The following is a 57,671-nucleotide window of genomic DNA, read 5'->3' as shown; positions in this document are numbered from 1 at the left end:
ATCGCTCACTTGTTTTTGAGCGATGGTTTTTATTGTCACGCGAGTTACTTCGCGAGCCAAAATATAGGGAAACTCAGTATCAAATTCCGCACCAATAATTTGGTCCATATTAGAGATGGTGTCAGTATTCATGCCATCAACAGTGATTGAGTTAAACGCTGTACCACGTTTTTTCAACTGAGGAAGAGCAATGCCTGAGTACGCAACGTTATCCGAAAATAAGAAAATAGGTAAATCGACACGGCGCTCTTGCTTAACCGTCGATTGACCATTTTCGAAGATCACCCAAACTTGATTATTCAATTTTGACTGACTCGCACCTTTCGACAAGCTGCGGGCTAATTCCATATCCGCTTTAGCAGTTTTCGAACCCGTCATTGAGTGCACACGTTTAAATGCATCTGCAGCTTTCGAATAATCTGATTTTGTTTTACCAGATATCATCAGGTTTAAGCCGTAAGAGTATGTCGTGAATGGGTTTACATAACCTTCATAAGGTTTCCACTTACCTTGCTCAAATCCCGCAGCTTTTAGCGCATTATTCGTTTCCTTAGAACCCATGGTTTTAGATACGGAAAGCGCAGAGTCTCCCGATTTTTCTTTAATTTCAGTTTCACGCTCTTTAATTAACGCCGCGAAATACTCCGCAGCTCGACGTTGACGCTCTTCCGCTCGATTAAGCTCGACACGAGCATTAGAAAAGTCGTTCCCAGAAATGAAATTCCATGCTTTGATGGTATTACCCATCACGCCATCATAATGAGTTTGCTCATAAGCCAGCATTGCATCATTACCAAGGATTGAACCCACCAACTCAACACCTTTTTTTGCCGTTCCTTCGGTGTCTTCTTTTTTCATGAAGGACTCCGAGGCATCAAGCAATTTAGTGGAGAGTTCATACTGACCAGCCGAATTCAGTGTTGCACCCGCTTGTAAAGTCCATAATAAATCATTCGTTTTACCGGTTTCTTTATCGTAACCTGCATGCTTAAGTGCTACTGCTGATGCGCCTAAGTAGTCCCGACCAGCAGCTTGGAATCAAAGGAATCAAAATCGTTTTTTTGCATTATCGAGGTACAACCCGATAGTAAAGCCACAGCCACTGCGCTACATAACACTTTAATTTTCATATTATTATTGACTCATTTATTGATAAGAAAACATCCTAAATCGCAAGGTTTATACTTTTTGAGAGAGCCATTAACAATGGAGAGTTGTCAGAAAACTGTCCAACTAAAGCAATTTAATGGAATTTCATTAAAAAATGTGATATTAGTCATTCATGGGGCGATAATAAATTCAACTGGTCATCACAACTTTTTTCAGTAACACACTGATTTGTATCTGTACAAAGAATTAAACCAACAAAATAGCTCATGGTGACACTCAACCTAGACCATCCAAAAATTGATCTTTGAACTATGGTTATTGAGATATGGTGAATAGGTAAAAAGAGCTGGGTAACCAAAGGAAAGATCGATGACCAAACAGCAAAAAATAGTGGGGTTTCTGGTGTGGGTGGTGCTTTGTTTTGGCGCATCAGCACTTGGCGCCGTGGCGTCTATACACGCAAAACCTTTTTATGCGCAGTTAATTCGGCCTGACTGGGCTCCTCCCGGCTGGATCTTTGGCCCTGTCTGGACGCTATTGTTTGCCATGATGGCAATTGCAATATGGCGAGTTTGGAGTTTGTTGCCTCCCAAACAATCACGTCTCGCCGTGGTGCTGTTTCTCTGTCAACTCGCTTTCAATGCACTGTGGAGCTGGCTATTTTTTGCTTGGCAAAGTGGTGGCTGGGCTTTGGTAGACATTCTCCTATTGTGGGGACTGATCTTTAGTTGTGTGGTGGTATTTTGGCGCACCAGCAAACTAGCGGCACTGTTACTGCTTCCTTATTTGTTGTGGGTCGGCTTTGCTGGCGTGCTCAATTACACGCTGTGGCAGATGAACCCGAATCTTTTAGCATTCGGGTGGTAACTATCTCTCATCAGGCAAGGCCGTTATGCCTCATTACACATCGATAACACGTTGCTTCTAAGGTTGGTTGAGTGTGAGGTGTGCTGGATCTGAGTAAAATGATATGGAGTGTCTATGGTTATGTCTCGAGGTTTATTCCACCACCTTGGCTGGCTACTCTTATGGGGCTGGCTGGGTGTTTTCTCCTCACCACTGTTGGCCAATAATTATGCCGATCTCTCTGGGCGTCGCATCGCTGCTATCAATGTAGAATTTGATAATGCTCAGCCCAATGAAACCTATCGTAGCGCGGTATTAAGAGCATTTGGTGCGTATCCCGGCTCTCAGTTCGAACCAGTACGCAGCGATATCATGCTCAATCAGGTCAAGCGGTTACAATTTGTCGAAAGTGCAGAATATCTGCCACAATTGGACGGCTATGGTCAGGTGATCCTCACTTTGACGATTCGCCTAACCAGCAAAGCCAAACCGTTAGATGAAGCTCCAATCGGTGTTTTTACCGAGCGTGGAGCGCAGGATTTCCCCACCTTATTTGCTGATGATCAGCAGATTCTGCAGGCCAAATTAGCCAACAAAAGTATGATCTATACCAACGATCGCGCTTTTTTCGGCCGACCAGAAATTCTGACTGCGGGCAATCCACTCGCCACCTCTCCTTCTGGAAGCAAAGCCGGCCCCGATACGTGGTTGGAAAGTAGTGTAGAAGCAGGATTGTATGGTTTAAGCCGTTTATCTCCACGCCTATCTGGTTTCGCAGGCGTCAGTGCTATTGCGTCTGGATCTTAGGGGCCAGAATTATTCACTGACGAAACTCGTTTTCATCTCGCGCTGGAAGATGCCTATTTCGGTTTGATTGGCAGTAACACCACCGAATCCAGCGGGATCCGCCAAGTGAGTTTGCTGGCTGGACGCAAAGCATTTCAAGTCGATAATGGCATGATCCTTAGACTCGGATCTGCCAACGGTGGCGAGCGTGCAGCACTACAATCCAATCCTCGTTACGCGGCAGATCAGCTCTTATTGGCACAATTTGTTTACGATGCCCATAAGCTAGAGATGTTTCGTTTCAATCCCGATGAACTAGAAGAATTGGACTCATCAACCGTGATCCACGGCATCAATTATGAAGGGCGTTTTTGGTCTGGTTTGCGCTGGGGTGGTATGTACATTGAAGTGCCAAAATCCAATTTTTCTTATTTCACTACCGAGTCAGTGCTACCCCGAGAAGGGCTGAGAGTCCTGGATGTACGCTTTGCCTATGAACCAACCACCAATCAATCGTCACCCTATCTGCAAGCAGAATTAGCACGCCAGACTCATCAAGATTTTGCCATGGATGCACGAGCTGGCTATTTAGAGCTGGGCTATCGCTTTTTTGATTGGCGCTGGCGTCCAACCTTAAGTTATCGGTTGTCCAAATTTAGCGGAGATGATCCCACCACTAAAACTTTTGAACGTTGGGACCCTCTGTTTGCTGGGGGCGGTGGTGATGAATGGGTACAGGGATTAAATCAGTATAAGGTGGTACAAACTTCGAATGTGGTCGCGCACCGGCTGATGGCACGGTTAAATATTTCACCACAAATCGAGTTAACACCACAATTTTGGGTATTCCAAGCCGATGAACGAAATAACCTAGGCGGTGCTCAAGCGTTGTCACAATTGGCCTCTAAAGATTTAGGGCAAGAAATTAATCTCACTGCACGCTATGTGGCCAATGCCAAACTTATTTTTGTTTTCTCAGCCGCCTATACCCGACCGGGCGAGGCAATTCGAGCCGCGCTCAATCAGGACTATGAGAATTGGGTCAGCGCTAGCGCGTTAATGATTGTGCGTTTTTAACTGTTATATCGGAGATAGATTATGCATACATTCAAAAAATTCCTGTTGACGAGTTGTTTATTAGCCAGCTTACAACCTGGAGTGGGATTGGCAGAAGCTTATAAAACGGTCGACATCAAACCACTCGATCCTGCTTACTTTACCCCTGCCCGTCATGAAGGTCGGACCTATTTCATCACTGGCGGTGCACGCGGAATCGGAGCGGCGGTGGCCATTCGTCTCGCCAGAGAGGGCGCTAGCCTAATGATCTTTGATGTGTTAGACAAAGAAGGCGCAGCAACCGTGGCACAAATCCGCCAAGAAGGGGGCAAAGCGGAGTTTTTTAAAGGGGATGTACGCAATAATCAAGATCTCAAACAAGCGATGGCGTTGACGATTGAAAAATTTGGCCAACTCAATGGTGCGGTTAACGCGGCTGGGATTATGGCGGCAATGGCACCAGATGCCGAGTTAGATTACCCCAAGCAGAAAGCGTTATTGCCGACACCTGTCGCTGATGCGGGTGATGAATATTTTGATACCTTAATGGCGGTGAATGCCGGTGGGGTATTTAAATCAATGCGTGCCGAATTACAACCGATCCTCGCCCAAGGTAAAGGTGGCGCGATTGTCAATATCTGCTCGATCGCCGGTTTAACTGGCTTGGCTGGGAATTCTGCTTATGTCGCGAGTAAACATGCTTGTAGCGGTTTAACTCGCAGCGCGGCGATTGACTATGCCCCTTACGGCATTCGAGTCAACTCGGTCAATATGGCAGCGACAGAAACCGCAATGACAGATATGGCCATGAAGTTCGTCAAAGCCGCTAATCAAGAAAATTCCGCTTCGACCGTACCGAATATGGGGCGCACCAAAACCTTGAGTTTGCTGGCTTATGCCGACAGTAAACAGCGCCAATCTACCGTATGGGAGCAGGCCGCAGTGATTTGCTTCCTCTTATCTGATGAGGCATCTAACCTTACTGGTGGATTATTTGCCACCGATGGCGGTTGGACCGCTTACTAGTCCTACGAGTTAGTTTGCAACCACGTCAATCATCGATTGATGTGGTTGCCACTTTGATCCTAACCAAAGATGCTGGCACGATGAATCAATCCACTGACTCAGCAAACGAGTCCGAACCATTGATAACATGTTGTTTTTTTTGGTTTACGGTATTTAACTTGCGATAACACGCTGTGCTAGCTTAAAAAACAAACCGAGTGATTAAAATAATCATATTTAAATAACCAAACCAAACGTTTGCTTAATAAATTATTTGAATTGTCACATTAATATGGCATAAATTTTAATCAGATAGCTCGCTCACGGCCATTTAAACAACCAGCCTCTAAGCCCATTCTCATCACGGCTACTGTTAGCCAATTGTTGTTTAACGTACGCATACATGTTATATTTGTTGTGATGCCACATTTAAGACTAAACAATGAGAATCATAAATAAGATTTTATTAAAAACTGCACATCATCGAAAGGGTTTCATCCATACATTAAGCAATAGTTTAAAATCTTACTTTACCGACCTTACTTCATTAGCACTATTATTATTACCTTTAACATTACTCAATGGATTAATATTGTTAACTGGTCATATTATAAATTTATCTGGTCATTCTTTAACTCAATCGCTATTTAATATATCACATATTATCATTAACTTATATCCAACCGCTTTTTGTTTGATTATAGGTTACTATCTATCGCTTAAAGTCAATGTTTCCAGTGCGGCATTTATTCTTCTTTCCTTTATCATGTTCTATTTTATTTCAATCGAAACTGGAAGTTTATCTAGCACCTACTTACTGCCTAATAGCCCCATGCTGGGATTATTAAGTGCCTTGCTGACTTTAATTTATTACTCGATTTTTCCGATTCGGTTACTGGTTCCACAAACCTTGGACTTCCCATCACAGCTATTGAAACATGTTTTACATGTTGGCCTATTTATGGTTTTAGCTTTAGCAATCTCTGTTTTAATTAATATGAGCGCATTTTCGCTCAAAGAACTGCCGCTAAATCCAATGACACTCTCCGGTGGATTGATCTACCAAACCATTCTCGGTTTATTAGGCTCAATTGGCATTAATGGTCATAATATGCTGTTTTCCATTAAACAAAATATTTTCTCTATCACTCAAGAAAACATTACCCATTGGCAAGCCGGTGAAGCGTCTCTGAATGTTATTAGCCAAGGATTCTATGATGCATTTCTTTCTATGGGTGGAGCTGGGAATAGTATCTGTTTATTAATTTGTATTTTTATTTTCGCCAAATCACGTCATCACTTTTTGCTTGCATTGGCAGCAGCACCACTAGTTACTTTTAATATTAATGAAGTATTACTCTTTGGATTACCAATTATTTTTAATCCATTATTGATTATTCCATTTGTTATCGTACCATTAGTGAGTTTTGTCATCGCCTACCTAGCGATTACCAGTGGCTTAGTCACACCCATTGAGCAAATTGTCAACTGGATGACTCCTCCCCTATTAAGCGGTTATATTGCAACCGGCAATCAATTTGATGGCGTGATTTTACAGCTATTGATTATTGTGGTTGGAGTATTTATTTATCGTCCTTTCTACTTGGCTTACTCTGGGCGTTATACCGCGCAAGCCAATAATAATGAAAAATTGATCGAACTCGTCACTTCAACATTTAAAATGCAACTGAGCACAGCTCAAGATTCGACAAGTACACAACAAAACTTATCGACGGCACAAAATCGCGTCGTGACATTATTAAATGAAGGCGAGATTGTTATGTATTATCAACCATTACAACCTTGTCGAACAGATACCGCTTTATCGTATGAAGCTTTATTGCGTTATATCGATAAACAAGGCCGGTTGCACCCCCCTCATTTTATTGATGATTTCCAATTAATTGGTGCGATGCCCTATCTCGATAAAATCGTGATCGATAAAGTTTTAACGGATATGCAGCAGATCTCTTTATCACCAACCGATCGGATTGCGATTAATATCTCCGTAGCTTCTATCGAGCAGAAAAATTTTGCCCCTTATTTACTTGAGCGTTTAGATTATTATGCGATTGCACCCCATCACATCATGATTGAAATCACTGAAGAAGCCATTTTGAGTAATACCAGCTTACTGAATAGTACTATGGAAACACTGCAAGCACAGGGTATCCATTTTGCCATGGATGATTTTGGTGCAGGTTATGCTTCTTTCCCACATTTATTCAAATTTCCATTTAATAAAATCAAATTAGACCGCTCTCTGCTATTGAATAGCACCGATCAAAAAGGCAAAGAGTTGTACGGTTTAATCGCCAAGCTCGGCCACATTGCCAACTGCCAAGTCGTCGCGGAAGGTGTCGAGACCCTTGAAGAGTTTAATTTTGTGCAAGCGTGTAATGTGGACTGGGTTCAAGGTTATTGGATTGGTAGACCAGAGCCGCTCGCTAATCTCATCGCCAGCCAGGCTCAATAAGCCGCTTATTTCACGTTTGAGATCCGCGATAAAACCAGCAATATCCAAACAACTTGAAATGGCAAGTAAGCGGTAAGTGGATATGATGGCAAGTGACCTCGGCGAAGGCTTTGGCATCATTGGTGTTACCACTGATCGCTTGCATATAAATCGGACGGCCAGGTAATATGCATCAATATCTTGGGCGAGCAATTTCGACACGGACTTGGTCTTAAAAAGTCAGAGAACATGTGAAGTGTTCTGCCGTAAAAGCCGAGCCCATTAAGGAGCATGGCCAATACAGCATCACCATGAGAAACATGGTGTTCGGAATACTTGGGAATGACCGCATCTATCATCCGTGGTAAGCCGATTTCATGGCAAAAAGCGGCAATGATTCCAAGGTGATCCAAACGTTTAATAATAGGTTGAGTCGACATATTTTGAGACCGTCAAATAACAGTAATAGATCAAAACTGTCGATCGTGGTCAAGATAGTCTTGTCTTTTTCACTAACAAATAATCACCGAATCAAACTATTTAAATTACCAAACTATGTGCAGGATGATGCTTGTATTATATACATCACGCTAAGAAACATAATTAACTAGTAACTCTATTAAAAATCATTGAATGGAAAATCTTCGAGTTCTTGTATGATTTTTTTGCCAGCTCATGATTTGAGCTCGATAGTGATGATGCTGTTCGAGTATCATTGACTAATTTCTGCATATTATCTTTAATAATATGCGATCCTTCTAATTGATGATGAATTTTCTCAATTACATGCTCAACTGTTAGCTGACTTTGGTTTACCATTAAAATAAGCTTTTCAGTACTAAGCACCGTATCATCTGCAATTTCAGAACTAAGATTAATTACATTAGAAACATTTCTTTGTTCATCAATAAGTAAAGAGGATATATTCATAATATTTTGCATCTCCTTACTAATGTTTTCAGCCGAGAATAACAATGTTTATGGCTGATTACTTAAGCTCACAACAGGAAAATCGATCGATGTTTGTGCTATATGATTACTATAGTTAGTGAATATATTTGCTGTAATTTGAGCAAGTACTTCAAAAACTAATTCATCCTCCAAACCATTCTCACGTGCAAAATTAAATTGTTCATCACTTAAAACACCTTGTTGATCAATAACCTGTATTGCAAATTGAATAATGGTTTGATCAAGTGATTCGTCCGCCTTACCTTCACGAGCAAGCAAGATCTGATCTTTATTTAATCCCAAATTTTCCGCAAGTAATGTGTGAGCAGATAGACAGTATTGGCAATGGTTAGCTTGTCCTACCGCCAATGCAATCAATTCTCGCTGTTTAGCCGTCAAACGCCCCTCTGACAAGGTTTGATTAAAAGCTAGATAAGCATTCAGTACTTTCGATGAATGAGCGATGGTTGCATAAAGGTTTGGAACCATTCCCAATTTTTGACGAATCGCAGTTAATGTTATTGCAGTTTCATTTTGTGGATGAGAGATAGGAAGAATACGACTCATGATAAAATCCTCAGTTAGTCACCAATTGGACTTAGGTATCATTGCACTCTTTTCAATACAAATTATAACTCAAAGTCCAAATAAACTTACAAATCGTCTCAATTTATTGCCTAGAGATTTACTCATACGTAACGGTCCATTGAACGCATAGAAAATACTAACATTTAGCAATTATGCTCAAGCTATACCCAAGCAACTTGGAGTTGTAGGTAGGCGGCAAGTGAGTGAGTCCCCATGAGCATAGACAAACTATGTGATTGGGGTGAATGAACGTAGCCAACACCGCTGCAGCTTCAAGTAGGAAGGGTAAACATCTTTAGTTTTTAAGATGCCTTTAATCTTATTTCAGATGGTGATCCAATAAAAATAAAACTGTATTAAAAAGATCACCTTATCGTCATAAAACACTTCTAAATTCTGGTGCAGCGAATAAATCACACATTATTTAAAAGGTTATTTATGAAATCAATAAAACTTCCATTAGTGGCTTTGTCTATACTGGCAAGCGCTATCGCTCAAGCACAAGAAGCGCCAAAATATGTGTTCTATCTGATTGGCGATGGTATGGCGGCAACGCAAAGACAGGTCACCGAATATTATCTACAACAAAAAACCGGTGATAAAAACTTTCGCTTAACCATGAATAACATGCCAGTTGCCGGTATTAACACCACCCACTCGTTAGATTCACTGGTCACTGATTCAGCGGCTTCTGGTACCGCATTAGCCACGGGGGTCAAAACCGATAATGGCATTATTGGCATGACCAAAGAGAGCAAGAAAACCGTTTCTATTTTGGAATCAGCACGAGATAAGGGCATGGCGACCGGCCTTATCACCACCACGCGCTTAACTCATGCCACACCATCTGCATTTATTGCAAAAAACATGAGCCGAAATAATGAAAACGAGATCGCAGATGATTATCTAGCATCAAATATCGATTATCTCGCTGGTGGTGGTTATCGCCACTTTGTGGCTAATGCCGAAACAAGAAGAACCGATAATAAAGACCTACGCGCTAATTTTGAGCAAAAAGGCTACCAAACTTTCGTCGGTGTCGATACCACCGTCTCTTTTCGAGGCTACACACCGAGCAAAGGTGATAAAGTCTTTGCTACCTTCACCCCTTCACACTTGCCATACGAAATCGATCGTATGAAAGCCAATGACACCCCATCATTAAAAGAGATCACCGATAAAGGTATCGAGCTACTGTCTAAAAACGATAAAGGCTTCTTCCTAATGGTAGAAGGCGGTCGTATTGACCACGCAGCTCACGCCAATGATATTGCCAGCGTGATTTACGACACGTTAGCGTTTGATCAAGCGATTCAATCTGCGGTCGATTTTTATCATAAGCATCCAAAGGAGACCTTAATCGTGGTTACTGGTGACCATGAAACCGGTGGTATGGGTCTAGGTTTTGGTACTAACTATTTCATGAACCTAGATAAAATCATCACAACCAGTGATTCAATCGAAGACAAACTACAAAAAGTTTACCGAGGTGATCGTAAGGCATTCTTTAATCACATCGCAAACGTCTACCAGCTGACTGATTTAACTGCCGAGGAAAACGCACTGATCAACCAAGCAATGAACGCTTTTGATAAAGATGCAGCCTCAGCACAGAAAAATGCGGGTGGCTATGACCCAGTTGCGATTGCGGTTGCTCACATCACATCAAAACGTGCTGGTATTTACTGGACATCTTTTGCTCATACAGCAACCCAACTTCCTCTTACCGCTATGGGTAAGGGCGCAGAGCAATTCGGTGGATTTAAAGATAACACCGAAGTTGCAAACGCATTTGCAGATGTTATGGGCCTTAAAATTGGCGTCGTTCAATAAGTAAAATCCATTTTATTAGTACAAGCATAAGAGGGGCTGGCCCCTCTTTTTCATTAAGGAATTATCCATGCGTGGAGCAATACTCACCCTAGCCGTAATGATCAGCGCTATTGGATTCGGGTTACTCGATCGACCTGACCGACAAGATTCAATGGAAGCCAAAGGTACAGTTATCTCTGTTGATAACAGTCGAATGACCGTGATAGGTTCAAACCGCATTGGCGAACAGCGTGTGATAATCACAACCTCTGGTGTTGAACAACCAATTGAAGCAACTAACCACCTTTCTGGTTCACTAGAATATGACGAATATTATCAGCCGGGTGATAAAGTTCTTTTTGTTTATCAAAGCAATTCTCAGGGTAAACCGATTCTCGCGAGAACACTTGCTCATTACCGTTTAGATGTATTGACGGGTTTGCTTACCGTGTTTGCTTTAGGACTCATTATCTATGCCCGACGCGTTGGTGTTCGAGCATTGATCTCATTTGCAGGCTCACTCGCTATCATCTGGTACTGGCTAATACCGGCGCTATTGAGCGGTACAAACCCATTAATAGCAACAACCTCAACCGTCTGCCTATTAAGCGGTTTAATTATTTTTTCTGTGGCCGGTTTTACGGTTAAAGGCATCTCCGCATTTCTCGGCACCTTAACTGGATTAGCCATCACCACACTGTTATGTATTGTGGTATCCCGTTGGCTGAAACTGGATGGAATGACCCAACCATTGGCGCAAGTGGTACTATTTGAAACAGGTATGCATTTGAATATGCTAAATATCTATTTCGCCGCTGTGATTATTGGTGCCAGTGGCGCAGCGATGGACGTAGCAATGGAAATGGCCGCCACTCTCGAAGAATTGAAAGCAAACACACCTAATCTGCATCGAAATGAATTGGTTCAGTCCGGATTTAAAGTCGGTAGCGCAGTGATCGGAACCATGACCACCACCTTATTACTGGCCTATTCCGGCGGTTTTCTTACTATGCTGATGCTATTTATGAGCCGTGATGCCAGCCTATTGCAAATATTAAACATGAAACTTGTCGCGGCGGAAATTTCGAGAACGCTGGTCGGCAGTATTTCTATGTTATTGGTGGCGCCACTGACCGCTTGGATCGCCGCTTACCTACTCTGTCGGACCAGCAAAAAAAGTTTACTTTGCGTGGAACAATAAAACGCTTCAATAATGCAACAATTTAGATCATATTAAGCAACGAGCCGTGCGCTCAACATACCGCGCAGAAATGCACCATGTCGAGTGCTCTATCCGTGATTTACCATCATTCTATGACACAAAAGGCGGCAAGTTATGTCCGATCTGATCAGAAAACTCAAATGGCGATACGCGACCAAAAAAATGGACCCCAACCAAACCGTAGCACCTGAAAAGGTTGAGCGCATTTTGGAAGCGATCCGCCTCACGGCAACTTCCAGTGGCCTGCAGCCGTATGAAGTGATCGTGGTCACCAATCCCGAGCTGCGTGCGCAAATCGTGCCCCATGCTTGGGATCAGGCGCAGATCACCGATGCATCCCATCTCTTGGTGTTTGCCGCTTGGGACAATTACACCGCTGAGCGCATCAATATGATGTTCGACTTAGTCAATGAAGTGCGTGGATTTCGCAATGAAGGCTGGGAGAATTATCGCCAGCAAGTATTGGCGAGTTACGTACCACGTGACCCTGAGATCAATTACCAACATGCCGCGCGCCAAGCTTATATTGGGCTAGGCACGGCGCTTATCGCTGCAGCGGAAGAAGGCGTAGACAGCACCCCTATGGAAGGATTCGATCCGATTAAAGTTGATGAAATCCTCCAACTGCGTCAACGTGGTTTACGCTCGGTCGTTTTACTGCCTCTTGGCTATCGCGCCGATGAAGGTGACTGGCTGGTCAATTTAGCCAAAGTACGTCGCTCACGCGATAACTTCATTATTGAAATTCCCTGATCTTAGAACCTCTAGTTCCCAAGCCTTGTGCTTAAATCGCCAAGGCTTGGGGTACAGTATGGGTTATACCCGTGTTATGACTTAGCCGTGTTATGACTTAGCCACCTTGCCACTGCCCAAAGTGCTGCGCAGGGTTTTAACCAGCAAATTAACACCGATCATCACCAGTACACTGGCAACTAAGGAACCTAGGCCAAACTCGCTGATTGACCCCATCGCCTCAGCCCCTTGTACTAAACCATGACAGGCACTAAATGCCGCAATACTGATGATCGAAAACCATTTGATCGCACCGGTTTTTCGGTACGCATACAAGGCGAACGGTAATGCCACTAAAGAGCCCGCGACCAAAAATTCAACTTGCTCGGCATTGGACCACTCAACGCCAATCAAAAAACCGCAGATTAATGCCGCTGAAAAACAACCAATAATTTGCGCCGATTTTTTATAGCCATAACCGGCGGCAAACAAGCCGATCAGCAACAAAGCGGCTAAATGATCCCATCCGGTCAGCGGGTGCCAAAACCCTGCCGAAAAACTGGCCTGCATGGAATGATCGACGTGCGCCAAGCTCGGAGTACTGATCACTAATGTGCTCACCGCTAGCACGATGTTGCGAAAAGAGTATTGCATATAAATTTCCTTATTTGATTAATGCGAATGACTGATCACAGATTAACGGGGCGATCAGCCAACATACCTTGTTGAACAATAAAATCGATCACGGTTTTTAAGCCATCACCGCGAATCAAATTGGTAAAGACAAAGGGTTTTTCACCGCGCATTTTTTTGGCATCACGGTCCATCACCTCTAATGAGGCATTCACCATTGGAGCCAGATCGGTTTTATTAATGATCAGCAGATCAGACTTAGTGATCCCAGGCCCGCCTTTGCGTGGAATTTTATCCCCAGCACACACGTCAATCACATATAAGGTCAGATCAGAGAGCTCCGGGCTAAAGGTTGCACTTAAGTTGTCGCCACCACTTTCCACCAGCACTAATTCCAAGCCCTGATGACGCTGATGCAACTCATCAATCGCCGCGAGATTCATCGACGCATCCTCTCGGATCGCGGTATGTGGGCAGCCGCCCGTTTCAACGCCGATGATGCGATCTTGATCCAGTGCCTGATGGCGCATCAAAAATTCGGCATCTTCTTTGGTGTAAATATCATTGGTCACCACCGCCAAATTGTAATGTTCACGCATCGCTGAACATAACTGACGTAGCAATGCCGTTTTACCCGAACCGACCGGGCCACCAACCCCCACGCGTAAACATTGTGTGCTCATATTAACTCCGAAATAATCTTGAATATTGCGTCTCATGCCATGCACTTACCATGGCAAAATTAGGTAACGTCAGGCCAATCTTGTCATCATTGACCGTCAGCCCGACGGTGATCGTTTGTTCGATTAACGGCATCATCGCCAACAGCACTTGCTGCGCCGCTGTCTGGCCAAGCGGTATAGTTTTACACGCCACCGTGACTTGATTTTCTAGCCAAGACCACAGCCATCCCGTCGCCGCCATCGGCAGCGGAACGTTAAAGTGAACACAAGCTTTGGCATATAGCGGTAGATAGCTTAAGTTTTGTGCCTGGCTACCCAGTTCAACCTTTAAACTCACCAATAAACGATGCAGGGTTTGCCCCAGTTTTTGCTCTTCCAGCACCAGCTCGGCCGTTTCACGATTCGCCAGTAGCACTTGTTGCCAATAGGCAATCTGCTCAACATCTTGCTGCTGCCACGCCTGATAAAAGCGCTTGAGTAGCGGCAATTCCAAATGAGCTTGTCCACTGCGCAGCAAAGGTGCAAGCCACGCCTGTAAACTCTCTTGATCCTCCACCCAACCGAGCTCAACGGCCCCTTCTAGCCCTTGGCTATACGCAAATGCGCCAATCGGTAAACTGGGACTGCAAAGATGCAGCAAAGATAACAGCGCACCAATCTGCATTAGTGATGATGTCCCCGCTCCTGCTGAGCATGTGATGAATGATGGGCATGATCCTGCTCATGGGAATGCGAGTGAGCATGCTCATGTACGGGGTGAAAATGGGGCTTGCTGCTGGTATGATAGGCACCATTTTCTGGGCAAAACTCTGCCATCTGAGCCTCACAAACCAGTCCCATCATGCAAACCATTTGCTGTAAAACATGATCGGGCTGAAAGCGTAACCAAAGCTCGCCAATTTCCATCGGCACATGGCGATTACCCATGTGGTAACACACTTTGGCAAAAGTTTGCCAATCATCGCTTGTGGCGGTGATGACCGGCTCTTGTTGCGCGACGACTTGCAAAACCTGACCACACTCGGTGTGCAGATAGTCACCCTGTTTGAGTAGCGCACCACGCGGTAAAAAGATCCCAACATCCAGCCCTGACTGACTGACGATTCTAAAGCGACCTTTTTGACGCAAGGCATAAGGCAGTACCACTTTATCGAGCACCGCACTGTGGCAATGATCGGAACGTCCTATCACTTTCAACATACAACTCTCCTTGGTGAAATTGACTCAAGTTGGTTTGAGTCATGATCTGGGGTTTAAAACAACCAGTAACGCTGGGCTAAAGGCAGTTCACTTGCCGGATCGCAGGTTAATGCTTGACCATCGGCTTTCACTTCATAAGTCTGCGGATCGACACTGATCTGTGGCATATAGTGGTTATGGATCATGTCGTGTTTAGTCACGTTGCGACAATTTCGACAAGCGACCAGCTGTCGTTTCAGTCCAAGCTTTTGTGCCAAACCTGCGCCAACGGCCGCTTGGCTGGTGAAGGTGACCGAGGTTTGCGCCGCCGCACTGCCAAAACCGGCAAACATCGTGCGATAATGCACCGGCTGAGGAGTGGGAATTGACGCATTGGCATCGCCCATTGGAGCGGCAGCAATAAAACCACCTTTGATGATCAGCGCTGGTTTAACCCCAAAAAAAGCGGGCTTCCACAATACAATATCCGCCAATTTACCGACTTCCAGTGAACCCACCTTATGCGCGATCCCATGGGCAAGCGCTGGATTAATCGTGTATTTGGCGATGTAGCGTTTGGCGCGAAAATTATCGGCCTGGCGTGCTTCATCTTCGGGTAGCAAGCCGCGTTGCACTTTCATCTTATGCGCGGTTTGCCAAGTGCGACAGATCACTTCGCCAACCCGGCCCATCGCTTGTGAGTCGGATGAAATCATCGAAAATGCCCCCAAATCATGCAAAATATCTTCGGCAGCAATCGTCTCTTTACGGATCCGCGAGTCAGCAAATGCCACATCTTCAGGAATATTGGGATCGAGATGGTGACACACCATCAACATATCGAGGTGTTCATCCACCGTATTCACCGTATAGGGACGAGTGGGATTGGTTGACGATGGCAGTACGTTTGCTTGCCCACAAGCCACGATAATGTCTGGTGCATGTCCACCGCCCGCCCCTTCAGTGTGATAGGTATGGATGGTGCGCCCTTTAAAAGCGGCTAAGGTATCTTCGACAAAGCCCGATTCATTTAACGTATCGGTATGAATGGCCACTTGCACATCGTACTGTTCAGCCACTGCCAAACAGTTGTCTATTGATGCCGGTGTCGTGCCCCAATCTTCATGCAGCTTTAAGCCACAGGCACCCGCTTGCAGTTGCTCTTCTAGGGCGGCAGGTAAACTTGCATTACCCTTGCCTAAAAAGCCAAAATTCATCGGCATCAAATCGGTGCTACGCAGCATCTGGGCTAAGTACCATGCCCCCGGAGTACAGGTAGTTGCATTGGTTCCGGTAGCTGGGCCAGTGCCGCCACCTAACATGGTGGTGGTGCCAGCCATCAAAGCTTCTTCAATTTGCTGTGGGCAGATAAAGTGAATGTGCGCATCAATCGCCCCTGCGGTGACAATGTGCCCTTCTCCGGCAATCACTTCGGTACTGGCACCGATATGGATGGTCACGTTAGGCTGAATATCTGAGTTACCCGCTTTGCCGATCGCGTGGATGTTGCCCTCTTTGATACCAATATCGGCTTTGACTATCCCCCAGTGATCTAAAATCAGCGCGTTGGTGATCACGCAATCAACCACTTCCGCTCGGCATTTTTGGCCTTGGCCCATACCGTCACGGATCACCTTACCGCCGCCAAATTTCACTTCATCACCATAGGTGGTGTAATCCTCTTCAACTTGAATCCACAGCTCAGTATCGGCCAGCCGAACTTTGTCGCCCGTGGTTGGGCCATACATATCGGCGTAAGCCGCCCGCGAGATTTGTGCCATGTTATGCTCCTTACACCTTACCCATTACTGCCGCGCGAAACCCATACACCTCTTGGTCGCCAGCCAGTTCCACCAATTCGACATCGCGGGTTTGCCCCGGCTCAAAACGAACAGCGGTCCCCGCCGCAATATTCAAACGCATACCTCGGGTTGGCGCGCGCTCAAAATCGAGGGCGGGATTGGTTTCAAAAAAATGGTAATGGCTGCCAACTTGGATCGGCCGATCACCATGATTGACCACCGAAATACGTAAGGTGTTGCGCCCGACATTCAGTTCAATAGGATCGGATTGCAATTGATATTCTCCCGGTTTCATCGCGCCTCCTACTGGATCGGATTGTGAACGGTGACCAGCTTGGTGCCATCCGGAAAAGTGGCTTCGACTTGCACCTGATCCAACAGCTCAGCAATCCCATCCATCACTAAGCTTTTGTTTAACCAGGTACGCCCTTCACTCATCAATTGCGCAACACTTTTACCCTCGCGTGCCCCTTCCATAATCGCGGCGGCAATGTAGGCACTGGCCTCTGGATAGTTAAGCTTTATGCCTTTGGCTAAGCGGCGCTCGGCGACTAACGCTGCGGTAAACAGCAGCAGCTTATCCTTGTCTCTTGGTGATAATTCCATCGTATCCCTCTACAATTGCGGTAAATTAGGTATTCCAAATTCTCGGTGGGCAAGCCGGCTTTCCCAGCAGTTGAGGCCGTAACTGCTGCCAGCACGCTCTTAATTGTTGCTGTGCCTGCTGACTACAATCACCCAAATAGCGCACCACAATCACTCCCAAGCGATGAGTGACACTTAGCGTTGCTGATTCAAATAGCGAACTAAGCCTTAAGCTCGTCACCGCAGCATCAGGGTCGGCCATTCCAAACACCAGCAAAGTGCCGGAGACCAAATGCTGATTAAAGCCACTCATGGCACGCAGTAGTGGATCATCAGCCGCCAGATATTGCCGCTCAAGCAAGATCGGCTGATCGTGCAAATAAATGGCTAAACGTTGCTCAACACTGCCGCTGACAAAAGGCTGTAAGCTTTTCGGGCGGCCAAGGCAAAATACATCCAGCCCGACAAATTTAGACTCACCATACAAATTGATCCGGGTGGAAAGCAGGCCGTGCGCACCATCAAACACTATGGTTTCCATCGGTAACCATTCACAATCGGCGTTATGTACATCAATCTGCACTTGCTGGCGCTGCGTGCCGCCTTGGCTATCAGCACGATAGATCTTGCCCGCCGATGGCGTGGTCAACAGCACATGGCTACCGGGCTGACAAGTGATGTCTATACGCAAATCATCACCGGAAACCAGCCCGCCGGGAGGGTGCAAAAGATAAACATGACACACCTCCTGTTCAGGATAAAAAGGGCGCTGTACACGTAGCGGGCCTTGGAAAGCCATCTGCGGCATGCGGGTTTGCTCACCATCGTGATCAAATCCCAAGCAGATCTTAGCCGGCCAATGGCGCTCGGTTTGGGTACTGAGATCAAAGCGAGATCGTCTCATATCGCGCTACACCGTGAGATATTGTTTGACCAGATCTGGGCTGAGTGCGGCCATTTCACCGCTTGCCACTTGGCGGCCACGGTCCAGCAGCGAGAAGCGATCCGCCACTTTTCGAGCAAAGGGTAACTTTTGCTCGACCAGCAGGACCGTTAAGCCAATCTCTTGATTTAAGCGACGGATAATGTCACCAATTTCAGCCACCACATTGGGCTGAATGCCCTCGGTAGGCTCATCTAGAATCAATAATTTAGGGTTAATCACCAGCGCGCGGCCAATCGCTAATTGCTGCTGCTGTCCACCGGATAAATCCCCGCCACGCCGGTGCAGCATTTGCTGCAACACAGGAAACAGCTCATAGATAAAATCAGGAATGTTTTTACACTTATCACCGCGCACGGGTAGCCCAATCCGCAAATTTTCTTCAACACTCAGCAAAGGAAAAATTTGTCGACCTTGTGGCACATAGCCAATGCCCAGTGGTGCCCGTTGTTCGGCGCTCAAGCGGGTAATATCTTGGCCTTGGTATTCAATTTGCCCGCTTTGGGTTGCCAGTAGCCCCATCACACATTGCAACAAGGTGGTTTTGCCCACGCCATTACGCCCCATCAGGCAGGTGCATTGCCCCTCTGGCACGTCAAGATCCAAATCCCATAAGGTGTGGCTTTGCCCGTAGAACTGATTTAATCCTTTAATGCTTAACATGCGGCGTCCCCCAAATAGACTTCAACCACTTTGGGGTTGCTCTGTACTTGATCCATGCTGCCTTCAGCCAATACTGAACCTTGATGGAGCACCGTCACCTGCGAGGCAATGGAACGCACAAAATCCATATCATGCTCGACCAGAATAATCGTTCGCTCTCCAGCCAGACTGGTCAGCAGCTCTGCTGTACGATCCATCTCTTGATGGGTCATTCCCGCCACAGGTTCATCGACCAAGAGCAGCTTCGGGTTTTGCATCAGCAACATGCCGATTTCTAACCACTGCTTTTGTCCATGGGATAATGCCCCTGCTAACAAGCTGCGCTGAGCCACTAAGCCAATTTGTTTGAGCACATAATCGATATAATCGATGTCTGAAGCCGAGAGTTTGGCAAACAAACTGGCACGCACGGTTTTGGCTCCCGCCATTGCCAGCTCAAGGTTATGAAATACCGTTTGCTGTTCAAATACGGTCGGTTTTTGAAATTTACGGCCAATCCCAGCTTGGGCGATTTGTGGCTCGCTCAATTCGAGTAGATCAATATTCTGCCCAAACCATGCGCTACCGCTATCTGGGCGCGTTTTGCCGGTAATGATGTCCATCATGGTGGTTTTACCTGCACCATTAGGGCCGATAATGCAGCGCAATTCGCCCTCGTTGATGTACAAATTCAAATTATTGATCGCTTTAAAGCCATCAAAACTGACGGTTAATCCTTCCAGATACAGCAAGCAGCCATGCCCAACCGTCAACATCGGATTGACTTTAGGCACCAAGAAATCATAAACCCGCTCTCTATCGGTGATGGATCGGCTCAATGCTCTTAAGCTCATGCGCGTACCTCCTTGGTTTTGAATAGCCCAACCACCCCTTGTGGTAAAAACAACGTAACCAGCACAAATAGGCTGCCAAGGCTAAACAGCCACACTTCGGGCAATGCTGCGGTCAGATAGGTTTTGGCATAATTGACCGCCAAGGCACCGACCACCGCACCGTATAAGGTTGCACGTCCACCTAACGCGACCCATACCACCAATTCAATTGAGTTGAGTGGTGAGAATTCTGAGGGGTTGATAATGCCGACTTGCGGTACATACAAGGCACCGGCAATGCCCGCCAATACGGCTGAGAAAGCGAAAATCGCCAGTTTGATGTTTTCTACTTTATAACCCGTAAACCGTGTGCGCGATTCCGCATCTCGGATCGCCAGTGCCACTCGCCCTAAGCGGCTGACTACGATAAAACGGCATGCAATATACCCAAGCCCCAGCGCAAGGCCAGACAGCACAAATAGGCCAATACGGGTAGCGTTAGCTTGTAAATCAAAGCCGAGCAGATCTTTAAAATCGGTTAAGCCGTTATTGCCGCCCAGCCCCATCTCATTGCGAAAAAAGGCCAGCATTAGTGCATAAGTCAAAGCCTGAGTGATGATCGACAAATACACCCCAGTCACCCGCGAACGAAACGCTAACCAGCCAAACACCAAGGCCAATAGTCCAGGCACGGCGACAATCATCAGCGCTGCAAACCAGAACTGGTCAAATCCGTGCCAAAACCAAGGCAACTGTTGCCAGTTGAGAAACACCATAAAATCGGGCAGTTCTGGGTGACCGTAAATGCCACGCTCGCCAATTTGGCGCATTAAATACATGCCCATCGCGTAGCCACCCAAAGCAAAAAATGCCGCGTGACCTAAGCTCAAAATGCCGAGATAGCCCCACACTAGATCCACCGCCACCGCCAATAAGGCGTAAGTCAAATATTTGCCGATTAAGGTGATGGTGTAAGTAGAGATGTGTAGGACACTGTTTGAATCAACCAGCATATTCAATGCGGGAACCACACATAACGCGCTCGCCAGAACCAACAGAAAGGTCATGGTCGAGCGATCCAATAACTTAGGTTGATAGACCATGCTTATCCCTCCGCGGAGCGCCCTTTTTGAGGAAACAGTCCTCGGGGCTTTTTCTGAATAAATAGAATGATGAACACCAGAACCAAGATCTTGGCCAATACCGCGCCCGCCCAAGGTTCTAAAATTTTGTTGGCAACCCCAAGCGACATTCCCGCCACCAGCGTGCCCCACAAATTGCCAACCCCGCCAAACACCACCACCATAAATGAATCAATAATGTAAGCTTGACCTAAGTTGGGGCCAACGTTGGTTAACTGACTTAACGCCACCCCAGCAATGCCAGCAATCCCTGAGCCTAAACCGAAGGTCATCGCATCGACCCACTCAGAACGCACGCCCATGGCACGAGCCATACTGCGATTTTGCGAGACTGCCCGCACCTCAATCCCTAAGCGGGTGTAGTTCAAAATCAGGTACAACAGGGCAAACACCATTAAGCAAAATACAATGATGTATAAGCGGTTTAACGTCAGACTAAGCAGCGGAGTGATTTCCAACACGCCTTGCATAAATTCGGGAGTGGCCACCGAGCGATTTAGTGGTGAAAACACACTGCGCACCGCTTGTTGTAAGATCAAACTGATCCCAAACGTGGCCAGTAGCGTTTCTAAAGGGCGACCATATAAAAACCGCATCACTCCTCGCTCAATCAGTACTCCGACCGCGGCGGAAACCACAAATGCCAACGGGATAGCAATCATGATTGATAATCCAATCTGCTCCGGCATTAGCGTTTGCACCACATAGGTGGTATAGGCACCGAGCATAATCAGTTCACCATGCGCCATATTGATCACCCCCATTACCCCAAAGGTGATCGCCAGACCAATCGCGGCCAATACCAAAACCGATCCGAGGCTTAAACCAAAAAACAGCGTTTGCGCCAAATCCGCTACTTTTTCTCGTTGCTCAATCCGACTTAGCGCGCCGCGTGCCGCATCGTTCAAAGCGCTATCCGGATGTGTCTCAATAAACTGCTGCAAAGCATTACGTGCCGCAGGTTGATAACTGGATTTCAGCGTATCCATCGCTTGCGCCAATCGTGTCGGATCACTGCTGTGCTGCACATCGTAGATGGCTAACGCACTCAAGCCCAGCGCGCTCACTTTGGCATTCGATTCTTGCGCTATGTGTGTGTGCAATAACTGATAACCGGCCTCATCCAGCGTACCCATTAACTGGTTGAGCGCCTTAATTCGCCGCGCTGGATCAGGATGAGTAATACTCAACTGCGCAATCGCCGCTTTTAACTGACCGCGCAGACGGTTGTTGATCGCGACTTTTTTAATCGCGCTGCTCATCACCTGCCGCTCATCAGCGTCGCTGCCAAACAGTGACAAAATGGTGTAATCACTGCCTTGTTTAAGTTTAATCACCACCAAATCGGCGTTGGATTGCTCAACATACAATTCACCATTGAGCAGTTGGCTTAACACATCCACCGCACGTGGATCGCCACTGTGGAGTAGGCGATTAACCCCCGTTTCGATGTGATTAAATTTAAGCATCGCGATCGCTTGTAGCCCTTGATCAAATTCAGAACGATTTTCAGCCTGAGCCAAACTGCTTATCAACAAGACAGTGATGCCGAGAACGCCCAAGCGAACCCCATTTCTGATGGCGCGCGCGATAGCATAGATTCGCAAAATGAACACCATGAATAACCCTTTCTCACTCGGCTTATCTCTAAGCCTTATCGGTTCAATGTTGGCGGATGGTCACGGCGGAGAAGTGGGGCTTGCACCCCACTTATTGCGTTAACCACGCGACGAGGATTAATGACTCGATACCATTAATAACCCGCTAGTAGTTCTGCCCTGAGCATTTACCGGTTTTGACGTTGTAGTTACCGCAGCTCAGTGGCGCACGCCAATCTGAGATCAGATCTTTGGAGCCAGGAAGGTAATCAGACCATTCATCACCCACCACTAACCCTGTGGTTTCCCAAACGGTTTGCAGCTGGCCATCGGCTTGAATTTCACCGATCAGAACCGGTTTGGTGATGTGATGGTTTGGCATCATGGTTGAGTAACCGCCAGAAAGGTTGGCCACCGATGTGCCGATCAGTGCATTTTGCACTGCGCTCGCCTCAGTAGTGCCTGCCGCTTCCACTGCTTTTACCCACATGTTGAAACCGATATAGGTGGCTTCCATCGGATCGTTGGTGACTCGTTTGTCATCCTTGATGAATTTACGCCAAGTTTGAATAAAGGTTTGGTTGGCTGGTGCATCAACACTTTCAAAGTAGTTCCATGCGGCTAAGTGACCCACCAGTGGAGTAGTATCAATGCCTGACAGCTCTTCTTCACCAACCGAAAACGCAATCACTGGAATATGTTCCGCGCTAATCCCTTGGTTACCCAATTCTTTATAGAAAGGAACATTCGCATCACCATTAATGGTCGAAACCACCGCGGTCTTTTTACCCGCTGAGCCAAATTTCTTAATATCAGCGACGATCGACTGCCAATCCGAATGACCAAATGGCGTGTAGTTGATCATGATGTCGGAGGGCGCCACGCCTTGCTCAAGTAAATAGGCTTCTAAAATTTTATTGGTGGTACGCGGGTAAACATAGTCGGTACCGGCCAGCACCCAGCGTTGCACACCTTGATCAATTAAGTAATTGACGGCCGGAATTGCTTGTTGGTTTGGCGCAGCTCCGGTGTAAAACACGTTTTTCGACGACTCTTCGCCTTCGTATTGCACCGGGTAAAACAAAATACTGTTCAGCTCTTCAAATACCGGCAGCACCGATTTGCGCGAAACGGAAGTCCAACAACCAAAGACTGCGGCGACTTGCTCTTTGGCAATCAGCTCACGCGCTTTTTCCGCAAACAGCGGCCAGTTGGAGGCAGGATCCACCACCACTGGCTGTAATTTTTTACCCAGTAAACCGCCTTTTTTGTTTTGCTCATCGATCAGCATCAGCATGGTATCTTTCAGCGTAGTTTCACTGATCGCCATGGTGCCGGACAATGAGTGCAACACTCCGACTTTAATGGTATCCGCGGCGAGTGCCGACGTACTGAACAGTGCACTACTGAGTAATGAGGTACTGATTAGTGGCGCGGTCAATACCGCATTAGCGAGGAATTTCCGTATCATTTTTCACCTTCCCTTGACGAATAAATGGTCCGAACTTACACCTCCAATCGCCGCGATCCTCGCGGGTATCAAAAGCAAGTTCGCACCAAGTATCAGAGAAATAGCCCGGCAACGGTATGCGCAGATTGCGCATCTGTCCTACGTTAAACAACGCATATTCGATGCAAAAAATTCGCGCTATACTCGCGCGGGCGTGTTAAGCCGCATGCGATCGCCGCAGCCATCATTGCTCGCAGCGTCCAACGCTTGTGCTAACATAGCGAGCTCTGCAAGGAATGCAGAGCGCAGCATAAAGGATGAAGAGAAAGGCCATGCCGAAAGTTCCTATCACGCGCCGGCGTTATAACACCCTAGTGGCTAATGAGTTACTGGAAGATTTTGCCCTGCGTTTTACCGCCAAGCGCGCCAGGAAATGGTCGCTTGGCTGGGTCGCTAACACCGCCTTAGGCATTGTCTCGTTTCTGGTATTAGAAGCACTCGGCGCAACCATCACCCTTAATTACGGTGTCACCAACTCACTATGGGCAATTGCTGGGGTCTCGCTGGTGGTGATCTTCAGCGGTGCTCCGATCTGTTATTACGCGGCCAAATATGGCGTGGATATTGATCTGCTTAGCCGCGGGGCGGGTTTTGGTTATATTGGTTCGACTATCGTCTCACTGATTTATGCCTCCTTTACCTTCATTTTTTTCGCACTCGAAGCGGCGATTATGGCGATGGCACTCGAACTGCTGTGGGCGATCCCACTGTGGTGCGGCTATCTGATCAGCGCCGTGATCGTTATCCCACTCGTGACGTTAGGCATTGCCAATATCGGCCGCTTGCAAATGTGGTCACAACCGCTGTGGCTGTTACTGCAACTGGCGCCACTATGGTTCGTCTTCAGCCATCCCAATACTCAGATTGACCAGTGGCTCGCTTACGGCGGCTTAGAGCAACATTCCGCTCAATTTGACTGGTTACTGTTTGGGGCCGCCTCAGCGGTGTTACTGGCTGTGGTGGCACAAATTGGCGAACAAGTTGATTTCTTGAGGTTTTTGCCAGAGAAAACCGCAGCGACATCCTCTCGATGGTGGGCTGCAATGCTGATCGGGGGGCCCGGCTGGATGCTCTTCGGTGCATTAAAAATTGCCCTCGGCAGTTTGTTGGCTTGGCTAGCGATCCAACAGGGCATCGCGCCCGATCTCGCCAAAGATCCCGCGCATATGTACGTCAATGTGTTTGGCTATATGACCGATAACACTCAATTAGCCCTGATTGGCGCAGGAGTGTTCGTGATCATTTCCCAACTAAAAATTAACCTTGCGAATGCCTACGCCGGTTCGCTGGCTTGGTCAAATTTCTTCTCGCGCCTGACTCACCATCACCCCGGTCGCGTCGTGTGGATGATGTTCAATGTGCTGATTGCGCTACTGCTGATGCAACTTGGGGTGTATCGCTTGATTGAACAAACCCTGCAAATCTATTCGGTGCTGGTATTGTCTTGGGTAGGCTGCCTCGTCGCAGATTTAGTGATTAACAAGCCGTTGGGGCTTAGCCCAGCGCATATTGAATTTAAACGATCCAAATTGTATGACCTAAACCCTGTCGGCCTCGGCTCAATGTTAATTGCCTCTCTATTTGGCTTGTCGGCACATTTTGGGCTTTATAACGAGATGCTCAAAGCATTGGCTTCATACCTGGCTTTTGCGATCCCGCTACTCACCGCGCCACTGATAGCCCTTGCCACGCGTAGCCAATATTACTTAGTTGTGGATCACACGCCGCCCATACAAGCCACCGAACAGCGCTGCGTGGTCTGTGAGCACAGCTTTGAAACGGAAGATATGGCCCACTGCCCCGCCTATCAAGGCAATATCTGTTCACTTTGCTGCTCACTGGATGTCCGTTGTCATGATCAATGCCGCCCAAAAGCGACACTCAATGCACAAATTAAGCAGGCATTAAAACCTTACCTACCGATAACTTGGATCAATCAGCTCTCCTCTTCTCTGAGCCAATTTATGCTCGTGATGGCGATCATGAGTTTCGCGATTGGTACCATTTTAGCTCTAGCCTACACTCAAGTACCGAGCTTAGAGCCGAGCAAAATGGACTCACTCGCGCTCAGTTTATATAAAGCGTTCGCGTTGCTGCTGATCCCAACCGGCATCATCAGCTGGCTATTGGTGCTGGCCAGAAATAACCGCCACCTTGTGATGCAAGAGCTGCAAACCCACAGCGACTTGCTGTCGGATGAGATCAGCGCGCATCAGCAAACCTCACATCAATTGGTACGCGCTAAGAAAAAAGCCGAACATGCCAATGATGCGAAAAGTCGCTATCTCGCCGGTCTCAGCCATGAATTAAGAACGCCCCTCAACGTACTATTAGGCTATGCCCAGTTACTCAGTCACGATCCCGAACTCAGCCCACAAAAACGTCAATATGCCGCAACACTAGAAAGAAATGGTAAGCATCTCGGTGACTTACTCGAAAGCTTGCTGGAGATTTCTAAAATTGAAGCTGGCCGTTTAGAGCTGCAGCGGGAGACCTTTAATCTTCACGCCTTGTTACAACAATTGGTCGAGATGTTTCGCTGGCAAGCCGAACACAAAAAACTCCGTTTTCAATTCTATGCGGTCAGTCATCTGCCGGTGTTTATCAGCGGCGATCAACAGCAGCTAAGACAAATTCTGATCAATATGCTGACTAATGCGGTCAAATACACCACCGAAGGATCGATCGATTTTTCCGTCACCTACCGCAATCAGGTGGCACGTTTTAGTGTCAAAGACACCGGGATTGGCATTAGCGCCCAAGATCAATTGCTGATTTTCCGTCCCTTTGAGCGCATTCAATCTGAGCAAACCAAGCATGTCAGTGGTACCGGTTTAGGCCTTACCATCTCTCATGCATTAGCAGAGCTCATGGGCGGTGAAATTGAGTGTGTCAGTGAAATCGGCCAAGGCAGTACCTTCACCTTGAAAATGATGCTGTCTGAAGTGTATGACCACATCGAACCCGTGGCGTTAATCGATAACGATGTCATCGGCTATCAAGGAGCGCGCAAAACCCTGTTGGTGGTCGATGATCTTGCCGATCAGAGCACCTTAATCAGCCATATGCTCAGCCCGCTTGGGTTTACTATAGTGCAAGCTAGCTCAGCGCAAACTGCATTAGCCGTCGCGGCCAAACAAACCATCGACCTGTTTATGTTGGATATTTTTATGCCACACATGAATGGCTGGCAGTTAGCGATCAAATTAAGACAGCAGCATTACCACCAGCCGATCTTAATGCTTTCGGCCAATATTCAAGAGTTGGAAACCAATCATCAACTGTGCCGTTATCACAATGGTTATTTGACCAAACCGGTGGCATTACCACTGCTGCTTGGCAAACTGAGCCAGTTACTCCAGATTGATTGGATTTATCAACTGCCAAATGCCAGTTCTTCACCGCAGCCCGATACCCGCTATCCCGATCAAGCGGAACTTTATCAACTGAAAAGTTACGCGGAGATTGGCTTTATGTCGGCATTCTGTGAGCGGCTCGACCACTTAGAGCGCCATGGTCATCAAGGCAGCCCATTTATCACCACACTGCGAGAGCAAGCACGCGAGTGCCGTTTTGCTCACATCGTTGAACAAATTAATGGATTAATCAAAGAATGAGCGGCTTCTCAGCAAAAAACATCATCGCCCTAGTGGTGGATGACTCCCCAGAGTCATTGGGCATGCTCAATGCGAATCTCAATCAAGCAGGGCTTAGCGTACTGGTCGCACTCGATGGCTATCAAGCGCTATCAATTGTCGACAAAATTCAGCCCGATATTATTTTGTTAGATGCGGTGATGCCCAAATTAGATGGTTTTGAAACTTGCTTGCGATTAAAGGAAAAACTGCCCGCCACACCGATCATCTTTATGACTGGCCTGAATGACTCCCAGCATGTAATTAAAGGCTTTGAAGCTGGCGGGGTCGACTATATGACCAAACCTGTGGTGCCAGCAGAGGTACTCGCGCGCATTCGGGTACATAGCCACAACGCGCAAGTGGCAAAATCAGCACAAGCCGCGCTCGATTATGCCGGTCAGTTTCTGTTTTGCGTTTCTCAGCACGGCGATTTAGCGTGGGCCACGCCACAAGCTCAGAAGCTGTTGTGTGAGAGCAATCACTGCGCTGATAGTGCCTATCATCTCACCCAAACTTGGGCACAGCTACAAACCGACATTGCGCGCTGGCTGAATCAAAGTGATACCGCAATACCATTAACGCTGACTCAATTTGACTCGCCACTTGAGGCCAGCTTGGCCGGAGAGCATGACCACAACCACCAATTGATCCGGATCCAGTTGCCGAAACAAGCCGGAACGGCAGAAGATTTACGCGTGGAGTTTAATCTGACTAAACGTGAATCCGAAGTGCTGTATTGGATCTGTTTTGGCAAAACCAACTGGGAAATTGCCCAAATACTTGCGATGAGTCCACGCACCGTGAATAAGCATCTCGAACAGATCTATAAAAAGCTCGCGGTCGATAACCGCACCTCCGCCGCCAGCATGTCGGTGCGTGTGTTGGATCAACCGCGCAATGAATGGTGAATAAAACTCAGCGAACTATCGGTATGTAAGGGCACCAATCACCTTGCGATTTGACGCTCGCCCATTTTGTCCCGATCACTGCGTTATATGTCCTTTAAGCCACTGTTTGCCAATCGCCAATCACCTAAAATAAGCACCACTGAACTCTTCCACCTATCGAGAGAAATACGATGAAATTAAGCACTTTACTCAGTTGTGTTGTTTTAACCTGCGCCACGTTGAGCACATTGACATTCGCGGCCGATAGCTATCAACATTTACGCAGTGCGACCGGAAAACTGCACATTGCCAATAAAACATTTTTAATTGACCCTATGCTCGCCAATAAAGGCGCCTATCCCGGCTTTGAAGGCTCACACAACAGCCACTTACGCAATCCATTAACGGATCTGCCTCTGACTGTTGAAAAAATCTATCATGATGTTGATGGCGTGATTGTTACCCATACCCACCTTGATCACTGGGATCCTGCCGCGCAAGATCAATTACCAAAATCGATGCTGATCATTGCCCAACATGAGCAAGATGCTCAGTTGATCCGCGCACAAGGATTTAGCAATGTCCAAGTGCTGCACGATACACTGCAAGTGGATAACGTCACCTTAGTCAAAACCCATGGTGCACATGGCACGGCAGAAATGTACGCCACGCCACTCGCAGAATTGTTAGGAGAAGCCATGGGCGTGGTTTTTAAAGCCGAAGGCCATCCAACCACTTATTTGGTAGGAGATACGGTATGGACCGCCGATGTGAATAAAGCCATCTTCAAACATCAGCCTCAGGTGCTGATTGTCAATACGGGTGATGCGCGCACGCTCGCCTTCCCGGATGATGGCATCATCATGAGCAAACAAGACATCCGCCGCGCTTACGCTATGCTGCCAGAGGCAAAAATCATCACAGTGCATATGGATGCAGTTAACCATATGACAGTGACCAGTGATGAAATGCGAGCTTATGTCACTGAAAACAAGCTAAGTGATCGCGTGATTGTGCCAAAGCAAGGTGATGTGATTAAACTCTAAGCCAATAATCAACCACAGGGCTATAGTGACTATTACCCTGTGGTTTTTGAGCGCTGTTTTTAGAGTTCTATTGTTTGAGATAACTTGTGATGCCTTATATGACCAAACACACTCCCCCACGGGTCAGCGTGGTGGTATTTAATCACTTTAGTCCCTTCCATATTTCGGTTCCAAGCTTAGTCTTTGGCCCAGAAACCTTACACCAAACCCTCTTTGATCTGCAGTGGGTGGCTGGCGAGGAAGGACCACTCCTGTCCAATCTTGGGATGGAAATTCATACCCAAGTGGGTTTAGCGGCGCTTGAGCACAGCGATATTATTATTGTTCCCTATTGGCGAGCGGCGGATGAAAAGCCCAACCCCGCTCTACTGAGTCACTTGCGCCGTGCACATGCGCGTGGGGCATTAGTCGTCGGTTTGTGCCTCGGTGGCTATGTGCTGGCTTATGCCGGCTTGCTGGCGGGTAAGCGAGCGGCGATGCATTGGGAATTAGAGCAAGATTTTACCCAACGTTTTGTAGACACCCACCTAGATACCAATGCGCTGTATGTCGAAGATGGCGGCGTGATCACCTCGGCTGGAACCGCGGCGAGTATTGATTGCTGCTTATACATTGTCCGTCAATATTACAGCAGCACCATCGCCAACCGCCTCGCCAGACGCATGGTGGTCGCTCCGTATCGTGCTGGCGGACAAGCGCAATTTATTGACCGGCCAATCCCTGTTACCACTTCAGATTCAAGGATCAACCAATTACTCGTCACTATCCGCTCACAACTTGATCAAAAATACAATTTAGATGAATTAGCCAATTCGACCGCCATGACTCGCCGAACCTTCACGCGCAAATTCCATAAGGCTACCGGCATGGCATTCGGCGAATGGCTGATCAGTGAGCGGCTCAATCTAGTACAAGAACTCCTTGAATCAACCGATTTATCATTAGAACAGATCGTTGCCAAAACCGGTTTTAGCTCGGCCATGCTGCTGCGAGAAAAATTCAAATTGCGCTATGGCGTCAGCCCAAATCAGTGGCGAAAATCATTCCATCAATCCGCTTAGCCGCAATCGCTCAAGTAATTCCGGCCTCTAGGTTCGAAATCGCTGGATATACTGACTAAGCGCAGCCGACATTTGCGTGAGCTGCTCACAGGCTTGATAAGCTATTTTTTCATTTTGGCTCATATTGGCGACGATCTGATTGAGATCAGTCATGGTGTCGTTGACAGAACTGATCACTTGCGTTTGTTGCGTGACCAGATCTGAAACGCTTAAATTGTGGTTAAGGATATGGTCGATGGCTATGGTCATCTCATCGAGCAGCGCGACCAGAGTCGCAGAACTCGCTTCTGAGCTATGGCAGTTGTGCTGGGTCGAGGCCATTTTTTGATGGATCGTGTGGGTGGTCTGGGTAAATTGGGTTAACAGATCATCAATTTGGGTGGTACAAGAGCCGGTTCGTGCCGCAAGAGTTCTGACCTCTTCCGCCACGACCGCAAAACCGCGACCACTTTCCCCTGCCCGCGCCGCTTCAATCGCAGCATTTAATGCCAGTAAATTAGTTTGATCGGCAATTTGCTTAATCGTATGCAAAATATCGCTAATCGCTTGCGAATCTTGGGTAATTTGCTGCACTTGATCGGCCATCGCTTGTACATCTTGAGCGAGAGTATCCATACTGCCTGATGCGGTGCGTCCAGCCTGCGCAGATTGATTCATCTGCTGTTTAACGCTCTGCACAAACTCCGCCGCTTGCACACTGCTGTGCTGCGCCTGATTAGACAGTAAAGTCACACTGTGCATAGCTTTAACAATATCCTGAGTTTGATCACTGTGCTGCTCAGCAGACAACATGTTATTTTTCGCTTGGTCATTTAATTGCACGATAAACGGTGCAATCTCCAAGTTAGTGCGTTTAATTTGGACAAATATCTCTTGAATTTGCCCCATAAAATGATTGATCGCTTGCGATATTTGACCCAATTCATCTCGGCTATGCACGGTTAAACGTTGCGTTAAATCAGCCTCGCCTGCCGTTAAGCCTTGGACTAAATTTCTCAGCCGATCGACTGGACGCAATAATAATTGCAATACAACACTGCTTAATAGCAACATAACCAGAGCACAGCTCATTAAATAAATATTTATTTTTGTATTAATGCGTGTGGTTTGCTCAGCAATAAATTGTTGATCAATATAACTGATGAGTTGCCAGCCCCGATTGCCTATGGTTAAGGTACGCTGCGATTTTTGCAAATTAGTTACGGAGGGTTTATTGCTATAAATCATCACACCATTTTCTGCAATCAATTCAAAATAGCTTCCCTCACGGGAAAATTTTTCAATCAAAGATCCGAGCTTATGCAGGTCCAATACAAAAAAATCGACGATATTCTTTTTCTTACGCGACAAGGTTAAGCTCAATTGCTCGGCCTGCTGTACCACCTCACCGACCTGCAGCCCTTCTTGATGGGCATGAGCTAATTGAATGTATTGCTGCACCTGCTCATCGGCCATACTGCCTTCATCACTCAGCGCCATTCTATTCATAACTTTAACCACGCGAGCAAAATCCAGTTTATCTTTGGTCGATTTGATGTGCATAATCCCAAATTCAATACTATCCACCAAATTCAATTTGCCCTGTAGATATTCATTAATGTTATCTTCAATTAATGACACATCTTTCGCGATATCTTGCATTGACGATTGATAAATATAATCATTAATCACACTTTTAACACTAATAAAAGACACTGCGATAGTGGCTACGATTGTTGTCATCATCAATATTAATATTTTATTTTTGAATGCGAATAGATTCATATATAACCTGTGGGCAGTTGAATGTGGCAACCAATGAGGGAAATGTAAACAAACTGAATAATGGCAGTAAATATACGACTGAGTGATAATGATAAATAACGATCATTTAATTACGTGAAATTTAAAAAGGGCAGCAAACATGCTGCCCAAAAACATGGATTAGAACCAAGCTTCAATTTGTACGCCAAATTTAATATCGTCTTGATCACGACCATCATTAAATGATTTTTCTTCATTATCTTTTAGATAACTGGCATACAGACGCATCTCTGGGCGCACAAACAAATACTCACCGGCACTCAGCACTTGTGCCACAGTGAATTTTTGTCCGCCCGATTTTTCTTCGACACCAGATTTCGATGTTTTGGTTTGTGTATAGTAGCCAAGCTCAAGCACGGTCTTATGATGCTTAGACCAAGCATACTGCGGGCGGATCACCGCCGAGAACAGATCTTCATCTTTATAAATACGATGCTCCCAAATATCATTGCCAGCATCTACCCATACATCACCATGATTTTTTGCATAACCATAAGTCAGCACATGGTTAAAGGAGATTTTTTCACTGAGATTAAAATCACCGGTATTGATGATACGATAACCTTTAGCACTGTTGACATCACCAGTCCAAGCGTCGAACCAGCCACCACCTTGTGAGACCATATTCTGCGCCAGACCACTGTCAGCGTATTGCAATACAGTTTTGTTGTAACCGCGGCTAAAGCTTTGGCTGAGCTCTGCCGTTAACATCAAGCCATTATCAAAATCTTTTCCACTCTCTTTTTCACTATCGGTCGGGTTGGGTAATGCGTAATCAATACCAAACTCGGTCCAAGCGCCTTGCCATGGGGAAAAACCAGCATAGCGAATATCGACGTAATTAATATTCACATCTTGATCTCCGCGGATAATCGCGGCAGATAACGCACCAGAACCAAGATTTAGCCCTTCAACACCAAAGCCATAGCCGGAAATATTCCAATATTTGGTATCAATAATGTGTAGATCGTGGCGTTGATAAAAGCGCTTACCCGCCCAAATCGTGGCTTCTGGCGCGGCAGCAATAAAGCCTTTAGCCTGTAAATTGAGCTGCTTGATGGCAAAGTTCGCCGAATCTTTCGCAGTCTCTTCTGACTCTAAATTGCCATCAGCCGACATAGCAAACATGCTTTCAAAGTAAAAGCTTTTGCCATCCTCATTATACAGCTCTTGCCCTAAGCCGATTTCCGAATAGGTATCAAATTCATTACCTAAACGACCTAATTTGCTCTTAGCCAACTCATCCCCACCTTTAACACCACCACCATTATTGGAGATGCCAAGGCCAGAGCGTACATAGCCAGTAAAGTCCACCGCCTGGACAGGTAGAGTCGATAAAGCAGCGAGAATAGCAGGAACCAGAGGTTTTAAGTTCATCTTCATCAATATGTCCTTAATTTTTCAGTTTTTATTGTTGTCGCCCAATACAGGCGCTTCCTTATGTTTCGCCGTTACTATAGCGAAGATCATTGTTCAGAAATTATAAATAGCTCACACTTGTGTAAACGTTACCACCAATAATTGAGAAGATGATGGTTCTGCTAAATTGATCACAAAATCATCACGGCATAAGCCCATGCTCAGCCAATAAAAAAGCCGACTCATTGCTGAGTCGGCCAGATGTTAATAAAAGCGATATGTCTAGCGCTGCAATACACAAACACCATACGCAGCTAGCGATAACACACCATCCACCTTGCTACCTGACGCCATGTTTATCAATGCCTCAGCGTGCAAATTCACCTCAACCGGATACGGATTGAAATTCATCACAAACAGATATCGACCTAGCTGGTTATGCCGCTCAGTGATCGAGACTCCGGATGGTAAATCCACATTCAAGCAAGGAGTGATTTGGTGACGCTGAGCAATAGCTCGGTAGAAATCCTGGTGGAAACGTAGATCATTTCTTGAGGCGATATAGTACGCACAACCCGAACCATACTGATGCTGAGTCACCGCCGGCGTAGCAGCAAAAAAGTCACTGCCGTAACTGGCTAGTGCCTGAGCCGTTTCCAAGTGGATCCGCTCACATAGGTGATGAGCTTGATAAGTGCCGTGCAAACCAAACTCTGTCGAGTCATCCGCGACCACAGCGACTCGCTCTTCATCGTATAAAGAATCGATCTCTTCTGCCCAGATCCCAAGCGTTCGCCGCAGCGGGCTATTTTCACCACCTGGGAAACCGCCCAAGAAGCACAGATCGTGCTGATCAACAATCCCGCTCCAATAAGTAGCCACTAACACTCCACCTTGTTGCACAAACTGCTCCAAGCGCTCCGCGACACCGGGTTTAATCAAATACAGCATGGGAGCGACAATCACTTTATAAGGTGAAAAATCGCTCAACTGTTCGATAATGTCACAGTTAATACCCTGCTCCCAAAAACCACGGTAATGTTGGTTCACGGTGTGCTCATAATTGAGCCCTTGGTTACGAGGGCCTTGCGCATCATCCATCGCCCAGCGACTTTCCCAATCAAAGATAATTGCCACTTGTGCTGCAGTGCGACTGCCGGCTAATGACGAGTGCTGCGCAAGCCATGCGCCAACTTGGGCCACCTCTTTGCCAACGCGCGTATCCACATGACCGACATGATCAACCACAGCGCCGTGGAATTTTTCCGATGATCCACGGCTTTTACGCCACTGAAAATATTGTACCGAATCCGAACCGTGCGCCACCGCCTGAATTGAAGAGAGCAGATGCATACCCGGCTTTTTCAACTTAGTGATCGGCTGCCAGTTCGTTTGACTTGGGGTGGATTCCATCAATAAGAACGGTTGCTGCTTCAAGGTTCTCATCAAGTCGTGATACATAGCGGTATAGCAGGCTAACGCTACATCATCCTCTCCCTTATGCCATAGCGGATAGCTATCCCAGGATGCAATATCAATCACTTTACTCAACTTCCAATAGTCGTAGTCGTAAAAGTATTCCATCAGATTTGCCGTGACCGGTAAGTGTGGATTCACTGCCTTAAGGGGTTTAATTTCTTGTAAACAGAAATCGGTCACTTGCTCGGTGACAAAGCGTTTCCAGTCCAAATTTTGCCCGTGAACCGCACTTTCCCCAATCGGTGATGGCGACTCTAACTGATCCCAATTTTGATAGGTGTGGCTCCAAAACTTACTCCACCATTTCTGATTCAGCTCATCTAAGCTGGTGTAGCGCTGTTGCAACCATTCACGAAAAGCGTTCTGGCAATCCGCACAGTGGCAATCGCCACCATATTCATTGGAGATATGCCAACCAATCACCGCTGGGTGGCTGGAATAACGCTCGGCTAATTGGGTATTGATAATTCGTACTTTTTCGCGATATTGCGGCGAGGTATAGCAGTGATTATGACGCCCGCCATGCAATTGTTTTACTCGCGCAGCATTAACTCGCAGCACGCTAGGATAGCGCTGCGATAACCAGGCAGGACGTGCGCCACTTGGGGTAGCCAGCAACACATGAATGTGGTTACGCGCTAGACGATCGAGTACATCATCAAGCCAAGCAAAATCAAACACGCCTTCTTGTGGCTCTAAGCTCGCCCAGCTAAAGATCCCAACCGACATCACATTACACTGGGTCTGGCGCATCAATTCGATATCTTTTTCCAGAATATCAGGACGATCCAACCACTGCTCAGGGTTATAATCCGCCCCATGCAGTAGTTGGCCAACTTTAGGCAAAATAGGTGCAAAATTTCCCATAACGACAACTCCTAACGTCATGCTTTACTGTTTTTTGAACACATTCATTGAAGGAAGCACATTGCCTTCAAAGTCAAACAGAGCTTGGTTATCCCAAGAGTTCCCTTCTTGCCAAATGTCATTGGTGTATTCCATACCGGCTTGAGTAGCCCAAGTAGCATGCTCTACCGGTAACCACGCTGGTTCCCAATAGAAAATGCCAATGCCTTTACCCTCTGGTGCGGCATTAACTAATTCCATCATATCTTTCAAAAACTGAGCTTGGCCAACCACACTCACCGGATAGCCTTCTGCTGGCTCAGCACCGGTATAAGCATTTTCTAAACTATCGCCATTGGCAGTGGTATAAGCGTAAGAGGTTTCAGCAATCACCACCGGTTTGCCATAACGGGCAATCACATCAGCAATGTTCTCTTTTACCTGCTGCATTGGACCGTGCCAGAATGGGTAATAAGACATACCAATAATGTCGAACTCGACGTTACGCTGAGTGATTTCATCAAACCACCAACGGAATGCACCATTGTCCCCAGCTTTGGCGAGATGCAACATGATTTCCACCTGTTCATCTTCTTTATATGCCGCTTTCACCGCTTTGATGCCAGCTTTTAGAAGCTCAGCTAAGCGATCAAACTCACCGCCATCGCCACCCCAACTTTTACCTTCCGGCCACAGCATGCCACTATTGAGTTCATTGCCCACTTGCACCATCTCAGGCATCACTCCTGCATCACGGTGTGCTTGCATCACCTCGGCGGTGTAGCTACCTACTTCAGCAACCAACTGATCAAAGTTGAGTGTTTCCCACCCTTTTGGTTTGACCTGTTTACCGGGATCGGTCCAGAAATCACTGTAATGAATATCGAGCAAATATTTCATGCCGTGCTCATGGGCACGCTTACCCATGGCAATGGCCCGTTGCAATGTAGAATTGCCACCACCATAGGCAACGCCTGATTCACTTTGTGGATTCACCCACACTCGCATTCTCAAATAGTTAATGCCATGTGCTTGCATGATCGCAATCGGATCTTGCTGCTGATGATCTTGATAATATTTTCCGCCTAATGCTTCGACTTCAGGGATCATCGACACATCCATGCCTTTAATAAAATTATTGGCAACCTGAGCCGGAATAATCACCGAGGATGAACTATTGGTGTCTGATTCTACTTTACCAGACTGGCATCCAGCGATTAATAGTGAACTACTCAGGACGGCAGCTAATGTCATTTTGTAGGTTACATTCATTTTTTTATCCTTTTGTACTACCTGCGGTTAAACCAGAAACAAAATACTTTTGTAGTGATAGATAAAGTATTGCTACTGGAATAGAGATTAATACTGCACCAGCCGCGTAGGTGGTGTAACTCGCGCCCATTTTTTCGACAACCAAGTTATATAAACCAATCGGCAGTGTGTAATTTTCTGGCGTACGTAAAATCGTGGTAGCCAGAATAAAGTCGCCCAATGGGCCGGTGAATGAAAACAGAGCAACTACTGCGATAATCGGTTTTGAAATAGGCATGATGATTTCAATAAAAATCCGGAAATTACCTGCACCATCCATGCGGGCTGATTCATCGAGATCTTTAGGGATCGCATCTAAATAACCTTTCATTAAATAGGTATTCATCGGGATCATTCCACCGACATATACCAAGACCAGTGCAATATGGCTATTAATCAATCCGAGCATTTGCGCTAATACAAAAATCGCGATCAAAGCTGAGAATTGCGGCACCATCTGTAATAATAGAAATAAGATCAAGCTATTATTACGTCCCTTAAAACGAAAACGAGAGAAAGCATAACCGGTACAACAGACGCTAATTAGTGTTAATACCATGGTCATCACACTAATTTTCAAACTATTCCAATACCAAGTTAAGTAAGAGACTTTATTGTTTTCAAACAAAGTTAAATAATGACTCCAGGTTGGGTTATCCGGAAAAATCGAATCACCCATAATACTATTACCAGGATAGAATGAGGCACCGACCGTCCATAACAATGGATAGATAATAATGATACTAACAATAGCAATTAGTATATAACTGAGCGTTAGCCTGATAGCATTACTTCTTTTAATACTCATTTTCAGCGCCTCTAATTGGTATCTTTAAATGAATTGGTCATGCGGAATTGCCATAGTGCAATACCTACCACAAAGATTGAGAGTAACAAGGTTATGGCGGCCGCAATAGAATATTGTGATGAAGACATCGTTAACTTGTAAATCCAAGACACTAAGATATCAGTACCGCCAGCATTACTGCCGATCACCGCTGGCCCACCATTATTAAACAAATAGATAATATTAAAATTATTAAAGTTAAAGGTGTATTGAGTGATCAAAATCGGCGCAATCGAGAACAGCACCAATGGAATGGTAATGGTCTTCATTTGCTGAAATTTACTTGCGCCATCAATAGTCGCCGCTTCATACAGATCATTCGGGATCGCTTGTAACACCCCAGTGGTCATAGCAAATACAAATGGAAAACCTAGCCAAGTTTGGATCAGGATTAATGCCGTCTTGGTCCAAAATGGGTCTGTGAGCCAAGGTTTAGGGTCAATACCAAAGAAATCTAATATGACATTATTGATCACGCCAAACGTTTCATTAAACATTCCGGTAAAAATAAGGATCGTCACAAAGCCAGGAACGGCCCAAGGTAAAATAAAGATGGTTCTAATTAATGGTTTAAATTTTAGATCTTTCTGATTGACTAAAATCGCTAGCAGCACCCCGACCGTACACTGTAATGTGGTCGCCAGTAAGGTCCAGATCACCGTCCACTGTAATACATCAAAAAATGTATTACGCCATAAATTAATTTGAAAAATATTAATAAAGTTCTTCAAACCGACCCAATCGACCAGTTTGGCTGGGGGTGAGTTATATAAATTATAGTTAGTAAAACCAATCGCAAAACCAAATACGATCGGGAAAACCACCACAAACACCAACAAAATAAATGCCGGAGTTACCATTAAATAAGGGAAACCCGATTCGATGATGGTCCGATATTGACGACGAATAGAGTGTAACTCTCGACCTTGATCACGCAGTTTACCGTTAGTATAAGCATCGTATAGTGATAAACTATAAACGCCAATACCAAACACCGACACAATAAGTGAGATGATACCTTCCGCTAGCAAGAACACGGAATTATCTTCAGGTAATGATTCACCCAAAGTAAATAAACCCCAGTAGCCCTCTTTTAAAAAGTCATAAAATACGCCATAAAAACTCAATAAAAAAACAAAAAACATGGCGGATTTAGCAAACTGTCGATTATAAAGCTGCCCTAACCCTGGAATGATCGATAACCATAACGCTATAACTCGGTGCTGAGTTTTATATTGGATATCACTTGGTGATATATCTGAAGATAAAATAGACATAATTCACATCCTGAACACAACGACAAATGCCAGCCCGAATACGGGCTGGCTAAAAAACTTACAATCCCATCATTGCGTGGTTAGCTTCGATTTGCATCTTAATCGCTTCCACTGCACTATCTAATGCTTGTTTTGGCGCTTGTTTGCCCGTTGCGATCAGCTGTAACGCGCTATTTGCTGGTCCCCAGACTTCATTCATTTCTGGGATAGATGGCATCGGGGTTGCAAATTCCGCTTGCATAGCAACCGCGCGTGCACCTTCATTATTTTTAATGATTGGATCATCGATTAATGCTCTCACCGCAGGCACTTCACCGGTTAACTCAAAGCGCTGCTTGGAATTCTCATAATTATTGATGAATTCAATATACTTTTGCGCCAAATCTTTATTTTTTGAGTAAGTTGAAATGCTGTAGCTTTTTACGCCCATAAATGATCCCATATGCTCTCCATTCGGTAATAGAGGCAAAGGCGCGACACCATAATTAATGCCGGCATCTTTATAAGGCTGGAATGACCATGGACCGGTTTGTACAATCGCGGCTTTTTTGCTGGTAAATAGCGAGTCAATCGCATTCAAACCAGAATCACCCACAATCCCACTTGGGAACACCCCTTCTTTAAAGAATTTTTGTACATATTCACCACCTTTGACCGCACCGTCAGTATTCAGCAAAATGGTTTTTGCGTCGTAGCTACCATCCGGATTTTTGGCAAATACATCACCGCCCATCGCTTTTAAGATGCCATAGGTGTAATAAATTTCATCCCATTTGGCGAGCAAACCATAATTGCCTTGCGCTCGAGCTTGTTGAGAAGCTTGGTAGATCTCTTCCATGGTTTTAGGCAGCTCTGGCATTAAATCTTTGTTATAGATCATCACCAAAGTTTCGACGGCTTTCGGTAAACCATACAGTTGGCCTTGATAAGTCAGTGCATCAACGGCTGATTCTGTAAACGTATCCAAAATTGCTTTATCCACGGTCAGTGGCGTCAATAAGCCTTGTACTACCGCACTGCCAATTTGGTCATGCGGTAGGTTAATCACGTCGGGACCGGTTCCAGCAGGACCATCCATACGCAGTGATTCGACTTGCCCGCCATAAGGCAATTCTTGCACGGTAATTTTCACATCATATTGTTGCTCAAACGCTTTGGTAGCCTCGGCATTACCCGCTGATTTTTGAATATCTTCCCAAATCAGCAACTTGCCTGCAGCAAGGGCATTGAGTGAAGAAAAAGTACAGCTAGCGATAAGAGCAGCATGGATTGCTTTGGTTAATGTACGTCTTTTCATAACGTCTCCTAGTTAATGTGTAGGTACAGCTTTGATGTTGTTCTCTGTTGCGTAGGTAAAACGATTACCCGGTTTAAAATAGGCGCTTCCCTTTACCTTGACTATGATTTTTGCTCACAACCGTGACAGTTAACACAAAAAAAGCCCAAAAAATGGAGTACGTTTACACTACGTTTTATAATCGCTAAAACAACGGCAAACTGCCTAGGTAATCGGCCGACAATTAAAATATTAATCAATAACTTAAATCAAAGAATCATGAAGGATAAGCCCTATGGCCTCTATAAAACTATCGAATGTAATCAAGCGATTTGGTGATGTGCAAACCATTAGCAATGTAAACCTTTCCATAGATAATGGTGAGTTTGTTGTTTTTGTGGGTCCATCAGGCTGTGGTAAATCCACCCTGCTGCGCATGATCGCGGGGCTTGAAGAGATCTCGGAAGGAACCATTGCCATCAAAGATCGCATCGTCAATGATGTGCAACCTTCGCAACGTGGTGTTGCCATGGTTTTCCAATCCTATGCGTTATATCCACATATGACGGTGGGACAAAACATGGGCTATGCACTGAAAGTGAATAAAACTCCACCAGCGACCATTGAGCATAAAGTGTTAAACGTGGCCAAAGCGTTACAATTAGACAGCTTGCTGGATCGCAAGCCTGCACAATTATCCGGTGGTCAACGGCAACGGGTCGCGATTGGCCGAGCGATTGTGCGCAATCCAGATGTGTTTTTATTCGACGAACCATTGTCCAACTTAGATGCCGAATTACGCGTTGAAATGCGCCTACACATCGCAAAGCTGCATCAAGATTTACAGTCAACCATGGTTTACGTGACTCATGATCAAGTCGAAGCAATGACATTGGCCGATAAAATCGTGGTTCTGCGTCAAGGCTGTGTGGAACAAGTCGGTAGCCCGATGGATCTCTACTATCACCCAGCCAATAAGTTTGTGGCCGGTTTTATTGGTTCACCCAAAATGAACTTTATTAACGCAATCGTCGACCGTTGGTCAGCCGACAGTTTAAGCGTTATTTTGGGCAATCAAACCAACGTAACAACTTTGCCGATTGTGACGCAACCGATGAATAAAGGAGAGCAAATCACGGTTGGGATAAGACCAGAACACCTCAATAAAGATGCCGGTGACTTGAGCCTAACCTTCCACTCAGAAGTGGTTGAACGTTTAGGCAGCAGCACTTATATCTTCGGCCAAAGCCTCGGCGTTGATGATTTTAAATTCTTAAATCCGGGTGATTTTTTCATCAAACCGTATACCAAAATGGCGCTGTATACTGATTTTGATGCGCTGCATTTATTTAATGCGGCAGGCGAAAATATCCGCATCCAACCCGCCACTGTCACCTTGGCACGTAGTGCCTGATCCGTTTTGCCTCTGCTCACTCAGCAGAGGCGACATTCCAGTGCTGATTTTATTGACTGATTAATGTGAGATATTTATGGCTACGATTAAGGATGTGGCAAGAGAAGCGGGTGTCTCTGTGGCCACCGTTTCCCGAGTAATGAACAACTCTTCCCACGCCAGCGCGGCAACCAAATCCGTGGTACAACAAGCCATGCTGAAACTGGGTTATCGCCCCAATGCCAATGCTCGGGCATTAGTAAGCCAAACCACCAATACCATTGGCGTACTGATCGGCGATGTTTCCGATCCTTTTTACGGCAGCATGGTCAAAGCGATTGATTCAATTGCGATTCAAAATGGCAAACATCTGCTGATCGGGAATGGTTACCATAATGCGGATTTTGAACGGGAAGTGATTGAGCTGCTGATCAATAGCCGCTGTGAGTCACTGGTTATCCATAGTAAAGCGCTCAGTAACCAAGAATTAATCCGCTTTGCAGAGGAAAAACCAACCATGGTTTTGATCAACCGTTATATTCCTGAAATTGCCGAGCGCTGTATTGCGCTGGATAACTTTCGTGGTTCGTATTTAGCGACCGAGCATTTGATCAAAATGGGCCATACTCAGATTGGTTATGTCTGTTCTAATCACGAGATAGAAGATACCGAACAGCGCAAAAATGGCTATTTATCGGCCCTGCAAGCTTACAATATTAAGGTCAATCCCGCTTATATTGAGTATGGTGCCCCCACCGAATTAGGCGGTGAAGAAGCCATGACTCACCTGCTGTCCAAAGATCTGCAATTAACTGCGATTGCTACCTACAACGATTATATGGCCGCTGGAGCGTTATCCATCCTCGATGAAAACGGTATTCAAGTTCCGCGCGACATCTCTTTGATCGGATTTGATGATGGGATTATCGCTAAATATCTGAGTCCAAAACTGACCACCATGCGTTATCCCATTCAAATGATGGCCGAAAAAGCGGTGCATTTGGCTTTTTTACTCGCCACAAGCCAACCGATCACTGATCCGATCCGTATTTTTGTACCGACCATGATCCGTCGTGCATCGGTGATTGCGCACTCTAGCTCCACCCGCTAACTGAAAACGTTATCAGCCCGCACACAACCAAGGGTAATCTCACACACGGTTTAGCCTCGCTCACCAATCCGACCTGTCGCTCTGCCGTGAGGCAAAGATTGCTATGGGTAGTTGAAAAGTGTTTAATTCACCTTATGCATTGATAAAGGTTGAATTTGTATGGCTACTATTAAGGATGTCGCTAAGGCGGCGGGCGTTTCTGTTGCAACGGTATCACGCGTGATTAATCAATCACCGAAAGCCAGTAAAAGCGCCATTGACTCGGTCAATAAAGCCATGCACGAATTAGGCTATCGACCCAATGCTGCTGCGCGAGCATTAGTCAGTCAAAGTACTCATACCATGGGCGTGTTGGTGGCGGATGTCTCCGATCCTTTTTTTGGCACTCTGGTTAAAGCGGTGGATACGATTGCTCATCAACATGGTAAACATTTACTGGTCGGCAATGGTTATCATAGCGCCGAAGATGAGCGCCGAGCGATTGAGCTACTGATCAACAACCGCTGCGATGCCTTGGTGATCCACTCCAAAGCGTTATCTGATCAAGAGTTAATTGATTTTTCTAAAGCGACTAAAGGCATGGTGATCATCAACCGCCATATCCCGCAGTTAGCTGAACGCTGTATCTCACTCGATAACCATAAGGGCGCTTATTTGGCGACAGAATTTCTGATCCGCCAAGGGCATCAGCATATTGCCTGTATTGCCTCTAGCCACCCGATTGCCGATGCCGATGAGCGGATCGCTGGTTATCGTGCCGCATTAACGGCACACAATATTCAACTACCCGACTCTTATATTGAATATGGCGACCCCAATAGTGATGGCGGCGAATCAGCGATGACCAACTTGCTCACCAAAGCGATTGAGATGAGCGCAGTGGTCGCTTATAACGATTATATGGCCGCTGGCGCGTTGTCAGTGCTGGCCGAAAATGGCATTGAAACCCCGGAGCAAATGTCAATTATTGGTTTTGATGATGGCTTAATCGCGCGTTATGTTAAGCCTCGCTTAACCACTATCCGCTACCCGATCCAGATGATGGCAGAAAAAGCCGCCTTGCTGGCTTTGCAGTTATCTAAAGATGAAACGCTGATCGATGAGAGCCCAAAACGCTACTCACCGACTATGGTCAAGCGAGATTCTGTGACCACTGTTAGTGATCCGCGTTAAAAGATTAAAGTGTGTGGCGAGTATTGTTAGCGTCAAGCCAACCTAAAAATCACGTTGGCGGATCGCTGGTTAGCAAACTGGAGAGTGACAACATTCGCCATAAAAAAACCTCATAGGCATTAGATGAGAATTTATACAATCACTCCCCCAAGTCACTGTATAACCCAGCACGGAGCCTGCTCGTAGCAAGATCCGCTTACTGCACACCTAAGCCTAGAGGAAAAACCACTGACTCAACAGATACCCGTCCTACTTGAAGTTGTTTGGGTATAATCCGTGTCAAGCGAGTTATGGACAAATTGATTAAAATACAAACTGATAACAGGTTTGATGCTGGTAGCGCTCACCCGCTTTGAGTATTGCTGCCTGCCTATTCCACTGGCGCTGATTCGGCCCGTCAGGAAAATACTGGGTTTCTAACGCCACGCCATCATAAGCGGCATAGGTTTTCGAACGCCCAGGCGTACCGGCTAAAAAATTGCCTGAATAAAACTGCATCGCAGGTTTGGTGGTTTTCACCGTCATCTGCACATCCCCAGCAGGAGCAGTCAAGACCGCGGCCGCTTGTATGCCATCGGTCACCAGATCGCTAAACACCAAACAGTGATCATAACCTTGGGCGATCTGCTGATCTTGATCGCTAAGTAGCTCCTCACCAATCAATTTGGCATGGTTAAAATCAAAGCTGGTACCCATCACCGACTTTAACTCTCCGGTTGGGATCAATCCGTTATCGGTAGGCAAATAGTGGGAAGCATGGATTTGTAACTTATGGGTAAGCGCATTGTCCACTGCGCCTTCTCCCGCTAAGTTAAAGTAAGCGTGATTGGTTAAATTCAGCGGTGACGCTTTATCGGTCTTAGCTTGATAAGCGATCAGAAATTGATTGTCATCACTCAGTGTATAGGTCACTTGCACGCCGAGATTACCCGGATAACCTTGGTCGCCATCGGCTGAGTACAAGGTAAACCTCACCTGTTGTGTGCTTTGATCAACGATCTGCCAGCGCCGTTTATCAAACCCTTGCAAACCACCGTGCAGAGCATTTTCCCCATTATTGATCGCCAGTTGATAACGCTCGCCATCAATTTCGAACTGCCCTTTAGCAATCCGGTTGGCAAAGCGACCAACAATCGCACCAAAATAAGCACCTTGCTTGAGGTGCTCTTCCATATTGGGAGAACGCAGCAACACTTCGCGCTCAGAACCATTGACTGGCAATGTGCAGCTTAACCACGTCGCCCCAATATCCATCAACACTACGCTCATGCCTTGAGCATTCGTTAAATGAACAAATTTAGCTGGCTGCCCATCAAACGATGGGGTTTGGCCCATCGCTAAGGTCACTTGTTCAAAGTTTGACATTATTGCCCATCCTCAGCATCAATTAATTCACAACCAAGCCGGCACCTTGGGTAGATTGGCAAACATAAATTGCTGCGCTCAACCCTGTTGCCTGTTGATAATTAGCCTCAACCGTCGCGGTAACTTTATCCACCAGCGTTCTAGGCACTAAAGCCACCACACAGCCACCAAAACCACCACCGGTCATACGCACACCACCTTGTTCACCGATGACTTGCTTGACCATCTCAACCAAAATATCAATTTCTGGCACGGTGATTTCAAAATCATCGCGCATCGATGCGTGAGATTCAGCCATCAGCTCACCCATTCGGCGCAGATCATTCTCGCCGAGCGCTCTCGCCGCTTCTAAGGTTCGAAGATTCTCAGTAATCACATGTCGAGCACGTTTCGCCACTGTGGCTTCTAATTGAGCTTCTTGAGCCACAAATTGCTCAAGGCTGACATCTCTGAGTGCTTTAACCCCAAAAATACCCGCGGCGGCTTCACACTGCTGTCGACGAGTGTTGTATTCACTATCCACCAACCCACGCTTTTTATTGGAGTTGATGATCACTACCGCCATCTCTTCTGGCATTGGCACCGCTTGCGTTTCTAAGCTACGGCAGTCTAGCAACATGGCATGATTAGCACGCGCTTGTGCTGAAATCATCTGATCCATAATTCCGCAATTACAGCCGACAAATTCATTCTCGGCTTGCTGACCGTTTAACGCGATCTCCGCTTGGCTGATCGCTAAATTAAACAGCTCTTTAAAGGTTTGTCCGATCACCACTTCCAGCGCCGCTGAAGAACTTAATCCCGCCCCTTGCGGCACATTTCCACTCACGCACAAATCAACCCCAGACAAGGCGTAACCACGGGCAAGTAAGCACTTCACCACCCCGCGAATATAGTTCGCCCACATTTTGTTGGCTTGAAAAGTGATCTCTTGAGTAAGATCAAATTCATCTAAGGCATTCCCATAATCCACGGAGATGACTCGCACTAGATGATCGTCACGCTTAGTGGCTGCCACCACCGTTTGATAATTAATCGCACAAGGTAAAACAAAGCCATCATTATAATCGGTGTGTTCACCAATTAAATTAACACGCCCCGGAGCCTGAACAATGTGGCTTGGCGCATAGCCGAACTCTTGCTCAAAAGATGTTTGCACATTTTGGATTAAATCAGACATGTTCAATTCCTAATCTTATCAATTCGTTTTAATAATTGGTTTGTTCTTTGTAATGCACGTCACTGAGTTCACGTAGGCGCTGCGCCGCTTGTTCCGCGGTCAAATCACGTTGGCTCTCGGCCAGCATTTCATAGCCAACCATAAACTTGCGCACGCTAGCACTGCGTAATAGCGGTGGATAAAACAACGCATGTAATTGCCAATGGTCAATATTGGTGCCTTGTTCAAAAAAGGGCGCATAGTGCCAACCCATCGAATAAGGGAAAGAGCACTGGAATAAATTATCGTAGCGGCTGGTCAATTTTTTGATGGCGATCGCTAAATCATCCCGCTCAAGATCAGACAGTTCACTCATACGCCGAATGTGCTTCTTGGGTAACAACATGGTTTCAAAAGGCCAGGCCGCCCAATAAGGCACCAGCGCCACCCAATGTTCCGTTTCCACCACAATACGTGCCCCATCGGCCAACTCAGCTTGCACATAGTCGACCAGCAAATTGCGACCATGTTGTTGAAAATAAGCGGTTAAATGCTGATCTTTACGCTCAATCTCATTGGGCAAGAAACTGTTTGCCCAAATTTGTCCATGGGGATGCGGTTGTGAACAACCCATGGTTTCACCTTTGTTCTCAAACGCTTGAACCCAAACATACTCTTTACCGAGCAGTTCAATTTGTTCATTCCAGGTATCAATCACCCCACGAATTTTTTCAACCGGTAGCTCAGGCAACGTTTGGCTGTGATCCGGCGAAAAACAGATGACTCGACTTAACCCACGTACCCCTTGCATTTGGAACAGCGGATTATCGCTTGCCGGAGCATCCGGTGAATCGACCATTAACGCGGCAAAATCGTTATTGAAAACGTAGGTGCCAGAATAATCCGGGTTAACATCCCCCGAGATCCGCGTATTGGTTGGGCATAAAAAACACTGTTGATCATAGCTTGGTAACTCAGCCAGCGCTGGCTTTTCATCGGCCCCACTCCATGGCCGTTTGGCACGGTGCGGAGAAACTAAAATCCACTGGCCCGTTAATGGGTTATAGCGACGATGAGGGTGATCGACCGGATTAAATTTACTATTCGACATCTTTAATTACTCAACCTGCAAAGCGAAAATTAATAACCATTGGGGTTTTGAACCTGCCAATGCCAGGTATCTGCCGCCATTTGTGCAACGCTATATTGGGCTTTCCATCCCAACTCACGCTCGGCTTTTTCAGTGCTGGCCCAACACTGGGCAATATCGCCTGCTCGGCGTGGACAAACTTGATACGGAATTGGCTTACCACATGCCGCACTGAACGCCGCCACCATGTCAAGTACGCTAGAGCCGTTACCCGTACCTAGGTTATAAATGTGTAATCCTGCGCTTTGCCCTACCGCTTTGAGTGCAGCAAGGTGCCCATCCGCCAAATCCATCACATGAATATAATCACGCACTCCAGTACCATCGGTGGTGGCATAGTCATCACCAAAGACCGACAGCTTTTCTCGTCGTCCGACCGCAACTTGTGCAATAAACGGCATTAAATTATTGGGAATACCCTGCGGATCTTCACCCATAGTGCCCGATGGATGGGCGCCGACCGGATTAAAGTAGCGTAATAAGGTGATACTCCAGTCCGGTTCCGCCACCAACAGATCGCGCAAGCATTGTTCAACCATGTGTTTACTGGTGCCATAAGGATTGGTGGTTGCGCCAGTTGGCGATGATTCGGTAATAGGAACCGTTTGTGGGTCGCCATAAACCGTCGCGGATGAGCTAAACACCATCGACTTCACGCCCGCCTTGCGCATACTGCGCAGCAGCACGAGTGAACCATTAACATTATTGTCATAGTATTCCAGTGGCTTAATTACCGATTCACCCACCGCTTTTAGCCCAGCAAAATGAATCACCGCTTGGATGCGATGGGCAGCAAAAATCGAATCAAGCAGCGCTTCATCTCGCACATCACCTTGATAAAAAGTCGGTTTTTTACCCGTTAGTGCTTCAATACGATTTAACACTTCCGCTTTGGCATTGCATAAATTATCCACGATGATCGGCTCAAGACCGGCCTCTATCATCTGTACACAAGTATGGCTACCTATGTACCCAATACCTCCAGTAATCAATACGCTCATAACTCACCCCTTGGCTCAGTTCAACACGATTGATTCTAGCAGCACCATTGCGCGTATTTCTGTGATAAAAACCCCAAAGTGGAAACGTTTACATTAAAATTACCCAAGATGAATTCCTATATTATTCGCAATCAGTGAGAGGCGAACAGCAACCGCCACACAAGTAATGAGTAACGTTTACATCGATAAGTGCGCAATGAATATAAAAAAATCGCGGCTCACAAGTCACTGCAAGCCGCGATTAAAATGGTGATATTGATTAAACAGACTGTGTAAGCAATAAAGGCCAATCCCTTACCTCTATTGCTTTACACTTCAACAAGCTTGTTTGCCCAAACATTACTAAGCAAATATATGACTGATCATTCGGCTCAGTTGAGCGCGCCCCAGCCACACTCGTGTCAATGTGAGTAATAGGATAATACTCGCAACAGCTAACATTCCCCACTCAGCATGCTGCAGATGGGTGGCGAGTGCCCCGCTCATCAGCAAAGCTAAACCGATACTGCTCAAGCCAGCCAAGCGTTGTAGAAGCAAGCCTATTCCTCCCATCACTTCGAGCAGGCCAATTACATACATAAACCACAATGCATAGCCCCAGCGTGCAAATGCTGCCATTTCAAACTCTAAGCTCGCAAGTTTAGCAACTCCGGAAGCGAGAAAAATCAAGGATAATACTGCACTCAATATATGGATTTTCATTGATAGTTCCTTATAAAAAACTATTCTCTATCAGTTAAACCTCAGCTTAAACAATGGATTACATGCCAATCATTGCATTAAATTATCTCATGCAGAAAGCCGACCCACAGTGCCTAAATGGACGTCACCCAATCAGGTAACCAATCCAGCGCCCAAATCTCTAACTGTTTATCAAAACCGGTGAAAATCATGGTACTGAGTAATAGCAATGCAATAGCTAATAAATATTTACCATATTTTGCACTGTTACCAATTTTTTTAAGCTGCAAGCCTGACGCATAACCAATACCAACCAGCGGCAACGCACAACCTAGTCCAAAAGCGAGCATGACAAAAAATGCCAGCAGCATATTTTGCCCAGTAGAAGCCAACGCAATCGCCGTACCCAATGTCGGTCCAACACAAGGTAGCCATACCAGACCTAACGACATCCCCACTACCAGTTGAAAAGCAGCACCAGAGCCTTGCACATTGGCGCCGGGCATGCGACTGACTAATAAAGAAAGCGCGTAGGACATGCGATCATTCAGTGCTGGGATCAACAAAACCATCCCCATTAACAACATCAGCCCCGCTGAAAAGTATCTCAATATGTCTGGAGAAATACCTAAGCTAAGCAGAATGAAAGTGATTAAGCTACCTGCAATCGCAAACGTCACACTGATCCCGATCGCTAACCAAACTAGACCAATACGGGAAGCCTGCATCGCCGAACTCGCTACCGCCGGTATCATAGGTAATACACAAGGTGATAACAGACTAAGTATGCCCGCCAAAAAGGCTAAAGGGAGCGATGAGATATCCATTACATACCACTCTCAGCCGAACTTAGAGCTTGAAAAATTTTATTGCGGCGGGTTTCCGCTACACTAAACCACAGTTGTTGATCACCTTTATAAAGCAATAATGTCGATTGACGAGGAGCTTTAAAATAGGTCACCCACTCTTTTTGAGTATCAAAATCAATGATTAGCTGCTTAATTTTACTATGTGGATTATCTTGAAAATAAGCATTAATAACTTTGTTTTGTGCTCGACAAGTTGGGCACCAATCCGCATGAACCACAATCAAAGTGATTTGATCCGCTTGCATTTGTGCCTCTTTCCAAGCTTGCTCAGTGAAGGGCATCTTGTAAGTATTATCCATCGTGTTATTCATCGCATTGGTAGTGCTCAACCAAAGCGTTGCAACCAAGCTTATCATTGCCGTATATAGCGCTTTTTTCATTTCTCTATCCTTATTGAACATTATTCACCCACTGATCGATCTACCTTGCTGGTTACATAAATAGTATGCAGTGAGAAATTAAACCGACTCATGGCCATAAATTGGTGTTGTGTTATTGATTAGCCAACTGCTCTCGAGACAGATTGCAGTAATGCCATACCACACCAAGGAAGACTAAGTCCTTAACCAGAAAGAAATTGGTGATCGGAACACCATCGGCCCATTTCCAAATCCCAGGAACGGTAAACAGAAAACTCAGAGTGGCGATAAAAGTGATGATCGCCCCCCAGCTACTCCAATAAGCAAGGCGAGGCTGCCAAAGCCCTGCAATTAGCCCTGCGGCGATGACAATCTCAACCAAACCGATCAGGTTCGATACCCCCTGCTCAGAAAGAAAGGAGTACAACCAGTTCATTAATGGGTGACTCGCAACCCAAGGACGAATCGCCGCCGCTTCGGTTGGTGTAAATTTGAAAATGCCAATCCAAAGTAGAGTGAGCACGACACCAGCTAGAGCCAAAATGAAACCAATGTCATAACGCTGCAAAAGGCTGAAGTGGCATTTCGCCGATTGAGAGGTGAGGGAATTACGGCTCATAGTTATATCCTATATGTTCGTCAGAGTGTGATAGCAGTCTGCCGCACATCGTGATATGTTTTATAACTCATAGTCGCCAAATACTTACAATTCGTCTCAAATATGGATCCACTTTCTATTTTGCTGGCACATACTAACCCACGCGCTCAACTCTTTTTCGCGGGTAACCTCTGCTTAAATTCCGATAGCCAAGACTATCCCGCAGGAGGACATCTGCATCTACTGCGTAGTGGTGAACTGACTTTGCACTATGAGGGGGCGGAATCACGTTTACTGGCCGAGCAAACTTTGATTTTCTTTCCGAGCGGCCTGGCCCATCGCATGCAGCCACGCCAACTCGGTGGATGTGATCTTGTCTGCGCTTCGGTTTCATTCAGTCAAACCGCAACTTCACCACTGAAATTGGCTCTACCAGATGCTGTGATACTGCCATTACGTGAGCTACCGGCTCTAGAGCCATTGCTGACTCTGCTGTTTGATGAAGCGTTTACTAGCCGCTATGGCCAACAACCGGTTCTCACTCGCTTACTGGAAACCTTACTGATTTTGCTATTGCGACATATGGTGGAAAATGGTCTGTGCCAGCAAGGCACTCTTGCTGGTTTATCCGATCCTCGCCTCGCAAAAGCGATAGCTGCCATACATTTACGTACGGAAGAAAAATGGACCGTGGCCACATTAGCCAAACAAGCGGGAATGTCACGTGCACGCTTTGCGGCACATTTTCAAATGCACATCGGCATGCCACCGTTAGCCTACCTAACCCAATGGCGAATGCTACTCGCTGGTCAACAATTACTGATTGGTGAATCAATTATGCAAGTCGCTTTAAGCGCAGGCTACAGTGGCAGCATCGCGTTCAGTCGAGCCTTTGAACGTGAGTTTGGGGTAAGTCCAGGTCGGTGGCTCAAAATGCAGCAAAGTGAAAGCAAAGATTATTCACCTACCTAGTCATTTAACACTCTGAGCTTACGTCAGTTAAACATCGTGCTGGATATTTGATTAATATGCACATTTATACCCAAACAACTTGGAGTTGCAGGTAGGCGGCAAGTGAGTGAGCCCCCATGAGCATAGGCAAACTATGTAATTGGGGTGAAGGAACGTCGCCAACACCGCTGCAACTTCAAGTAGGAAGGGGATATCTATCAAATTGGGCGATTAGGTGACCACCTAACCAACAAGCGAGTGCTCTGCGCTCACTTTACCGCTAAACTAGTGCGCTGACTGATCGATATCGAGCCCAAATACTCATGCAAAGCTTACAACAAATCCTGCAACAACCAGAATTAGAGCATAAACTGCTCAACCAAGCGAAAACCGTTGGTTTTGTCACCTCAATGGCTTGTTGCCCCAATGTTCTGCCGCCTGAAGAGTGGCTACCATTTCTATGGGGAGGCGAAGAAAATGCCCCATTTACCGATGCTACTCAATTAGAAACCTATCTTCAGCATATTATTCAACTTTGGAACACCTCCCGCCAGCAACTGCTCAGCGCTGAATGGCAGTGGCCAGCAGAGTATGCGCTAGATGAGCAAGAGATTGTCAATCAAGCTGTGCGTGATTTTTGTGAAGGGATGCTGCAAGGCTGGCAGTTGGCGCGTGATGATTGGGAAGTTCTCATGCCAGAACAAAGCTCCGATAATACATTGCTTGGCGGCGTGCTACTCTCGCTGAGCATGTTGTACGATCCGGAAACCTCCATCACCACACTTTATCAGCAAGGTTTTACCGGTTTAGAACAATTTGCCGAAATTTATGCGGCCATTCCCGTCATGCTAAGCGGTATCACCCAACGTGGTGTGGCGCTAGCCGAAGCACAATAAGCTGCCAAAAGCTGTTCAGAGCAAAATGCATGCAAAGCTGTGCGCAAAAAAAAGCCCATCCACTAGGGGTTGGGCATTTTTAGTATCAGCATCGATATCGGCTAACCTATGCGTTACCTTTTACTCTCAGGTTCAGTTGCTGTGCAAACTCCAGCATTCGATTTAAGGGGATCAGCGATTTTTGTCTCAGCGCTTCATCAACAAAAATTTCGTGCTCTTCACTACCATCACGCAACGCTTTAGCAATCGCAGTTAAACCGTTCATCGCCATCCACGGACAATGGGCACAGCTACGACAAGTCGCACCAGCACCCGCCGTCGGAGCTTCAAACAGCTCTTTGTCTGGCACCATTTGTTGCATTTTAAAGAAGATGCCTTTATCGGTCGCCACAATCATTTTTTGTTGCGGTAAGGTTTGAGCCGCTTTGATCAATTGACTGGTTGAACCCACGGCGTCAGCTAATTCAACCACACTAGACGGCGATTCCGGATGTACCAAAACTGCCGCATCCGGATGCAGTGCTTTCATTTTGCGTAATGCATCTGCGGAAAACTCATCGTGAACCACACACTCACCTTGCCACAGCAACATATCGGCACCGGTTTTATGGGCGATATAAGAGCCTAGATGGCGATCGGGAGCCCAAATAATCGATTTGCCTTGAGCATCGAGGTGTTCGACAATTTCTAGCGCAATACTGGAGGTGACGACCCAATCGGCACGCGCTTTAACCGCAGCAGAAGTATTGGCATACACCACAACGGTATGATCTGGATGCGCATCGCAAAACTCGGTGAACTTATCCGCTGGGCAACCTAAATCGAGTGAACATTCGGCTTGTAAGGTTGGCATTAAAATCCGTTTTTCAGGGGTAAGGATCTTCGCCGATTCCCCCATAAAGCGCACACCAGCAATGATCAGCGTAGTTGCCGCATGATGATTGCCAAACTTGGCCATTTCTAATGAATCACCCACAAAGCCACCGGTTGCTTCAGCCAGTGCCTGAATTTCCGGATCGGTATAATAATGGGCAATTAACACCGCATTTTTTTCAATCAATAGCTGTTTGATTTGGGCGATATAAGCTTGCTTCTCCTCACGAGTGAGCGGGGTCGGCTTAGGAGGAAAGGGATAAACGGTATTGATAGTATCGAGTATGTGGCTCATGACTCTTGCTCTGCACAACTTTCATAGACCGCGCATTGTACACCTGAAATAAAGCTGTAAGCAAAAGTGAATCACACCAATTAGGAATATGCTTAAAAGGGCTGAATACTCAGCCCTTTTAATTTATTTTAAATTCTGTTTGGCAATTTCCGCCGAGGCACTATCAGGGTATTCATCCACCGTTTGCTGATAAAACTTACGCGCTTGCTCAGCATTATTATTGCGCTTAGCAATATCGCCCAATTTCACCAACGCATCGGCGCGTTTATTTGAATCACGCTGAGAGACCACCGCCGCAAAACTCTTGGCTGCCGCTTGATCATCTTTGTTGGCAAAATAGAGTTGGCCTAACCAATAGTGGGCATTAGCCGATAAAGTCGAGTTGGGGTAATCACTCTGAAACTGCTGAAACGCAGCAATCGCACCGGCGTAATCACGCTTTTTGAGGATCAGATCCACTGCATTTTGATAAGCCGCTTGCTCATTGGTATCACTACTGAATGTGCCTTGTACAGCATCATTACTGTTAGTGACTGAAGCAGCACTTGCTGCCGCGGGTGATTTAAGCTCACCACGCACTCGATCAAGCTCTACAAACAACTCACGTTGACGTTGCAACATTTGCTGCATGTCGTAGTTGTTTTTTTCAATTTGGCCCCGTAGTTCATTGACCTCAAGTACCATGTCATCGAGCTGCTTTTGCATTTGCAACTGCACAAGATTACGGCTCTCAACTAAACGCTCAAGGCGTTCGAGGTCAGAATTCCGCGAACCACTCGCAGAGCCAGCGGATACGTTGCGACTTAGGTCAGATACTGGAGCCGGTGCAGCGAGTGCTTGACTCGCTGCACTAGCCAGTAACATCAGCATAACAACGTGCTTTAAGTTACTGAACATGAGGCATCACCTCAATTAGTAAACCAGAACTGCACGACGGTTTTTCGCGTACACTTCTTCTGATTGACCAAGCATCAGCGGTTTTTCTTCGCCGTAGCTTACGATAGCGATTTGCTCAGTTTGCACGCCTAACGCTTCTAGGTACTTAGCCACCGCTTGAGCACGACGCTCGCCCAGTGCAATGTTGTACTCTGGTGTACCACGCTCATCCGCATGACCTTCAACAGTCACTTTCAGGCTTGGGTTTTTAACCAAGTAAGTAGCATGTGCTGCTAACATGGTTTCGTAATTGCTGGCAATCGTTGCATTGTCGAATGCGAAGTAGATTGTTTGGTTTTGACGCAGTGCTTGTTGTTGCAGCTCTTGCTCAGTCAGTTGACCTTGCGCAGACAAAGCATTGCCATCAACATTAGAAACTTCAGATTGATTATTAGTTTGCGAACCTGAATTTGCTGCATCGTCACTTGAACTACAAGCAGTAACCGCTAAAACCGGTAGCGCAATCAATAGCCCTTTAAGAACTTTGTTAAGTTTCATTTTTTATTCCTTTCTATAAAACAGTTACTTGTTATAAAAACGGTGACCATGCTGGAGCGCGAACACGTCCATTGGTTGCCGGTAATCTTGCTTTAAAACGTCCATCAATGGAAACCATCGACAACACGTTGGCCTTATTGTAGATGGAGCTGTAAATCACCATACCACCATTGGGCGCAATACTTGGGGACTCATCTAACAGTGTTTTGGTTAGGATCTGCATTGCCCCGGTTTCTAAATCCTGCTTAGCGAGATTGAAGCCCGCATCACTACGATTGACCATCACCAAAAATTTACCGTCTGGCGTGATTTGACCACCGAGGTTCTGGCTACCTTGCCAAGTTAAACGCTTAGTTTCACCGCTGGCTAAATTTACTTGATAAATCTGTGGTTTACCACCACGATCTGATGTAAAAATCAACGATTTACCATCTGGATGCCAGAATGGTTCGGTGTTATTCGCCCGACCAGTTGTGACCTCTTTTAAGCGTCGAGTTGCCAAGTCCATCGTGTAAACCTGTAAATTACCCGTTTTTGATAATACCAGCGCTAGAGTTTTACCATCTGGTGAGAATCTAGGCGCACCATTATGGCGTGGGAATGAGGTCAACTTTTCACGCTGGCCAGTATAGATGTTCATCATGTAAATTTCAGCTTGCCCGTTTTGAAAACTTACATAAGCAAGCATTTGACCATCGGGTGACCAAGCTGGAGACATCAAAGGTTGTTTAGAGCGCAGCACTAGCCGTTCATTATAACCATCGTAGTCCGCAATTCTCAGTTGATAAGGATAAGGGTCCTTATCATTGACCACCACATAAGCAATCCGAGTTAAAAATGCACCGCGTTCACCGGTGAGTTCTTCATATACTAAATCGGCAATCCGGTGGGCATACTCACGCAGCCGTGAAGCTGGTACTGTCGCTACTTTATTGAATAGCACATGATCTTTTGAGAGTACCAGTTGGCCATCCTGAGACAGTGATTTACTCTGCCCTTGCGTTAATTGACCACGAACAATGTCGATCAATTGATAATTGATCACATAGTTACCCTCAGCATTCTGCGTGATGTTTCCGGTCAATAACGCATCGACCCCCATTGAGGTCCATTGGGTAAAATTCACTTGCTCATCGCTGTAGGGCGTTTGCGGCATATTATTGGTTGGTACAGGGCTAAACTTGCCACTGCGTTGTAAATCCGAAGCAATGACCGCCGAAACATCTTCCGGTAATTTGATCCCACCATCCCACTTGAAAGGGACAATCGCAATCGGACGTGCCGAATCAATACCGTCGGTGATCACCAGTTCTAATGCCGCATTAGCGACATGAACAGAGCTAGTACCGATGAGCATCAACATAAAAACTAATCGCTTAAACACAAGCCTTCCCTTCCTTATTCAGGTGCTACGGTTAAA

53 protein-coding genes and 1 pseudogene (2 of these 54 only partly in view) are annotated in these 57,671 nt (G+C 46.2%); 17 read left to right on the top strand and 37 right to left on the bottom strand.

What is annotated here, in order from left to right; all coding sequences use genetic code 11:
• Positions 1-858: the 5' portion of a hypothetical protein gene (locus tag G7083_RS11020; RefSeq protein WP_240911910.1), read on the bottom strand. Its footprint begins 252 nt before the window's first position; only the first 858 of its 1,110 coding nucleotides appear in the window; it begins with the start codon at positions 856-858; its stop codon lies beyond the left edge, outside the window.
• Positions 859-1,479: 621 nt separating this feature from the next.
• On the opposite strand from G7083_RS11020, the gene G7083_RS11015 reads away from it, so the two are divergent.
• The 5 genes from G7083_RS11015 to G7083_RS10995 all read left to right on the top strand — a co-directional run bounded on the left by G7083_RS11015 (position 1,480) and on the right by G7083_RS10995 (position 7,279).
• A complete protein-coding gene (locus tag G7083_RS11015; RefSeq protein WP_166014815.1) occupies positions 1,480-1,977 on the top strand; it encodes a TspO/MBR family protein in 498 nt (165 codons plus the stop codon).
• Between the two features lie 114 nt (positions 1,978-2,091).
• The gene (locus G7083_RS11010; RefSeq protein WP_166014814.1) at positions 2,092-2,763 is read left to right on the top strand and encodes a hypothetical protein; all 672 of its coding nucleotides are present in this window, start codon (positions 2,092-2,094) and stop codon (positions 2,761-2,763) included.
• 63 nt (positions 2,764-2,826) lie between these two features.
• A complete protein-coding gene (locus tag G7083_RS11005; RefSeq protein ID WP_166014813.1) occupies positions 2,827-3,819 on the top strand; it encodes an alginate export family protein in 993 nt (330 codons plus the stop codon).
• A gap of 21 nt (positions 3,820-3,840) precedes the next feature.
• On the top strand, positions 3,841-4,824 hold the full coding sequence (locus G7083_RS11000; RefSeq protein ID WP_166014812.1) for an SDR family oxidoreductase: 984 nt from the start codon (positions 3,841-3,843) through the stop codon (positions 4,822-4,824).
• 421 nt (positions 4,825-5,245) lie between these two features.
• Positions 5,246-7,279, top strand: coding sequence for an EAL domain-containing protein (locus G7083_RS10995; RefSeq protein ID WP_166014811.1), 2,034 nt, complete (start codon positions 5,246-5,248; stop codon positions 7,277-7,279).
• A 159-nt stretch (positions 7,280-7,438) separates the two neighbouring features.
• Here G7083_RS10995 and G7083_RS10990 read toward each other — a convergent pair.
• The 3 genes and pseudogenes from G7083_RS10990 to G7083_RS10980 all read right to left on the bottom strand — a co-directional run.
• Positions 7,439-7,698 (bottom strand): annotated as a pseudogene (locus G7083_RS10990) (DUF4277 domain-containing protein); the annotation flags it as partial.
• Between the two features lie 163 nt (positions 7,699-7,861).
• The gene (locus G7083_RS10985) at positions 7,862-8,188 is read right to left on the bottom strand and encodes a hypothetical protein (RefSeq protein ID WP_166014810.1); all 327 of its coding nucleotides are present in this window, start codon (positions 8,186-8,188) and stop codon (positions 7,862-7,864) included.
• Between the two features lie 48 nt (positions 8,189-8,236).
• On the bottom strand, positions 8,237-8,776 hold the full coding sequence (locus G7083_RS10980) for a carboxymuconolactone decarboxylase family protein (RefSeq protein WP_166014809.1): 540 nt from the start codon (positions 8,774-8,776) through the stop codon (positions 8,237-8,239).
• Positions 8,777-9,235: 459 nt separating this feature from the next.
• Here G7083_RS10980 and G7083_RS10975 point away from each other — a divergent pair, with 459 nt between their 5' ends.
• From G7083_RS10975 to G7083_RS10965, 3 genes are all read left to right on the top strand, one after another.
• Entirely contained in the window at positions 9,236-10,630 is a 1,395-nt protein-coding gene (locus tag G7083_RS10975; RefSeq protein WP_166014808.1) for an alkaline phosphatase, read from the top strand.
• 67 nt (positions 10,631-10,697) lie between these two features.
• Positions 10,698-11,810, top strand: a complete 1,113-nt coding sequence (locus tag G7083_RS10970; protein WP_166014807.1) for a YibE/F family protein — start codon at positions 10,698-10,700, stop codon at positions 11,808-11,810.
• 135 nt (positions 11,811-11,945) lie between these two features.
• The gene (locus G7083_RS10965; RefSeq protein ID WP_166014806.1) at positions 11,946-12,584 is read left to right on the top strand and encodes an NAD(P)H-dependent oxidoreductase; all 639 of its coding nucleotides are present in this window, start codon (positions 11,946-11,948) and stop codon (positions 12,582-12,584) included.
• Between the two features lie 90 nt (positions 12,585-12,674).
• Here the strand turns inward: G7083_RS10965 and G7083_RS10960 are convergent, their stop codons facing one another.
• From G7083_RS10960 to urtA, 13 genes are all read right to left on the bottom strand, one after another.
• On the bottom strand, positions 12,675-13,217 hold the full coding sequence (locus G7083_RS10960; RefSeq protein ID WP_166014805.1) for a HupE/UreJ family protein: 543 nt from the start codon (positions 13,215-13,217) through the stop codon (positions 12,675-12,677).
• 35 nt (positions 13,218-13,252) lie between these two features.
• A complete protein-coding gene (gene ureG, locus G7083_RS10955) occupies positions 13,253-13,879 on the bottom strand; it encodes an urease accessory protein UreG (RefSeq protein ID WP_166014804.1) in 627 nt (208 codons plus the stop codon).
• Between the two features lies 1 nt (position 13,880).
• Positions 13,881-14,543 carry an urease accessory UreF family protein gene (locus G7083_RS10950; RefSeq protein WP_166014803.1) on the bottom strand — a complete coding sequence of 221 codons (663 nt, stop codon included), beginning with the start codon at positions 14,541-14,543 and terminating at the stop codon, positions 13,881-13,883.
• A complete protein-coding gene (ureE, locus tag G7083_RS10945; protein ID WP_166014802.1) occupies positions 14,543-15,079 on the bottom strand; it encodes an urease accessory protein UreE in 537 nt (178 codons plus the stop codon). The genes G7083_RS10950 and ureE overlap by 1 nt, the downstream gene beginning before the upstream one ends.
• A gap of 53 nt (positions 15,080-15,132) precedes the next feature.
• Complete coding sequence (ureC, locus tag G7083_RS10940; RefSeq protein WP_166014801.1) at positions 15,133-16,839, bottom strand: urease subunit alpha; 1,707 nt, start codon at positions 16,837-16,839, stop codon at positions 15,133-15,135.
• A gap of 10 nt (positions 16,840-16,849) precedes the next feature.
• The gene (locus tag G7083_RS10935; RefSeq protein ID WP_166014800.1) at positions 16,850-17,155 is read right to left on the bottom strand and encodes an urease subunit beta; all 306 of its coding nucleotides are present in this window, start codon (positions 17,153-17,155) and stop codon (positions 16,850-16,852) included.
• 8 nt (positions 17,156-17,163) lie between these two features.
• On the bottom strand, positions 17,164-17,466 hold the full coding sequence (gene ureA / locus G7083_RS10930; RefSeq protein ID WP_166014799.1) for an urease subunit gamma: 303 nt from the start codon (positions 17,464-17,466) through the stop codon (positions 17,164-17,166).
• Between the two features lie 25 nt (positions 17,467-17,491).
• A complete protein-coding gene (locus G7083_RS10925; protein WP_166014798.1) occupies positions 17,492-18,349 on the bottom strand; it encodes an urease accessory protein UreD in 858 nt (285 codons plus the stop codon).
• Between the two features lie 6 nt (positions 18,350-18,355).
• A complete protein-coding gene (gene urtE, locus G7083_RS10920) occupies positions 18,356-19,051 on the bottom strand; it encodes an urea ABC transporter ATP-binding subunit UrtE (RefSeq protein ID WP_166014797.1) in 696 nt (231 codons plus the stop codon).
• Positions 19,045-19,884: an urea ABC transporter ATP-binding protein UrtD gene (gene urtD / locus G7083_RS10915; RefSeq protein WP_166014796.1), complete on the bottom strand. Its 840-nt coding sequence runs from the start codon at positions 19,882-19,884 to the stop codon at positions 19,045-19,047. The genes urtE and urtD overlap by 7 nt, the downstream gene beginning before the upstream one ends.
• Complete coding sequence (gene urtC / locus G7083_RS10910) at positions 19,881-20,966, bottom strand: urea ABC transporter permease subunit UrtC (RefSeq protein ID WP_166014795.1); 1,086 nt, start codon at positions 20,964-20,966, stop codon at positions 19,881-19,883. Before urtC ends, urtD begins: the two co-directional genes overlap by 4 nt.
• A gap of 2 nt (positions 20,967-20,968) precedes the next feature.
• A complete protein-coding gene (gene urtB / locus G7083_RS10905; protein ID WP_240911909.1) occupies positions 20,969-22,612 on the bottom strand; it encodes an urea ABC transporter permease subunit UrtB in 1,644 nt (547 codons plus the stop codon).
• A gap of 157 nt (positions 22,613-22,769) precedes the next feature.
• Positions 22,770-24,074: an urea ABC transporter substrate-binding protein gene (urtA, locus tag G7083_RS10900; protein WP_166014793.1), complete on the bottom strand. Its 1,305-nt coding sequence runs from the start codon at positions 24,072-24,074 to the stop codon at positions 22,770-22,772.
• A gap of 311 nt (positions 24,075-24,385) precedes the next feature.
• Between urtA and G7083_RS10895 the strand changes: the two genes are divergently transcribed.
• The 4 genes from G7083_RS10895 (at position 24,386) to G7083_RS10880 (ending at position 30,745) form a co-directional block, all read left to right on the top strand.
• Positions 24,386-27,730, top strand: a complete 3,345-nt coding sequence (locus tag G7083_RS10895) for an ATP-binding protein (protein ID WP_240911908.1) — start codon at positions 24,386-24,388, stop codon at positions 27,728-27,730.
• A complete protein-coding gene (locus G7083_RS10890; protein ID WP_166014791.1) occupies positions 27,727-28,659 on the top strand; it encodes a DNA-binding response regulator in 933 nt (310 codons plus the stop codon). The genes G7083_RS10895 and G7083_RS10890 overlap by 4 nt, the downstream gene beginning before the upstream one ends.
• 170 nt (positions 28,660-28,829) lie before the next feature.
• On the top strand, positions 28,830-29,684 hold the full coding sequence (locus G7083_RS10885; RefSeq protein ID WP_166014790.1) for an MBL fold metallo-hydrolase: 855 nt from the start codon (positions 28,830-28,832) through the stop codon (positions 29,682-29,684).
• A gap of 98 nt (positions 29,685-29,782) precedes the next feature.
• Positions 29,783-30,745, top strand: a complete 963-nt coding sequence (locus tag G7083_RS10880; protein ID WP_166014789.1) for a helix-turn-helix domain-containing protein — start codon at positions 29,783-29,785, stop codon at positions 30,743-30,745.
• 27 nt (positions 30,746-30,772) lie between these two features.
• Here G7083_RS10880 and G7083_RS10875 read toward each other — a convergent pair whose 3' ends face one another.
• From G7083_RS10875 to G7083_RS10845, 7 genes are all read right to left on the bottom strand, one after another.
• Positions 30,773-32,470, bottom strand: coding sequence for a methyl-accepting chemotaxis protein (locus G7083_RS10875; protein ID WP_166014788.1), 1,698 nt, complete (start codon positions 32,468-32,470; stop codon positions 30,773-30,775).
• Positions 32,471-32,668: 198 nt separating this feature from the next.
• Positions 32,669-33,931 carry a maltoporin gene (locus G7083_RS10870; protein ID WP_166014787.1) on the bottom strand — a complete coding sequence of 421 codons (1,263 nt, stop codon included), beginning with the start codon at positions 33,929-33,931 and terminating at the stop codon, positions 32,669-32,671.
• Positions 33,932-34,189: 258 nt separating this feature from the next.
• Complete coding sequence (locus tag G7083_RS10865; RefSeq protein ID WP_166014786.1) at positions 34,190-36,253, bottom strand: beta-galactosidase; 2,064 nt, start codon at positions 36,251-36,253, stop codon at positions 34,190-34,192.
• A gap of 24 nt (positions 36,254-36,277) precedes the next feature.
• Entirely contained in the window at positions 36,278-37,504 is a 1,227-nt protein-coding gene (locus G7083_RS10860; RefSeq protein WP_166014785.1) for a glycosyl hydrolase 53 family protein, read from the bottom strand.
• A gap of 4 nt (positions 37,505-37,508) precedes the next feature.
• Positions 37,509-38,351, bottom strand: a complete 843-nt coding sequence (locus G7083_RS10855; protein WP_166014784.1) for a sugar ABC transporter permease — start codon at positions 38,349-38,351, stop codon at positions 37,509-37,511.
• Positions 38,352-38,362: 11 nt separating this feature from the next.
• Positions 38,363-39,667 carry a sugar ABC transporter permease gene (locus tag G7083_RS10850; RefSeq protein WP_166014783.1) on the bottom strand — a complete coding sequence of 435 codons (1,305 nt, stop codon included), beginning with the start codon at positions 39,665-39,667 and terminating at the stop codon, positions 38,363-38,365.
• A 58-nt stretch (positions 39,668-39,725) separates the two neighbouring features.
• The gene (locus G7083_RS10845) at positions 39,726-40,964 is read right to left on the bottom strand and encodes an extracellular solute-binding protein (protein ID WP_166014782.1); all 1,239 of its coding nucleotides are present in this window, start codon (positions 40,962-40,964) and stop codon (positions 39,726-39,728) included.
• 274 nt (positions 40,965-41,238) lie between these two features.
• On the opposite strand from G7083_RS10845, the gene ugpC reads away from it, so the two are divergent.
• The 3 genes from ugpC to G7083_RS10830 all read left to right on the top strand — a co-directional run bounded on the left by ugpC (position 41,239) and on the right by G7083_RS10830 (position 44,620).
• Positions 41,239-42,357, top strand: a complete 1,119-nt coding sequence (ugpC, locus tag G7083_RS10840) for a sn-glycerol-3-phosphate ABC transporter ATP-binding protein UgpC (RefSeq protein ID WP_166014781.1) — start codon at positions 41,239-41,241, stop codon at positions 42,355-42,357.
• Positions 42,358-42,433: 76 nt separating this feature from the next.
• On the top strand, positions 42,434-43,447 hold the full coding sequence (locus G7083_RS10835) for a substrate-binding domain-containing protein (RefSeq protein WP_166014780.1): 1,014 nt from the start codon (positions 42,434-42,436) through the stop codon (positions 43,445-43,447).
• 159 nt (positions 43,448-43,606) lie between these two features.
• Positions 43,607-44,620 carry a substrate-binding domain-containing protein gene (locus G7083_RS10830; RefSeq protein WP_166014779.1) on the top strand — a complete coding sequence of 338 codons (1,014 nt, stop codon included), beginning with the start codon at positions 43,607-43,609 and terminating at the stop codon, positions 44,618-44,620.
• A gap of 303 nt (positions 44,621-44,923) precedes the next feature.
• Here the strand turns inward: G7083_RS10830 and galM are convergent, their stop codons facing one another.
• The 8 genes from galM to G7083_RS10790 all read right to left on the bottom strand — a co-directional run bounded on the left by galM (position 44,924) and on the right by G7083_RS10790 (position 51,823).
• Entirely contained in the window at positions 44,924-45,988 is a 1,065-nt protein-coding gene (gene galM / locus G7083_RS10825) for a galactose-1-epimerase (protein ID WP_166015048.1), read from the bottom strand.
• 19 nt (positions 45,989-46,007) lie between these two features.
• The gene (gene galK, locus G7083_RS10820) at positions 46,008-47,165 is read right to left on the bottom strand and encodes a galactokinase (protein WP_166014778.1); all 1,158 of its coding nucleotides are present in this window, start codon (positions 47,163-47,165) and stop codon (positions 46,008-46,010) included.
• A 28-nt stretch (positions 47,166-47,193) separates the two neighbouring features.
• Positions 47,194-48,255 (bottom strand): UDP-glucose--hexose-1-phosphate uridylyltransferase, encoded by a 1,062-nt coding sequence (locus G7083_RS10815; protein ID WP_166014777.1) that lies wholly within the window; start codon positions 48,253-48,255, stop codon positions 47,194-47,196.
• A gap of 29 nt (positions 48,256-48,284) precedes the next feature.
• Positions 48,285-49,295, bottom strand: coding sequence for a UDP-glucose 4-epimerase GalE (gene galE / locus G7083_RS10810; RefSeq protein ID WP_166014776.1), 1,011 nt, complete (start codon positions 49,293-49,295; stop codon positions 48,285-48,287).
• 342 nt (positions 49,296-49,637) lie between these two features.
• Positions 49,638-49,997, bottom strand: coding sequence for a DoxX family protein (locus tag G7083_RS10805; protein ID WP_166014775.1), 360 nt, complete (start codon positions 49,995-49,997; stop codon positions 49,638-49,640).
• Between the two features lie 113 nt (positions 49,998-50,110).
• A complete protein-coding gene (locus tag G7083_RS10800) occupies positions 50,111-50,803 on the bottom strand; it encodes a cytochrome c biogenesis CcdA family protein (RefSeq protein ID WP_166014774.1) in 693 nt (230 codons plus the stop codon).
• A complete protein-coding gene (locus G7083_RS10795; RefSeq protein ID WP_206212097.1) occupies positions 50,803-51,225 on the bottom strand; it encodes a thioredoxin family protein in 423 nt (140 codons plus the stop codon). Before G7083_RS10795 ends, G7083_RS10800 begins: the two co-directional genes overlap by 1 nt.
• A 112-nt stretch (positions 51,226-51,337) precedes the next feature.
• Positions 51,338-51,823 (bottom strand): DUF417 family protein, encoded by a 486-nt coding sequence (locus G7083_RS10790; protein ID WP_206212096.1) that lies wholly within the window; start codon positions 51,821-51,823, stop codon positions 51,338-51,340.
• A gap of 102 nt (positions 51,824-51,925) precedes the next feature.
• On the opposite strand from G7083_RS10790, the gene G7083_RS10785 reads away from it, so the two are divergent.
• On the top strand, positions 51,926-52,774 hold the full coding sequence (locus tag G7083_RS10785) for an AraC family transcriptional regulator (protein WP_166014773.1): 849 nt from the start codon (positions 51,926-51,928) through the stop codon (positions 52,772-52,774).
• Positions 52,775-53,076: 302 nt separating this feature from the next.
• Entirely contained in the window at positions 53,077-53,649 is a 573-nt protein-coding gene (locus G7083_RS10780; protein ID WP_166014772.1) for a YecA family protein, read from the top strand.
• A gap of 106 nt (positions 53,650-53,755) precedes the next feature.
• On the opposite strand, the gene nadA is transcribed toward G7083_RS10780, so the two are convergent.
• The 5 genes from nadA to tolA form a co-directional block, all read right to left on the bottom strand.
• Positions 53,756-54,817, bottom strand: coding sequence for a quinolinate synthase NadA (gene nadA / locus G7083_RS10775; protein WP_166014771.1), 1,062 nt, complete (start codon positions 54,815-54,817; stop codon positions 53,756-53,758).
• A 123-nt stretch (positions 54,818-54,940) separates the two neighbouring features.
• The gene (ybgF, locus tag G7083_RS10770; RefSeq protein WP_166014770.1) at positions 54,941-55,714 is read right to left on the bottom strand and encodes a tol-pal system protein YbgF; all 774 of its coding nucleotides are present in this window, start codon (positions 55,712-55,714) and stop codon (positions 54,941-54,943) included.
• Positions 55,715-55,729: 15 nt separating this feature from the next.
• Positions 55,730-56,251, bottom strand: a complete 522-nt coding sequence (gene pal, locus G7083_RS10765) for a peptidoglycan-associated lipoprotein Pal (RefSeq protein ID WP_166014769.1) — start codon at positions 56,249-56,251, stop codon at positions 55,730-55,732.
• Positions 56,252-56,282: 31 nt separating this feature from the next.
• Positions 56,283-57,635: a Tol-Pal system beta propeller repeat protein TolB gene (gene tolB, locus G7083_RS10760; RefSeq protein WP_206212095.1), complete on the bottom strand. Its 1,353-nt coding sequence runs from the start codon at positions 57,633-57,635 to the stop codon at positions 56,283-56,285.
• A gap of 14 nt (positions 57,636-57,649) precedes the next feature.
• Positions 57,650-57,671, bottom strand: the 3' end of a protein-coding gene (gene tolA, locus G7083_RS10755; RefSeq protein WP_166014768.1) for a cell envelope integrity protein TolA. 1,049 nt of this gene lie beyond the right edge of the window; the window shows 22 of its 1,071 coding nt (coding positions 1,050-1,071); its start codon lies beyond the right edge, outside the window; the stop codon is at positions 57,650-57,652.

The organism is Vibrio sp. HDW18, assembly GCF_011306175.1.
Classification (GTDB): Bacteria; Pseudomonadota; Gammaproteobacteria; order Enterobacterales; family Vibrionaceae; genus Vibrio; species Vibrio chanodichtyis.
This window is presented reverse-complemented; position numbering and strand designations above follow the sequence as displayed.

What these genes read in the sequence shown, in the direction of transcription:
- G7083_RS11015 (WP_166014815.1), top strand. Translation starts at nt 1,480, where the DNA reads ATGACCAAACAGCAAAAAATAGTGGGGTTTCTGGTGTGGGTGGTGCTT.
- G7083_RS11010 (WP_166014814.1), top strand. Translation starts at nt 2,092, where the DNA reads ATGGTTATGTCTCGAGGTTTATTCCACCACCTTGGCTGGCTACTCTTA.
- G7083_RS11000 (WP_166014812.1), top strand. Translation starts at nt 3,841, where the DNA reads ATGCATACATTCAAAAAATTCCTGTTGACGAGTTGTTTATTAGCCAGC.
- G7083_RS10995 (WP_166014811.1), top strand. Translation starts at nt 5,246, where the DNA reads ATGAGAATCATAAATAAGATTTTATTAAAAACTGCACATCATCGAAAG.
- G7083_RS10985 (WP_166014810.1), bottom strand. Translation starts at nt 8,188, where the DNA reads ATGAATATATCCTCTTTACTTATTGATGAACAAAGAAATGTTTCTAAT.
- G7083_RS10980 (WP_166014809.1), bottom strand. Translation starts at nt 8,776, where the DNA reads ATGAGTCGTATTCTTCCTATCTCTCATCCACAAAATGAAACTGCAATA.
- G7083_RS10975 (WP_166014808.1), top strand. Translation starts at nt 9,236, where the DNA reads ATGAAATCAATAAAACTTCCATTAGTGGCTTTGTCTATACTGGCAAGC.
- G7083_RS10970 (WP_166014807.1), top strand. Translation starts at nt 10,698, where the DNA reads ATGCGTGGAGCAATACTCACCCTAGCCGTAATGATCAGCGCTATTGGA.
- G7083_RS10965 (WP_166014806.1), top strand. Translation starts at nt 11,946, where the DNA reads ATGTCCGATCTGATCAGAAAACTCAAATGGCGATACGCGACCAAAAAA.
- G7083_RS10960 (WP_166014805.1), bottom strand. Translation starts at nt 13,217, where the DNA reads ATGCAATACTCTTTTCGCAACATCGTGCTAGCGGTGAGCACATTAGTG.
- ureG (WP_166014804.1), bottom strand. Translation starts at nt 13,879, where the DNA reads ATGAGCACACAATGTTTACGCGTGGGGGTTGGTGGCCCGGTCGGTTCG.
- G7083_RS10950 (WP_166014803.1), bottom strand. Translation starts at nt 14,543, where the DNA reads ATGCAGATTGGTGCGCTGTTATCTTTGCTGCATCTTTGCAGTCCCAGT.
- ureE (WP_166014802.1), bottom strand. Translation starts at nt 15,079, where the DNA reads ATGTTGAAAGTGATAGGACGTTCCGATCATTGCCACAGTGCGGTGCTC.
- ureC (WP_166014801.1), bottom strand. Translation starts at nt 16,839, where the DNA reads ATGGCACAAATCTCGCGGGCGGCTTACGCCGATATGTATGGCCCAACC.
- G7083_RS10935 (WP_166014800.1), bottom strand. Translation starts at nt 17,155, where the DNA reads ATGAAACCGGGAGAATATCAATTGCAATCCGATCCTATTGAACTGAAT.
- ureA (WP_166014799.1), bottom strand. Translation starts at nt 17,466, where the DNA reads ATGGAATTATCACCAAGAGACAAGGATAAGCTGCTGCTGTTTACCGCA.
- G7083_RS10925 (WP_166014798.1), bottom strand. Translation starts at nt 18,349, where the DNA reads ATGAGACGATCTCGCTTTGATCTCAGTACCCAAACCGAGCGCCATTGG.
- urtE (WP_166014797.1), bottom strand. Translation starts at nt 19,051, where the DNA reads ATGTTAAGCATTAAAGGATTAAATCAGTTCTACGGGCAAAGCCACACC.
- urtD (WP_166014796.1), bottom strand. Translation starts at nt 19,884, where the DNA reads ATGAGCTTAAGAGCATTGAGCCGATCCATCACCGATAGAGAGCGGGTT.
- urtC (WP_166014795.1), bottom strand. Translation starts at nt 20,966, where the DNA reads ATGGTCTATCAACCTAAGTTATTGGATCGCTCGACCATGACCTTTCTG.
- urtA (WP_166014793.1), bottom strand. Translation starts at nt 24,074, where the DNA reads ATGATACGGAAATTCCTCGCTAATGCGGTATTGACCGCGCCACTAATC.
- G7083_RS10895 (WP_240911908.1), top strand. Translation starts at nt 24,386, where the DNA reads ATGCCGAAAGTTCCTATCACGCGCCGGCGTTATAACACCCTAGTGGCT.
- G7083_RS10890 (WP_166014791.1), top strand. Translation starts at nt 27,727, where the DNA reads ATGAGCGGCTTCTCAGCAAAAAACATCATCGCCCTAGTGGTGGATGAC.
- G7083_RS10885 (WP_166014790.1), top strand. Translation starts at nt 28,830, where the DNA reads ATGAAATTAAGCACTTTACTCAGTTGTGTTGTTTTAACCTGCGCCACG.
- G7083_RS10880 (WP_166014789.1), top strand. Translation starts at nt 29,783, where the DNA reads ATGACCAAACACACTCCCCCACGGGTCAGCGTGGTGGTATTTAATCAC.
- G7083_RS10875 (WP_166014788.1), bottom strand. Translation starts at nt 32,470, where the DNA reads ATGATGACAACAATCGTAGCCACTATCGCAGTGTCTTTTATTAGTGTT.
- G7083_RS10870 (WP_166014787.1), bottom strand. Translation starts at nt 33,931, where the DNA reads ATGAAGATGAACTTAAAACCTCTGGTTCCTGCTATTCTCGCTGCTTTA.
- G7083_RS10865 (WP_166014786.1), bottom strand. Translation starts at nt 36,253, where the DNA reads ATGGGAAATTTTGCACCTATTTTGCCTAAAGTTGGCCAACTACTGCAT.
- G7083_RS10860 (WP_166014785.1), bottom strand. Translation starts at nt 37,504, where the DNA reads ATGAATGTAACCTACAAAATGACATTAGCTGCCGTCCTGAGTAGTTCA.
- G7083_RS10855 (WP_166014784.1), bottom strand. Translation starts at nt 38,351, where the DNA reads ATGAGTATTAAAAGAAGTAATGCTATCAGGCTAACGCTCAGTTATATA.
- G7083_RS10850 (WP_166014783.1), bottom strand. Translation starts at nt 39,667, where the DNA reads ATGTCTATTTTATCTTCAGATATATCACCAAGTGATATCCAATATAAA.
- G7083_RS10845 (WP_166014782.1), bottom strand. Translation starts at nt 40,964, where the DNA reads ATGAAAAGACGTACATTAACCAAAGCAATCCATGCTGCTCTTATCGCT.
- ugpC (WP_166014781.1), top strand. Translation starts at nt 41,239, where the DNA reads ATGGCCTCTATAAAACTATCGAATGTAATCAAGCGATTTGGTGATGTG.
- G7083_RS10835 (WP_166014780.1), top strand. Translation starts at nt 42,434, where the DNA reads ATGGCTACGATTAAGGATGTGGCAAGAGAAGCGGGTGTCTCTGTGGCC.
- G7083_RS10830 (WP_166014779.1), top strand. Translation starts at nt 43,607, where the DNA reads ATGGCTACTATTAAGGATGTCGCTAAGGCGGCGGGCGTTTCTGTTGCA.
- galK (WP_166014778.1), bottom strand. Translation starts at nt 47,165, where the DNA reads ATGTCTGATTTAATCCAAAATGTGCAAACATCTTTTGAGCAAGAGTTC.
- G7083_RS10815 (WP_166014777.1), bottom strand. Translation starts at nt 48,255, where the DNA reads ATGTCGAATAGTAAATTTAATCCGGTCGATCACCCTCATCGTCGCTAT.
- galE (WP_166014776.1), bottom strand. Translation starts at nt 49,295, where the DNA reads ATGAGCGTATTGATTACTGGAGGTATTGGGTACATAGGTAGCCATACT.
- G7083_RS10805 (WP_166014775.1), bottom strand. Translation starts at nt 49,997, where the DNA reads ATGAAAATCCATATATTGAGTGCAGTATTATCCTTGATTTTTCTCGCT.
- G7083_RS10800 (WP_166014774.1), bottom strand. Translation starts at nt 50,803, where the DNA reads ATGGATATCTCATCGCTCCCTTTAGCCTTTTTGGCGGGCATACTTAGT.
- G7083_RS10795 (WP_206212097.1), bottom strand. Translation starts at nt 51,225, where the DNA reads ATGAAAAAAGCGCTATATACGGCAATGATAAGCTTGGTTGCAACGCTT.
- G7083_RS10790 (WP_206212096.1), bottom strand. Translation starts at nt 51,823, where the DNA reads ATGAGCCGTAATTCCCTCACCTCTCAATCGGCGAAATGCCACTTCAGC.
- G7083_RS10785 (WP_166014773.1), top strand. Translation starts at nt 51,926, where the DNA reads ATGGATCCACTTTCTATTTTGCTGGCACATACTAACCCACGCGCTCAA.
- G7083_RS10780 (WP_166014772.1), top strand. Translation starts at nt 53,077, where the DNA reads ATGCAAAGCTTACAACAAATCCTGCAACAACCAGAATTAGAGCATAAA.
- nadA (WP_166014771.1), bottom strand. Translation starts at nt 54,817, where the DNA reads ATGAGCCACATACTCGATACTATCAATACCGTTTATCCCTTTCCTCCT.
- ybgF (WP_166014770.1), bottom strand. Translation starts at nt 55,714, where the DNA reads ATGTTCAGTAACTTAAAGCACGTTGTTATGCTGATGTTACTGGCTAGT.
- pal (WP_166014769.1), bottom strand. Translation starts at nt 56,251, where the DNA reads ATGAAACTTAACAAAGTTCTTAAAGGGCTATTGATTGCGCTACCGGTT.